The sequence below is a fragment of the Frankia sp. AiPa1 genome (assembly GCF_023243075.1).
GTDB lineage: Bacteria > Actinomycetota > Actinomycetes > Frankiales > Frankiaceae > Frankia.
In genome coordinates this window covers 57672-115342 of sequence record NZ_JALKFZ020000003.1, presented here as the reverse complement: position 1 = coordinate 115342, position 57671 = coordinate 57672, and the positions used below count along the sequence as shown (strand labels likewise).

Below are 57671 nucleotides of genomic sequence, written 5' to 3'. Positions count from 1 at the left end.
GAGCTCGTCGGCGAGCCCCAGTGCGAGGGCCTGTTCGCCGGTGACCGTCCGGGAGGTCAGCAGCATCCGGGCGGCCGCCTGGTGACCGACGACGCGAGGCAGCGTCACGCTGATCCCGAAGCCCTGGTGAATGCCGAGCGCGGAGAAGTTCCCCCGGAACCGGGTGGTCGGCGCGGCGATTCGGAAGTCGGCGGCGAGCGCGAGGCCGAGTCCACCGCCGACCGCGCTGCCCTGCACGGCGGCCACGATCGGCAGCGGCACCTCGAACAGCCGCACCGCCTCGCCGTAGATGGCCTTGGCCGTCACCGCCGGGTCCTTGGCCATGGGACCGCTGCCGAAGTCGGCGCCGGCGCAGAAGTGCCTGCCCTCGCTGCAGATCACCAGGGCCCGCGCACCGCCGGCCGCGGCGCGCTGCCCGAGATCCGCGAGCCGACCGATGACCTGCTGGTCGAAGAAGTTGGCCGGCGGCTTGTGAATCTCGAGCACCACGACGTCGTCGATCCGCTCGCTGGTCACCACGTTCTCGGTCATCTCGCTCGTCTCCCACAGATCCACGCGGCCACCTGTGCGTCAGGTCGGTACACCGACCTTCTCACCACGCGACGGCGTGGGCCCGCGAGCCAGGACGGGTGGGACCCCCGTAACGATCGATCCGCCGACAGGTCGGGCCGGTTCGCCGTCTCCCCGCGCAGTGCGGGCTGACGACTATCAGCCTCGTCCTGTTCTCACGTCGAGGATGACAAGCCGGCGGCACGGGCCGAACGCGGCAAAAAGTGCGCAATTCGTCAGGGCAAGCTGCCCGAAGGTGCCATGATGCAGGGCAGAGAAGTGGTAGCTCTCACAGCACGTGTCGAGAGCGAGCTTCCAGCTGATCGGTCGGTCGAGCACCCGCCCCCCCACCACCGACGATCAGTCGCCGATCCCTACGAGGCAGGCTCTGAGCCCAGATCACCCAGATGGTCCCCGACATCCAGCCCGTTCGGCACCATATCGGTTGATCGGCCCGTGGCTATCTTGAGCGCGCGCCGGGTGAGATCCATGAGTTCGCCGTGGTCCATTTCCAGCTCCCTGATACGGCATTCGGGGAATGCTTGGCCCATCATGTGGAGCGGTGCCCAGAATGAGCAGGAATCCAGCCGCGCCGGAATCAGCCCTGGTGCACCCGCTCGAGGACGTCGGCGGCGCGGCCAGCCGCGTTCTCCGATTTCATCTGGGTGGCGAGCCGCGACGCACGTTCCCGTGGTGCGGCGGACAGGAGATCCTCGGCGGCCCGCACGAGGGCCGGCTCGCTGAGGTCGGAGAAGCGCAGGGTGGCGCCGATTCCGAGGCTTTCGAGCCGGGCGCCCCAGAAAGGCTGGTCGCCCATGACCGAGCACACGACGGTCGGCAGCCCGGCTCCGACGGATGCCGCTGTGGTGCCGGCGCCGCCGTGGTGCACGGCGATGCGGCAACGGGGCAGCACCGCGTCGTGGTCGAGATCGCCCACGACGCAGACCTGCCGGTCCGCGCTGGTTCCGATCGGGATGTCGGCCCATCCCGCGCTGACCAGCGCGCGCAGCCCCAGCCGGCGGGCCACCGCCCTGATCAACTCGAGGATCCGGGGCGGGTTCTGGACCGGCATGCTCCCGAACCCGAAGTACGCGGGTGGCTCACCGTCCGCCAGCCACTCGTCGAGCTCGGGATCGAGCTGGTGCTCGCCGAGCTGCTGGCGCTGCTCGGACGACAGGGTGAGGAAGCCGACCAGGGGAAGGCGCGGACCCCAGTCGGCCAGCTCCGGCACCAGAAACCTGCTGTAGGCCTGTATCTCGGTCGCGCCGGCCCGGGCCAGCCGGCGTGGCGTGGATTCCCGGGTCGGCGCCAGGCCCATCCGGGCACGTAGCCGGTTGACATCGCCGGCGAAGGCGCGCCAGCCGGCGAAGTCGACCGCGGGGTACATCAGGTAGTTGATGGCCCGAGGTAGTCGGCGGGTGGTGGTGGCGATGAAGAACGGGAAAGCGCCGTTGGCCCGCAAGGGCACATGATGCAGGCTTGCCATCGGCACCCCCCGCCAGTCCGCGACACAGGCGGCCTCGTCCTCGATGGTCACGCCGGACACGACGAGATCGGCACCGTCGGAGATCTCCGCCATGGCATCGGCGATCGTCTGCGCCTTTTCGCGCTTGTACTGGCTGTACCCGGCGATAACCTTTCTCAGCTCACCCGAGGCGAGCCATTGCTGCACCTCGTCGGAACCCATGAACTCGCGACCACCAACACCGATCGACGCCGCGTCCACTCCCAACTTCAGGCCGAATTCGACCAGGTCACCAGGCAGACCGAGGGTTACCTTGTGACCGCGCCGGACCAGTTCGGACCCAAGTATCGCCGCGGGTTGAGCGTCGCCTCGCGTACCCATCACGAAGATCGCGACTCGCACTGAACAACCTTTCCTCGGGTAGTAGGACGAGCACAGTCCAGCGACCGGTCGGACAGATCGGGGAGACTCTGCTGGGGCAAAGTCCTTCCTGGGGCAGCTCCGTTTCTACGGACGGACCCGCTCCTGGGAACAGTCGTTCCCGGGAACTACAGCCGCGTCCGCCCGTTCTGCCCGGCGACCTTGCCGGGCCGGACGCCCGACACCCAGGCCCGATCAGCCCTGGGCGCACCGTCTGGCTCAGGGACGAACCCGATCAGTCGGATCCGCGCAGACCCGGATCGATACGCTCGGGCGAAAAGATACCTTCTGCGGCAAAGATCCGGCTGGCCAGCGCATACGGCTGCCCCCGCCCGGCGAGCACATCCAGATCGGCCACGAAGGCGACAGCAGGGGCCGGCGGGTCGACGACCGACGCCAGCACAGCGTCGGGGTGCCCGCTCACCACCAGCCCCGTCCGGCCGGCCGGAGGAACCCGGCCGTACCTCCCCCCTGCCGGAGATGCCGATCACGTCGCCCGGGTCAGTCGACTATCGCGAACACGTCCTTGACCTCCTTGGCCATGGCTGGCCTATCGTTACCCTCAAGAAGACGGGCGAACTTCATCGCGAACAGTCTTTCCATATGATGATCATCTGGAAATGCCTGCTTGATCATTTGCACCGACAGTGGGACATCCGAGTGCGCGGCACCCTGATGCTCTCCGGCTTCGACGGAGTCCTCGCGCCCGGCGAATGCGAGCAGCAGGCGGCGGACCGGGTCTATCGCTCCGACAGCCTTGTCGAGATCGGGCTGCTGCGCGAGGTGCCACAGGAGGGCGTCACGAGGACTCGTCCACACTCTACGGTCAAGATGATCATATTTGGCGCTCGCCAGATCGACCTCTCGCCTCCACTCGGCCAGGCTTCGCCACCGCTCGACGGTATCCCCGTCGACCCGCACGTCCACGTCCTCCACCCGCACCTCGGGCGCTTCCGAGTCGGTGGCGTCGATCGAGACACCGTCCCGCAGCCTCTTCGTGACGAGCTCAGCCACCAGAGCGGGGTCGCCGACCGTGATCTTTTTGGCGGTATCAGCCACGCGTCGGCGTACCAGGTCGCGGACGAAGCCTTCGCCTGGTTCGGCCGACGAGTCGGCGGGAATGCGCCAGCGCACAGTGTAAGAGAATAGAAAAGAGAAGCCCGGCTCCGCACTGGGCAGAAGGTCATCATAGCGTTCAAGTCGCTCAGAGACAGCCGGAAGGAAAGGCGCGGGGAAATCTCCGTTGTCCGGCAGATGCGGGTCAGGAGGAAATTCTGGCTGCTGGTCCAGGTCAGCACGATTCCTGGCGCCATACCGGCTGTACAGGATCGCCGTGAGAGCCATACCGGCGAAGACCAGCACCCAACGTGGCATGCCCGAGCATACCGACGATGACCTTGACCCGACCCTGCGTGAGGAGGAGCAGATGCGTCCCCTGATCGCCCTGACGAAGTAGTGAACGCTTCGGCGCAAACACGTGCCGGGCGCCGTGCTCCAGCAGTGCCGACCACCGGCTGCTTCCGAGAAGAGCATGCAGTCCATGCGGTGTCACACTTCGCGACTGACCCACTTGGCTGGTATATCGGACACGTGGCTTCGTCGATGGTGGATCAGACCTAAGGTCTCAAATTCACCGTAGGTCTCGGCATGGACACGTCATGCATGAGCATCGGCCGAAATTCTCACTGAGAGTGAGAGCGCGCGGCGCCGAAAGCATTCCTCGCGAGTAGGACCTGCTGTTCGTACCAGGCGTAGCTGGCGTCGATGTCGCGCCAGCCGAACGGGGCTCGATCCTGGCGTCCTCGCCGGGACCGCGACGATCCGTACGGGTCAGCCTTCGCCGAGGTTTCGGATGGTCGCGGGACGGATCGTCGCGACGATGGGACGGTTGTTCGCGAGGGCGAGGGCGGCGGCACAGATCGCGGCGCCGGCGAGGCAGCCGCCTGTGGCGCCGGGCTGGTTGTCGCGGGATTCGGGGCCACGGCGCGCGGCCGGGAGGCAGTAGTCCCTGCCGGACGAGTTGTCCCTGCCTGACGTGGGTAGGTCCGGTTCGTGGGCTCGGCCGCCACCGCTACCGCCTCATCCGGCGATCCGTTGACGTCCACCGCCCCGTTGTCCGCTGGCACGCCGCTTGGCGGCGCGATGTCCTCAGACGTGACGAGACCCTTGCGGGCGGGTTCGGCACGGTCGCCGGTGCCCGGCGTGCCGCCGTTCCCATTCGGCTGATGCGACGGCTGCGACGGGACGACGGGCTGCCAGGCGGCCTCAGCTCCGATGGAGTTCAACGGGGAGCTCGGCGCTCGGTCGGCGCCCAGGGCGACCGGGACCGCAGTGGCGACCAGAGCCAGCAGGGCGGCGGCCCCGGCAAGGACCGCTGCCCGTCTGCGACGACCACTGCGCCCGTCGGCCGCCGGCCTGGTGCGACGAGCTACCCGGTGTGCCGACGTCTCGGCCGCGGCCCCAGCAGCGGGCCCGGCTTGCGCCTCAGCATTGGGCTCAACCACGACCACGGATTCGGGTTCGGCCACGGGTTCGGCCACGGGTTCAGGTTCGGGTTCGGGTTCGGGTTCGGCCACGGTCGCAGCCACCGCATCGGGCTCTGCTGCGGTAGCAGGCCCACCGGTCGGTGCGCGCCAGCCGTCGAGGGCGCGGGCAACAGCGGGCGCGGAGTCGTCCCCCGTCTCGCCGAGCAGGCCCAGCAGGATCTCACCCGCGCTGGGACGGCTGTCCGGATCCTTCTGGAACGAGCGGCGGACCAGGTCGACCATCCCGGCTGGCAGCGCGGACAGGTCGGGCTCCTCGTGCAGGGTCCGGTGCAGCACCGCGTCCGGCGCGCCATCTCCGAAGGGCGGGCGGCCGGTCGCCGCGAAGACCATCACCGCCGCCCAGGCGAACACGTCCGCCGCCGAGCCGATCCGCCCGGTGCCGAACTGTTCCGGCGCCATGTAACCGGGCGTGCCGATCAGGGCGACGTCCTCGTCGACCGGCGTGATCGTGCCGAGAGCGTTCGCGATACCGAAATCGATCACCCTCGGCCCGGCGGGAGGCAGCAGGATGTTCGACGGGGTGAGGTCATGGTGGGCGATACCGGCGGCGTGGATCGCCGTCAAGGCCGACGCCATCCCGATACCAAGTCGCTCCAGATCGGCGGGCAACAGCGGGCCGCCGGCCGTCACCGCCGTCCGGAGGGTCGGACCGGGAACGAACTCGGTCACCAGGTAGGGAAGCTCCGCGTCCGGACAGACGTCCAGCACCTCGGCGGTGCAGAATCCGGCGACCTGCCGGGCGTGCGTCATCTCCCGGCGAAAACGTTCCCGGAACTCCGGAACAGCCGCGGATTCCGGATGAATGACCTTGATGGCGACGGGCTGGCCGAACGGCGATTCTCCCAGGTAGACCGTGCCCATGCCGCCCTCACCGAGGCGGCGCAGAACCCGGAAGTCACCGATCACCACCGGGTCCGACGCGCGCAGCGGCACGCCAGGCTGGTCGAGCGCATCGCGCTCCGTCGCGTCGCCGACGTCCGCGATCGCGTCGCCGACGTCCATGCTGACGTTCGTCACCGGTTCCACCGTTACCGTTCCACCTCATCGGGCCCGACCGCTGGGGGCGGACGTCGTGTCCTGGCGAGTGCGACCGATTCTCCCTGTTCCGATTCTCCCTGTTCCGCCTGCGAGAGTCGCCGTGCGCGCCTGTACGGAAAACGAGAGACCTTCGCCATAGCCCAACAGCCGGCAAAGTCGCCGTGCGGTGTCCGACAGAGCCCGGACAGGACAGTGCGGCCGACCCGTCAGGAGATTCCGCGCCATCCGCCAGGAATCGTCCACGATCCGACGAAGGAAGCGACCACGGCAACCCAACCAGGCGACTCTCCCCGATCTCGCGATCCACCGTCGGCAGCGGCCGCATCACCCAGAATTGTGCCGGGTCGCGAGACTCTGCCGGGTGACGACGCCGCCAGGCGTCCGCTCGTGGCGGTCTACAACGCCCAACCCGGCACCCCGGCCAACGTCGCCCTGCACCCGCTAGCCACCCTCACCCGTACCCCACACCACGATCGCACGGACACCACCCGGCCGGCCGCCCGGTAAACACCGCCCGGCTGTCACCGCGGTCGCGGCGCACTGGCCGCGCGAAATTGCCCGGTCGGGGAATCCGTGGGCATCGACGGTCAAAACAGAATCGGCCTACGCGGCTGGCTGGCCCTGGTGGCTCTGTGCGGCGGGACATTCCTGATCGCACTGGATTTCTCGGTCGTCACGTAGCGCTGCCCGAGATCGGCCGTGACCTTCACGTCGCCAGCACCGGCAGTCTTCAGTGGGTGGTCACCGCCTGCCTGTTGCCGACCTCCAGCCTGCTGCCGCTGTTCGGACGGGTCTGCGACCTGATCGCCGCCGCTCTGCTCCGCCGTGCCGAGGCGGCCGGCGCGCTATCGGTCGGCGGCGCCCAGGCGCAGGGCGGCCGCGACCGCGGCCAGGAAGTCGATGTGGCCGTCAGCCGAGTCCAGGCCGCGGCCCATCGTGGCCACCGAGACGTGTGTGCCGCCCGCCGCCCGCCAGGCGTCGACCTCCGCCACGACGCCGTCGAGGTCGCCCTTGGCGGTCACGACGTACTCCGCGCCAAAGCCCTCGACCGGCCGACCGGAATCATCCAGGCGCTTGCGCAACCCGGCCCAGCCATCGAGAGCAGGCTCGATACCTCGGCCGCCGGAGAAGAGGAAACCGTCCCCGAGCCTGACCGCCCGGCCAAAGGCCGCTTCGCCCCAGCCGCCCAGCCAGATCGGGATGGACCGGGTCGGCTTCGGGATGAGCGCGGCCCGGTCGATCCGGTCGAAGCGGCCGGAGAAGTCGACGACCGGCTCGGTGAACAGCCGGCGCAGAAGCCCGATCTGTTCCTCCTGCCGGGCGCCGCGGGTCCGAAAGTCCTGGCCGAGGGCCTCGTACTCGACGTGATTCCAGCCGATCCCCACCCCGAGGCGCAGCCGCCCACCGGAGAGGAGATCGACGTCGGCCGCCTGCCGGGCCAGGAGCACGGTCTGCCGCTGGGGAAGGATCACGATGCCGGTCACGAACTGGATCCGCTCGGTGATGCCAGCCAGATGCGCGAACATCACGAACGGGTCGTGGAACGGGTCGCGCTCGGTGTAGGGACCGGTCAGCGGCGGTGTCCGGTCGGCATGGACCGCACCAAGAACATGATCGTAGGCGAGCAGGTGGTCGAATCCCAGGTCCTCGACCGCCCGCCCGATCCGCCGGACGGCATCCGGATCTCCGCCAAGCTCAATCTGCGGGTACACAGCGCCGATCTGCATACCCACACCCTGTCACGAGCGGACGGCGTCGGCCCCGTCCGCGCCATCCCTCTCGTCGCCTCCGACGCCCGCCTCGCCCGTACGGCCACCCGCTACTGCACAATCCGCCTGGCGGCATGATCGCGCTCGTCCCATTCCGCCAGCATCGAGATCAACAGCCGAACCATCCCAGTACGCCTGTTCGCGTTCCACGAGAATCGGGAACCGGTATCTCCGGTCAGCCCCGTCGTCGGCGTGCCCCGCCGCGGGCGCGCCGGCCAGGCTGGAGCCAGCATCAGAGTTATGAACAGTCATGTGTCCTGTAACCCGTCGGGGGAGCGTTCCCAGCCAGCAGATCCGGCCACCCGGCGGCGGCTGATATGGCATGCGGTGCGGCGGGCCGGGGTGAACATCACGGTGCTCGTGCTGCTTTACTACCTGTTGCCGCTGCGGGGGGCGTTGGATCCGGCAGCGATCCTGCTGCTGGTTGCTGGGCTACTGGCCTTCACGGTGCTCGCCGGCTGGCAGCTGCGCTCGATCCTGCGGTCGCAGTATCCCGCGATCCGGGCCATCGAGGCACTTGCGTTGTCCATCCCCCTGTTCCTGATCCTGTTCGCGAGCACGTATTTTCTGATGAGTCGGGCGGACGCGGGGACCTTCACCGAGCCGATGAGCCGCACCGACGCGCTGTACTTCACCGTCGCCGTCTTCGCAACGGTCGGATTCGGTGACATAGCGCCGAAATCCGAATCCGCGCGGATCGTCACGATGGTGCAGATGCTGGCCGACCTGCTCGTGCTGGGTCTGCTCATCCGCGCGGTCTTCAGCGCGGTCGAGCACGGGAAACGGCGCAGGACCACGCCGCCGGCGTCCCCTGCCTCAGCGGAGACCCGACGGCGGTGAGGCCCTCCCGCGGCAGCGGAAGGCGGGCCAACCCGCCGTATACGCCTCCGGACACGACGGGGCGATTCAGTCGCGGGAGACCCACCAACTGGAGCCGCCGACGCGGTCGCCCGGGTTCCAGAGGAACGCGTACTTGCGGTCGGAGTCGTAGTTGTAGACGGGTGCGTAGAGCCAGGCTCCCTTGTCGTCGTTCCACAGGCCGACGGAGTCGCCGTGGCGGATCACCTCGTGACCGGCGACGGACAGGCCGCAGTCCTCGAGGATCCTGACGGTGCTGTTGATGGCCAGACTCTCGCCGGAGGGCCCCCGCAGCTCACGGATACGCACGAATGTTCCGTTGTCCTCGACGAATTCGGCGCCGCCGAATCCGCCGATGCTTCCGTTGACCGAAAGATCGCGCAGCACCCTCAGGCCGTTGTGACCGTAGGTACTCATCTTGTCGCCGACATCGATGTCCTCGCCGAACCGTGCGCCGTTGATGCCCTCGGTGGTCAGCTTGGACCCGACCGTCAGGTCGCCGTTGGCGCTGAGCAGCCCGTCCACGTTCAGCTGGGCCTGGGCGGCAAGAGTGCCCTCGACCGTCAGCTCCCCCCAGACCGTCACGTCGTCGTGGGCGAACAGCGAGCCGTACAGGTCGAGCTCGGACTCGGCGGTGATCGGGCCGGAGACGGTCAGTCCGGTCAGGGTGGGGTTGTTGACGGTGATGGTGAGGCTGGAATAGAGCTCGACCGATTCGAAGCCGTCCGGGGTTTCCTGCGCGCCGTCGGCGGCGGACGCCTTCACCACGAAGGTGGTGTCGTTGCGGATCGAGCCCGACGGGACGGACCACGAGGTGCCGGTTCCCTCGTACAGCGGGGTCTCGTTCCCGCTGCCGTCATACAGCCAGTAGTAGGTGCCGTTGCTCTCCCAGGAGAGCTGGAGGGGATCGCCGGCGTTGATCCTCGTCTTGGGGACGGTCGGCCGGTCCGGACCGCGGGACAGAAAGTTGCGCAGGTAGAAGATGGGCTCGATGACAGGCATGGTCAGGGTCCTCGGATTCTTGCGGGTGAATCCTTGCGGTTTCGTGTTGGAGGATTCGACGACCTGCACGACGAGCGGGTCACCGGTGGCGGTGGCGATCAGGCCGCTGATACTGAAGACCAGGGGGTAGGTGACCGGGTCCTTGGGGCTGGCGTTGTGGAAGGTGAGCACATGGTGATCGGCTCCGGCCAGGATGAGTTCCTGCCCGGCGTCCTCCGCCAGCGACACCGGCTTCCACTTGTCGTTGTTCACCGCGATGCGCGGATTCTCGGTGAAGTACGCGGTGCCGCTCTGCGTGTTGACCGGTACGGAGACCGCGATCCGGTCGGCGTAGATGGTCTGAGCGCCATGGAGAACAGAGATGTTGATGCTGGCCTTCGTTCCCTTCTCGGGGTCACCGCCCGCTTCGAGTGGTGACGGGTTGGTGGCGGGGCGGTAGTCGAACAGAGGGTTTTCGGGCATGGCGAAATCCTCCTGGAATGCCGTGGCATGCGGCGGCGGCTGACGTGCGTCGGGGAAGGGGCGTTGCTACTGCTCCGGATCGGTGAGGAAGCGAAGCAGGCCATCTTCGAGAAGAACGGTGCTGTCCGGGAACCGCGCCTCCAGCGGTGCCGGGACCAGCGCGTACGGCACCCAGGGCGCCTCACCGGGCGCCGGACGCAGCCAGGACCACGAGCCGTTCCTCTCGGCCGGCCGAGGGAAGGCGAGGATCCCGGAACCGGAACCGGGGTCGGGGCCTGGGTCAGAGCCGGGGTCCGGGTCGGGGTCCGGGTCAGAGCCGGGCGGGCTGTTCGAAGCGTGTTCGGTGGTGAGGACGGGACCGAAACGGAAGAGCGCCTGCAGGTGGCGCAGCGCGTCGTCGGTGTGCTGAGGCGGGACGGTCACGGTGGCGGTGGGGGTGATGCCGCTGGTGGCGTGGACGGGGGCACGAGGATCGAGGAGCAGGAGCAGCCGAGTGGGCGCCGGGTCACCGAACGTCAGCGAGACGTAGCTGCCAGCAGACACAGTTCCGGCAGGCGCTGCTCCGGCGGACGCGGCGCCGGGCGGCCCGATCTGGGTGGTGTAGTCCTGCTGGTCATCGGGGGCGGTGACGCTGTGGAAACGGTCGTAGTCATAGGCCCCGTGCGGGTCGGTGGTGTAGTAGCCGATGAGGCCGTCGTCGCGGGCGGCCACGTCGCCGAGGCGGATCTCGAACTGATCGCTGGTGAAGGCCGGCGGCGGCGGGTCGAGGGTGGCGGCCCATCCGGTGTCGCGGATGGGGGGTGCCTCGAGGGTCAGCCGGAGCTGCGCACGGACGAGGGCCAGCGGGCGCCCGAGCAGGAGGGACAGGTTCTGGTCGGCGCGCCGGCCGAGCGGGTCGGTGGTCCACAGGGTGGAGTCGATGACGTCGAGGAAGGCCGTGACGTTCGCCTCCGCGGCGAGCTTCGGGGAACCGATGAGGGCGGCGATCTCGGGGGCGTGGGCGGCGAGCTGGTCCGGGGTGGACAGGGCGCTGCCGGGCGGAGGCTCCCACTGGCCGGTGCGCCGGCCGTCGGCTCCGGTGAGCAGCCGGAAGGTGCCGAGCAGAAGCCCCGCCGGGTCATAGAGCAGCAGGCTGTGGTCGAGATGGTTGGGCAGGATCCAGCCTCGGATGGGGCTGGGGTCGGCCGCGGTGCCGACGATGCGCGTACCCGTCTGGGCGTCCAGGAGGTCGAAGTCGAGCCGGGCGGGTTGCAGGGGGCGCGGGGGTAGCTGGGCGACGGAGGCGATCGTGGGCGTCAGCGAGGTCCGGGCGGCGAGGGCGGTGTCGACGGTGAGCGGGAAGTTGCGGTAGTCGTGCAGGCCACCGCTCTGGGTGTCGGCGCTCACGACGTCCAGGACTCGGCCGAACTTGTCGTAGAGGAAGAGCTCCTCGACGCAGATCTGCCCCTGCCGGGTCTCGTGGAAGGGGGCGCTGGCGCTGCCGGGCAGGTATGGGACGGTGCTGACCCGGCCGCGGTAACGCGCGGGCAGGCCGTCCTCGGTGGCGGCGTCCGGGTAGCCGACGAGGCCGGCGACGTCGGGAAAGTCGGCGTCGTCGGTCGTAGGGCGGCGAAAGGCGCGCAGGTCGCGGGCGGCCAGGCGATCGTTGAAGCCGGTGAGTTCCTGGGCGAGCAGTCCCCAGTCGCCGATCGCGGCGAGCCAGACGTCGAGCTGGTCACGCTGGTCGTCGGTGCCGTGCTGGGCGATGTACTCCTTCAGCCTGGCGGCGAACAGGCTCCGGGGGTGCGGGCCGAGCGCGCAGACGCCCGTGACGGTGACCCGGTCCAGGGGGATGTCGAGGCCCTGCGGGGTGAAGCGGTAGTCGGTGCCGTCGAAGGTCCAGCAGCGCCGCCCGCCCACGGTGTGGGGGATGTGCCGGTAGGAGATCTTCCACTCCATGAACAGCGGCTCCCAGGGCTGGGTCCAGGCTTCGAGACCCAGCCCTGGGAGGGTGCCAATGTAGGCGGCGGGTGGATGGGCGCCCAGGACGGCAGCGACCTGCTCCGAGGGCAGTCCGGCGGCGGCGGCCAGCGCCGCGGCGTTGCCGGGATCGAGCAGGAAGTACTCCGCGAACAGCCCGGGTACCTCGGGCGGGAAGGCATCGAGACCCGCGACGGCGGGCACCGGTCCGCGGCCGGGTACCGCGGTGATCGTCGTGCCCGCGACCGTGACGGCACTGATCAGCGCGGCGCCGTCGGCGGTGAGTGGTCGCACGGGTAGGGGCTGATCGGGAACGGTCGCGTCCGCCGGGGGCAGTATTCCCGACAGGCTCACCACGGGGTTGTTGCTCTGCGCGTATGGGGGGCGCGGGACGGCCTTGAGCTCGGCGCCCCCGCCCAGCCCCTTCGCCGCGGCGAAGGCCCCGACCCCGGCGAGGAAAGCGTCATGGGCGTTGGCGTGGGGCTGGGTGTGGTCGGGCTGGGGGACCTTCGCGGCCAGTTCCCGCACCTGGGCGGTGCGCAGACGCAGCGTGTGGGCGAGGGATCCCTCCTGCTCGGCGTCGAGCTCCCGCACCATCAGGTCCTGGTCGGGGACGTCGTCGGGCGGGAACATCGACGCCCCCGCGATCCCGTTCTTCAGCCACAGGGCGTTGAGCCGCCACTGGAGGTCCCGCAGCTCGCCGAGCCGCTCGTCGAGCTGACGCTGATCGTCGTTGAGCGTGGCCAGCCAGGCCGGCGGAACGAACGGCCGCGGCGCCGCGGCCTCGGCGGACGCACTGCCAGCGGACGGGCTGCCGCCGGACGAGGGGTCGGCGGACGAGGGGTCGGCGGGGGGCGGGGTGACCGTCCAGCGATGGCCGCCGGCCGACGCGGCGAACGAGGCGTCGTGGACCTGCCGGCGTACCCGCTCGTCGCCGCCCTTCTCCTCGGCGACGGTGAGCAGGTCGTGCAGGAACGCGCGCAGCAGCGCCACGTCGGCGGCGGTCGGCGCGGCGCCGGTCGCGTGCAGCGCCTGGCCGGCGAGGGCGGTGAAGGCGTCCTCGGTGGTGTTGCCCAGAGCGATGCTCAGCGCGCCGTTGTCCTGGATCGTGTCCAGCGGGTCCGGGACGGGCGCGGCGCTCGCGGCGGGATCCCAGCCGATGGTCAGGGCGGTACCGGCGTACAGGCTGCGGGTGACCGGGCTGACCGCGCCGTCGTGATCGGCCTCGCCGGTCAGGCGGGGATCCTGCCAGCCGAGGTGCGCGAGCTGGTCGGCATAGGAGGCGCCGGGCGGGCGGGAAGCGAGGACGTCGGCGGCCGGATCGGAGTACCAGCCGATGACCCGGTAGCCGAGGGTGGTGGCGGACGTGAGATCGGAGAGGTCGTCGAGGAAGGAGAAGACGTTGGTGTTGTGCGGGGTGTAGGTGGTGAAGTACGGGTCCCCGCTGGCCATGGCGGTGAGGAACAGGGGGTCCCGGCCGGAGCGTTCCGTCCATGGGGTGTCGGTGTGCCCGAAGGCCAGACCGATCTGGACCTGCCCGACGTCGGGGTCCATGGTGTTGCGGTAGGGGTCCGGGCTGGCCTGCCAGGCCCGCAGGATGGTGGCGTCGACCAGGTAGGGGCTGGAGCGCGCCAGGTCGTGCCCGTCGTCCTGCGCCCGCGGGCTGTACGGACAGTCGCTTTCGATCACCCACGCTCGGGCAAGGCGGGTGCCGGTACCGCTGACGCGGATCACCAGCCAGCGGTTGGGCACCAGCGGGTAGCGGATCTCACCGGTGGCCGGGTCCTGCACGCCGTGGCGCAGCCCCCGGGGCAGGGTCCAGTGCAGGTGGACGCCGGTGTGGCTGTGCACCGGGTCGTTGCTCTGGCGGTCCCCCCCGTCCGGCTCCGGGCTCAGGTAGTCATCCAGCGCCAGGTAGGTGTGCTGCCAGCTGCGGAAGGCGTCGCGGCCCTGGAGGGCCCGGTTGACCACGAGGACGTCGAGGTCCACGGGGACGACGAGCGCGGGGCTGGTGGTCAACCTGGGTCTCCGTTCGGGCCGGTGAAGCGGATGGCCTCGGGGACCTTGACCATCTGCAGGGCCAGGTCGGCGGGGCCGAGGGGGCCGACGGCGGTACCGTGCGCGGCGTCCAGCGCCGCCGTCAGCGCGGGGATGAGCGAGCCGAGATCCAGGATCCGGCCGCCGGCACCGGCCCGGAGATGGTCCAGGACGGGGAAGGTGACGTCGGGGCCGATCTGCTCGCCGAGCGGGCGGTCGCCCCCACCTGTGTGCGGCCGGGCCAGCAGGTTTCGCAGCGGGATCAGGCCGTGGTCTTCGACGCCAAACCGGAAGCCCTCCTGGGGCTCCCTCAGCTCGACGGCCGCGGGCAGGCCGTCGAACAGGCACAGCAGCACGGTGGGCGAGAGGTGGTCCATCCGCAGGATCGGCAGCGGCGCACCCGCCGCGTCGCTGGCGCGGACGGCCAGGTTCGGCCAGCCGGAGACGAGCGCCGAACGCAGCAGCAGACCGGCGACCGGCCCGAAAACGACGTCGTCCCCAGGCCCGGCGTCCTCAGCCGCGGGGTCCTGCGGCGAGGGGTCCTGCGGCGAGGGGGCACGCTGCGTCGCGCGGTACCCTGCCGCCTTCCGCGCCGCCGCGGCCCGGATGGTGGCGGCGACGATCTGGTCCTGGCGGGTGTCCCGACTGGACTGCGCGCCGATGCTGAGGGCACCGGAGACCAGGGCGTCGAGCCAGCTGGGGTCGAGGTGGAAGAAACGCGACGACTCGCGCGGCAGCATCCGTTCGTCGGGCACCAGGTGGGTGAACGGCACGGGGTGGAGCAGCAGGAGCCGCCCGAGCCAGTCCGCGACCGGGGTGAGGAGATCCCCGAGGCCATCGTCGTCATTCATCGCCGTGGCGAGGGCGACCCGGGTGGCGTCGGATCGCAGTACGGCCTCGAGCCCGCCGGCCGGGTCGGCGGACGGCGCGGCAGGTGCCGGCGGGGACCACGCGGCGCTCGGCCGGCCCGGTGGTGCGCCGAGGGCGGTGAGCAGATGGCCGTCGAGCAGCGCGCCGAACGCCGCGCGTGCCGTCCCCGGCCGGGTGCGCCCGCCGCCCTGCTCGACCTGCTGCAGGTGGGTGCTGGTGGCCTGGTGGTGCAGGGTGTCCACCAGGTTCCGGGCGGCGTGCTTGAGCGCGAGCAGGTGCTGGGCGAAGGGGGCGTCGGCGAGGGCGAGGGCCCGGCCGGTCTCGAACGCGGCGGCCAGCGACAGGTCGAAGCTGCCCCAGGCCGGGTCGTAGGCGATGAGCGCGTCGGCGGTGGTGGCCCGCGCCGCGGTGTCGGTGACCGCGGGCAGCACGGGGGTGAGCGGCCCTCGGTACCAGCCATAGGTGGCCTCGCCCGAACGGGTCAGGTAGGGCAATGGCAGGTATCCGTCGCCGAGCCGGCGGGCCACCTGCCGCCGGGCGGCGGTGTCGGTGGCCTGCGAGGGGACGGGCAGTCGCAGCCACATCTCGTCGCGCCCGGCCCGGGTGCCGGACGGCGTGCGGGTGAGTCCCTCGGCGAGGTCGGCGAAGTCCGCGTCGCGGTCGGGCTGGGCCTGGAACGACCAGCTGCACAGGGACAGCAGCGCCACCGAGGAGCGGCCCCGGAAGTCCGGCGCGCCCACGAGGATCCGCTCATGGCCCTCCAGGGAGACGAGATGCACGATGTTCTTCGTGCCCGTCCCGGGGTCGGTGCCGGATGGGGCGGGTGGGGCGGGTGGGGCGGCGGCCGGGAAGCGGTTGGCGACGATGACGGAGAACAGCCCGTCCTCCTGCAGGCCCAGGATGGGCCGGTCCCCGGTGTTGGCACCGCGGCAGTGGGCGAGGAAGCGCAGCTCGTCCAACCGAGGCGCCACCGCCTGGAACTCGGCCGCCGCGACCTGGATGTACACGCAACCGTCACCGAGGCCGACGTCGGACTCCACGGTCAGCGCGGGCTTGAGCACGGCGGGGTCGTCGGCCAGGAAGTCCGCCACGGTGGCGGAGATGGTGCGGGTCGGGGCGGTGGTGCCGCCGATGAGCTGGGAGTCTGTGAGCACCAGCAGTGCCAGCCACGGGGTGTCGCGCGACGCCCCGGTCAGGGGGCGTTCCCAGGCCAGCATGGGGTCGCCGAGCACCACATGCGGCAGGACCTCCGCGAACCTGCCGCTCGAGGCGTCGGGAGGCTGCACGGCGACCACCGCGTCGGCGTCGATCCGCACCTGCGGGCCACGGACGGTGAACCTCTGGACGGCCGTGAACGGCCCACCGACGACCGACGCGCCGCCCTGCGCCCCGCCGCGCAGGGTGTGGGTGACCTCGATCCGGTAGTCGCCGGCGGCCAGGGCGGGCAGATAGTGGTCGTGCAGCTCGATGTCCCCCAGGGGGATCGTGTCGCGGGCGGGGTGTTGCGGGCTCGGGCTCATCCACTGCTCCCCGCGTCCTGGACGGTGCTCTGGATCATGGGTGCCTGGCTGTAGAAGTGGGCCGCGCCCGCCGCGAGGCCCGCCAGGGCGCTGTCGTCGAGGTCGGCGAGCAGCTTGGCGTCGGTCAGGGCGGCGTACATCGCGTCGCGCCCGCTCCTCGCGTCGCCGCGGTCGAGGCGCCCGAGAAGGTCCACGCAGGACGGGTCGGGCGCACCGACGTGGTCGCGGTTGGCGGCCGGCTCACGGGGCAGCGGCGACAGGCCGGGCGGCAGCTCGTCCGCGCTGTACTCGCTGAGCGGGAAAACCCCGCGTGAGGCGGCAAGCTCCGGCCGGGGCGCCTGGACGTCGAAGCCGACCGGCCGGTCCGGCAGCACCTCGGCGCTGGGTCCGGACGGTGTGTGGCTGAACGGGGTCGGTGGGGCACCCCACAGTGACGCGGGCAGGCCCCGGGTGCGGGCGGTGAACGTCCAGCCGTCCGTCGACGCGGTCCGATCCGCGTAGAAGAGTCGCAGCCGGTGCTCACCGACCAGGCCGGTGCGATCCATGGGGCGCACGTCGACCAGGGGACCGTCCCCGGGATCGGCCGAGGCCAGGGGCGCGTCACCCGTGCGCAGATGGCTGGCCGGCACGGCGGACTGGGTGAACAGGCGCAGGTCCCGGGCACGTGCCTGCCACACCTTGCCTCCCACGCTGCCGCCCGCGCCGCCCGCGCCTGGGTCCTCCGTGGCGTTGTCGACGCCGGAGACCGGCGCGATGGTGACGACGTCCGCCGGCTTCGGGAGCATGCTGGCGAACACGTCCCACCCCAGTGCCTCGGCCTCGGCTCCCCCGCGGGAGCCGCCGAAGCTGACGGTGACGTCGATGAGGGGGAAGTGCGCGGTGACCGCACCGCCGGTCGGCGGCCCCCACAGGTGCAGGGTGGCCCCGACCGAACCGCTGAGCGTGACGTGCAGGATCCCCAGGTTGATGCTGCCCGACGCGCCGATGCTCACCGAGATGCGCGCGTCGAAGGAGAACGGCCGCCAGGACAGCAGCACGTCGGCCTGCGCCGTGAACCAGGCCCGGATGGGGCCCTCGTGGAAGAGGACCTCGAGCCGCGCGCCCGCCATCGCGCACGACGGTGTGACGGCCAGATACGCCTGGGCCTTGATCGAGACGTTGCCGCTGACCGCCCAGTCGATCCCCAGCCGTGGCGCGTCGGGATAGTAGGAAGGTCGCTTGAACGCGGGGTGGTAGCCGCCGAGGGTGACCACGAACTGCCCGGCGTGGGGGTTGGGCCCGAACCAGGTCGCGGCGGCGAACCCGCCGGTGAGGTGGCAGGCGGGCGTCAGCACGTACGAGGCTGGGGATAGCTGAGCGGCGATCTCGACGCTGCCCTGGATGGGCCGGATGACGGCCTCCACGCCCAGCTCCGCGTAGACGTAGGTGGTGCTGGCGGACTCGGTGGGCAGCGGCAGTTGGATCGTCGCGAGGCCCAGCACGGCCAGCGCCAGCTCCGCGCCGATCTCCGCGGCCAGCAGCACCTTGGCGTTCACCACCTCGGCCACGGTGAACTCCACCCCGAGGGCCAGCCAGTACGAGCCTTCGCGGGGGGCGATCCACCGCCGCGGCTGGCTGCCGGCCACCGCCGGCTCACGCCCTTCCAGGACGTCGAGCACGTGGGAGGGCTTGTGCCCGGAGTCGGGGCCCTGCTTGTGCAGGCTCAGCAGCGGGAAGCCGGAGACCTCCCGGGGGCTCGGCAGGGTCAGCTCCCGGTTGAAGCCGAACCCGGCCATCAGCCCGGTGACCAGCACCGGCGGCGGCCCGCCCAGCGGAGCCTCCAGCTGGGCGAAGACGAACAGCGACGGCGCGCCATCCTTGAGCTGCGCGTACGAACCGAGACCCGCCAGCGAGAAGCTCTGCAGGCCGACCGTGGCCGTGCCGTCGTACTGGAACGCCACCGTGTCGGGAAGCTGGTCGTCGGGCAGGTGCAGCAGCGCGCCGGAGATCTCCACCGGGGCGGCGCTGTAACCGATCCCGAGGCCGTCGAGGCGGAACGTCGGCGCGAACCTGTCCAGCCGGGAGCCGACCGCCAGACCGTCGAGCGAGAGGGCCAGCGGGCCGAGGGCGACCGACGCGTCCAGCGCGAACAGCAGCACATTGTGCTGGTACTGCACCCCTACCCGGTCGAGGTGGACGATGCCGAGCTGCTTCTGCACCGACACCCAGTGGACGCTGGAGGCACCCGTCCCGGAGGTGTCGGGCGCATTGGACGGATCGGGGGTACTGGACGTACTCGGGGTACTGGACGTGCTCGGGGTGCCGGAGGTGCCGGAGAGTTCGCCGCCGCCGGTGCTCGAGGGTGGCACGCCGAGAGCGACCGATGTGGTCTCCTTCCCGATCCGCAGCTCGGCCAGCGCGGCGACACCCGCCGCCAACCCCGCCGGTGGAAGGGCCACCACCTTCGCCGGCCCGAGCAGCCGGTTGACCGATGCGACCGTCTGGGCGTCGAAGACTCCGGAGCTGTAGAGGACCTGAAGGTTCTCCACACTCACCGTTCCGAACGTCGACAGGAACCCGCCGACGAGCGGAAGCTGGGAAAGGTCGAAACCCGCCGAGAGGTCGACACCGACGCAGAACCGGGCCGGACCGCCCGCGGGTTTCACCCGCACGAACTTGGCGTCCTTCAGCCCGATCCGCAGGCTGTCGGGAACGTCTGCCGCAAGGTCCGCGGAGAAATGCGCGACCCAGTCCCGCAGAACGATCTCGGTGCCCTCCGCGGCACCGTGATACGTGGCGACGAGGATGTCGGCGCCGGATTTCTCCTCGTCGAAGTCGACCTCGAAGTCGAAGCCGTTGACGTCGAGCATTCCGCCGTACCGCGTGGTCGAGCCGTCGTGGGTCACCGTCACCCGGAGCGTGGCCCTGACCCCGTCCGCGATGGTCAGGTCTCCCTCGCAGACGAAGTCGAGGGCGGCCGAACCGGTGGTGTACGAAAGCGTCAGGGTGGTGAGTTCGAGGGATCTGACCGGTCCGGGCACGTCGATCAGCCCCAGTGCGTCGATCACCTCCGCCATGCCGAGGGTCTCGCCTGCCGTGAGGCCGCCGCTGAAGGCCCAGCCGCCCTGCGCGCCGCCGACCTTCCCGGCCGAGATGGCGATACTCAGCGCGGAGCCGATCGACACCGTGCCCCCGACCCGGGCCGTGAATCCCGCGGCGGCAGCGTAATAGACGTAGAGAGACAGAGATCTGATCGCGAGGGGACCGCCGATCGGCCAGTCACCCGTGGCCGTCATCCGCAGGAGGTACTCGTCCCCGAGGACGGCGGCGAACGACAGCTCGCTGACGGCCAGGGCCTCGGGCACCTCACCCCCGGGTATGCCGAACGACTCCAGCAACGACCGGACCGGGATCGGTCGTGCATCCGTCAACGTGCCGGTGAGGGCCAGATGGGGAAACCACACGCCGATATCGAGCGGCAGCGCCCTGATGGTGAGCGAGGCCACGATCGCCATGGCGTCCACCTCATAGGCGACCGGTTCGGCAGCCGCTTTCTCGATGAGGCGGTAATCAATGCCGGCGATATCCGCGGGGTCGAAGGCGAACGCGTGCAGCCCGTCCTTCGCCTCCTGCCAGCCGGTGTCACCGCCGAGGCGCCTGCCGAGCTTCTCCAGCTGCGCGGCGAAAGCGCCTGGGCGCACCGGCCGCACGGCGGCGGTCAGCTGCCCGAGGTCGTCCGCGGTGACCGTCGACGCGACCTGCACCGTGTCGAACGTGCCGCCGAGGGTGAGGGTGACCAGGCCCTGGTTCGTCACGGTCACCGACACGCCCGTCACCGCCAGGGTCGCGGCGGCGCCGACGGGCCAGGCCGGCGACGCCCAGGTGAGTGTCAGCGTGAGCGTCCTGCGCCCGGCGTCCACCTCGGGTCGCCCGCTGCCCGCTGCGGCCTGGCAGACACCGTCCGGGAAGGTGGCCAGCATGGCGCGTAGCTGCGCGGGCAGTTCGGTGTCCGCGGCCCGCAGTGTCGGTGGATCACCCAGGCTCAGGAGATGCGCTTTCAGGGCGTCGAGATCCACTGAATCCCTTTCTCGGATCAGGGCCTTTCACGTAGTAGAGCACGTTCGACAACCGCGTCCTGACGCCTCCCGACGGGCACGGGACGCGTCCACCGCCGCACCGGGAACGACGGACGGCGTCACCCCCGCCCGCTCGCCGCTTTCCCCTTGACCTGCGGCCCGCTCTTGTTGGGGAACCATATCCAGTCCGCGTCGTCGAAATCCTGGAACCTCGCGCACTCGACCACCTTGCCCAGCGCCTTCGAAGCAGGTGAGGGCGAATTTCGGCCAGGCCCGCCGTCCAGGTAGCCCAGAATCCTCGTATTGGCTTCAGAAAGCCTTGTGCAGCGCACGTCCGTGGCGCGCCGCAGACGGAAGGATGCGTCGTCAAGCTTGTCTTTGGGGTCGTCACAGCGCGCCGCAGGTCCCACAAAGAGGTTCCCGGGAAGCCAGGCATAGACGCTCATGAGATTATCCCATCCAGGGGGACGTGACCGGACTGTCGGGGAATGGGAGACGGTGCCTACGTAGATATCCCTGGCCAGGTCCACGACTTGCTGAGCATCAGCATCGACGAGCGTTCCACCGGGATGCAGAATGTCCACATAAGTCCCCTCCGCGATCATTTTTCGGAGGGGAAGGAGAAATTCGCGCTTCGCCAGGTCGCCGTTCTCGACAAGCTTGTTCCAGAAATCCCTCAGCTTGCTGTAGGGAACTATGTGGTGGTACATGAGACTGCTCGGTTCCGGCCCGCCGGAGATCGTGACGTCGTTGAGTAGGTGGAACAGGTGACCTGGCCTGTTCCGGCCGCCCTCCAACTTCAGGTTGCATCGCATCGACACCACGTTGTCTCCCCATACAGCCGCGATCCGCCAGGATGAAACACGGGACACACGTCTCCGGCGCCCGGCGCCTGCTCCCAGGCAAACGGCGGGACGGCGACAGTTCCCGCTGTACGCAGAGGGGTTCGCTACGGGCGCGCACACCACACCCGGACGTTCGACGGAAACTCCGTCCGATAACAGATTAGGGAGCCCTCACCCCGAACGGGAGCCATTTGCGGAAAGTCACGCAAAGTTATCCCGGGGCGTCCAGGCCCGGCCGTGCCGGTCTTCGGCGACCGCTCCGCAGCGGCGAGGCCAACCTCGTGCGGCGGACGTCGAGGAGGCCGTCCGGGTCCGGGCCGGCGTTCATCAGGACCAACCGGTCCACGCCGGCGTCGGTGAACGCGCGGGCGACCGCCAGATGCCGCGTACCGAGCATCGTCCACGCGGCATCGGAGGAGGCGGGACGCTCCCGACACCGCCCGCGGGCAGGTGTTGTCAGGGCAGGCGGGGGAACAGCCCGGGTCGAAACGTTGCGGAACGGACCGCGAGGAGGCTGGTATGTCCGTCACGCCCTTCAAGGATCTTCCCCTGGCCGACCGCGAACGCGCGTGGAACGGCGCGGCGGCCGAGAAGCGGATCCGGCGCTGGGCCCACGCCCAGGACACCCCCAACAGCAAGTACCGCGAGGCACACGTCTGGTACGACCAGGAGAAAAAGGACGATTTCACCGGCTACAAACTGCTCATCGCCGATGTCATCGACGGCGAGCTGACGGTCGTCCCTCGCGGGGTGATGGCCGCGGCGGCTGTGATGCAGGGCTCTCGCGGCGGCGTCGACCTGCCAGCGGGCGACATCACCCGGGTGAGGAACCACCTGGCCAGGTACTACCGGAAGATGGGCGACGATGCCCCCTGGGAAAGGCCGTAATGGCTCGACCGCCGGAAGAGCAGAGCTTCCTCGCCGCGCAGATGTGCCGCCGGGCCACACCCTCGACCGAGCCACACGCGCATCACCCGGCCCGCGGCGAAGGCGCGCTGACAATGGCGCGGGAGGGGGCACCCGACGGGGACGGCGCCGCGCAAGCCCGCGACGAGACCCGGGCCGAGCGGGCCGACCGTCCTGCCGCGGGCCGACGACCCGGACGGGTCCACCACGCGGAGCCAGTTCACTGCCGACCCGCCCCCACCACCGGCCTCTGGGCGACGGGCGAGGCACGTCGTCCTCGCAGCGTCTGTGGCGGCGGCCGTGGTGCTCGCGCTGGCCGGGCTGCTGGCGGCGAGACCGAGCTGGTCACCGTACCGGTCGTCGTCACAGGCAGAAGGACGGGCAGCTCGCTCACTGCCCGCCGGCCGAGCCTCGGTAACGCCCTCGCCTAACCGCCTCACCATCGGCGCAGACGGCGCCTCTCCGCTGGACGCACCGGCCCGCAAGGAGCGACGCGTCCTGGCATCGTCACCCGCGCCGTCCGCAGGCCCGGTCATCGAATCGTCTGATCCGGCCCCCGGTCCCGCTCTGCGGCCAGCTCCAGAGGCCAGCGCCGAGCCACCGTCCCACCCGCCGACGGGTGCCGCCCCCACGCCGACCTCGACGTCTGGCGGCTCGACCACGCGTCTCATCGTCTGCAGCGAGACGGCTACCGTGCGCGATTCCTACCTGGCGGGGTCACAGCCCGTCGGGCCGGCCCTGGTCCGAGGAGATGTGTTTGACTCCGATGGCCTGACCGGAGGCAACGGCTGGGTGCACGGGACCGCCCCCGCCAAGAGCCTGACCGGCTGGGTGCTACGCAAATACGTGAAGACCGTCTGCCTCAGCGGTTGAGCGCCGCCCGGCCGCCCCGTACGACTCATCACCTATCATGCCCGACCACCAGGACGAACGCCTGCTCCGGACGCAACAGGGCCCCGACCTCTTCCTCCTCGGCGTACTACTTGAAGAACTGCTGCAGCGCCCCACACTGGTTGTTGGCGTAGCTGTCCGAGTACTGATCAAGACAGCAGACGAGCCACGCGCGGACGTCGTCCGCGGTGACATCCGACCAGTCGGTGTGGTCCGCGCACGGAGTTGCGCGGCGGCGTTGACATGCTGGACCGCGCCGGCGTCGAATGGGGCCTCGTCGTCGCCGCCGATCCGTTACTCGCTCGCTTCGCGCTCCTCAAGGCACTGCTCGTCCAGGTCGCTCCGACGACCGGGCGGGCTGCGGTCATCTCCGGCTCGTACGCCACACCGTTCGATGTCGCCGGGCCGTCGGCATCCGGCCATGCCGAGACCGTCCCGGGGCGCTGTTCACCTCGCGGTGCGACGTTCTCCTGCTGAACGGTCACGCCAACGCGTTCGACGCCTCGCTGGGCCCGGGCGCCGTGCTGTGCGCGCGGGCGGGACGCAGCCACGATCGCGGCCCGGCGGTCCTGCCGTGCTTCAACGACGGCACCTGCTTCCGGCAACCGAGCTTGGGCGGGCGACGGCTGGTCGCGCTCATGGAGACCGATGCGACCGTCCTGGTGCTGTCGGGCTGCGAGCTGATGCCGCTCGGCCCGAGCTGGTTCCGCGCCGAGTCGAGCCTTGCGCACCAGGCCGCTGCCTCCCGGAGCCTGGCCACGATCGTCTCGTCCGACGTGAACCAGGGCGTCCTCGAGCTCGACCTGCTCACGATGGCCCTGATCGCCGACGGACGACCGCTCGGTGAGGTCGTCCGGGCCGTCAACGACCGCCGCCGTCGCCACGGCGGGCCCGGGCCCGGAACCGGAACCGGAACCGGCGCGAGCGGACCGTTCGTGTTGCTGGGCAACCCCGAACTGGTTCTGACGGGGTCGCCGCCGGTGCCGGTGCCCTGCCGATCCGTCCCCCTCGCCGACGGCGGGCGCAGATGGCACGTCGACCTGACGGACGTCGGGCCGTTGCCCGCCGAGAGTGCCCTCGTGCGGGCGGAGATGACGCTTGAGGAGTCGGCGCCCTTCCTCCTCCTGCAGAGACGGTCCCCGGACGGTTGGTGTCGCGGCGTCCATCATGCGGGCGCCGGCGGTGGCGCGCTCTACGCATGGGTCGCCGGGGCGGGCGCCCAGGAGCTGGTGGTCGACGCGCTCGGCCAGGAGCCGTGGCAGCCCGTGCGCGGTGTCATTGCCGGGCACCTCGCGAACGGACCGTTCTGGACGCTCTTCCTCGAGGACTGCCGGCAGGCGCTGGCCGGCGCGGACCGCTCGACCGAACCGATCGAGCGGTTGCAGGCCGACACCCCGAGCCTGATCCGGACGCTCGCCAGCGGCGATGTCGCCCTGCGCGCCCCGGCCGGCGTGCTGATCGACGAGGCCGTCGGCGACGCGGTCTGCGCGGCGCTCTGGCGGGTGTTGCACGGCTGGCAGCGGCGGCTGCTCGACGCCGTCGTCCACATGGTGGCGGAGGTCGGCCGGTTGCACTCGTACGGCTCGTCTCCCTATCTGCACCTGGTGCGCTCGCTCGAACCGGCCGGCCCGTGCCCGTGCGGGGAAGGAACGCTGACCCGGCAGGTGTTCGAGACCTCCGGCGGCCAGGTGCGCCGCGTCGAAGCGCTCTGCGCGACCTGTGGCGGCGGCATCGACGACGACGGCAGGCATCGCGTGCTGCTCGAACGGCAACCCGTCGGAGCGCACACCGGCCGCGCACTGCCGGTGGCGTGCCGCGTGCGGGCCCCGGCCGACGCGTTCGGCCACATCGACCTCGTCGCCGTGCTCGAGATGTGGAAGCGCGGCCACGCCATCGTCGGCCCGCCTCAACGCGACGTCCTCGCCCCGGGCGGCGAGGCGACCGTGGCGCTCACCGTCGACGTCCCCGACGACCTCGTCGAGGGCGTCTACCAGCTCAGCGTGATCGCCGTCGTGAACGGCACGCTCGCCATCGCCAGGCGGATGGTCCAAGTCGCCGGGGCGCCCGGCGACCGTCACCCCTGGTGATCTCCGCCGGCGACAATTCGCACCACGCCGGCCACGCCGTCGACCTCGACCAGCATCCCATCGGCGATCGCGTCGAGCGCGCCGCGCACCCCCACCACCGCTGGGATGCCCAACTCGCGGGCGACGATCGCCCCATGGCTGAGCTCCCCGCCGGCACTCGTCACGAGGCCGCCCGCGCGCGCCATCAGCGCGACCCACGACATGTTCGTGTTCGGGCACACCAGCACGCCGCCGGCCGGCGCGCGCGCCGCGTCCGCGCTCGTGCGCACCACCGTGGCGACACCCACCGCCACGCCGGGCGACGCGGCGACCCCGCGGAGCGGCGACACGGCCGGCAGCACTGCGCCGGCACGCTCCTCCGTTTCGGCGGCCGCTGCCACCGGGCCGACCGCCGGCATCAGGCGGCTCCAGCCGCGCCACTCGTCCCGACGCCGTCGAACCAGCTCGCGGCGGTCCTGCGGCCCGGCCATGACGTCGGCGACCTCGTCGACGTGGAGATACCAGATATCGTCGGCCCGCTCGAGCACCTCGTCGGCGACGCAGCGCGCGCCCACCCGCAACAGCGCCGCCCGCGTGGTGGCGTGGAGCATGCGGTCGAGCCAGTAGTTGTGGTCCTCGACGAGCGGGAACACGGCGCGGGCGAGCGTGACCGCCTCGTCGAGGCGGGTTCGGTCCGCCTCGACGGCGACCCGCCCGCGCAGCTCGGCGAGGAACGCGTCGCCTGCGGCGAGCGTCGCGGCCCGCCGATCGCCCGGCGGCACGTCGGTGGCGCCCATCCGCCGGGCCTCGGCGAGCACCCGCGACGGCTCGTCGGCCCACGTGGTCGCGGCGAGGTCGTCGCTCTCCGCGCCGAGGTGACCATGGGCGGCGAGGCAGCGATCGAGCGCCCTGGCGAGATCCTCGCCGGCGTCCGGCGCAGCCGCCGCGCGCTGGATCTCGGCGAGCGTCCACAGGTCGACCTCCACCTGGTGCATCGTCTCGACCCGCCCGGCGGTCAACCGCCACGCGTTGGCGGCGGTCTCCTCGCCGAACAGGTCGCGGCAGGTCGCCGCCAGGTGGCGCACCCCGGCGAAGCACGGGTAGAGCACGACGAAGTGCCAGTACCACGCCTCCTCGATGACGTTCCAGACGGCGTGCCACGCGGCGACCCGTTGCCCGCCGGGCGGACCGTCGACGTCGAGGCACTCGATCTCGGCGTAGATCGCCCGGAGCCGTGGCACGACGGTCCGGTGCCAACGCGCGACCACCGTGCGAGCTCGCTCTAGGTTCTCCGCCTCCAGCCGCCGGCGTGCCTCGTCCAACTCGTCCACGGGCGACATGTAGTGCCAGCGCACGTACACCCTTCCGTTGAACACCACGGCATCGGCGCGGCTCGTCCAGCCGAGCTCGTCCTGCATGCGGCGCAGCCCCGCGTACATGCCGAGCCGGGCGTAGTCGCCCCCCATCGGCGTCACGACGGCGGGGAAGTGGATGTCCTCACGCAGCCAACTGGTGGCTTCCTCGTCGAGGCCGTCGAGCGGGAAGCGCGTGGTCCGGGTGATGGGGCGGGCCTGCAACACGAACAGCGAGTCGCCGACCCGGGCACCCTCGACGTCGACGGGCTGGCCGACGAGACGCTCGATGCGGAGCACCAGGTCGGTGACCTCGCGCAGGGCGCCGGAGTCGAGCGGGGGTTCGGCGCGCTCGCGCGCCGGGAGCGGCTCGGTCGCGACGCCGCCACCTGCCGACGCGACCAGGCGAACGGACTGATCGCCACGACGGTGCTCGATCGTCTCCCCCGTGTCGCGCAGCAGGAGGTACGTGTCAGGCCGCGCCGTCCCGTCGGCGATCACCGCGCCGAGTCCCCGCGCCGCGCTCACGACGAGCTCAACGCCGTCCTGCTTCGGCAGCGGGTTGCTGCTGAACGCCACGAACGAGACGTCCGCCGGCACCATCACCTGCACCAGGACGGCGATGCGCACCTCGCCCGGCACGCCGAGGCGGGCGCGGTACGCGAGCGCCACGTCGGCGACCGCCGAGCGCGCGCACTCCCACACGGCAGCGACGACGTCGTCCGCCCCGACGACGTTGAGGAAGGTGTCGTGAATGCCGGCGAACGAGGCCGCCGCGCCGTCCTCGTCGAGCGCCGACGAGCGCACGGCCACGGCGAGGGTGCGCTCTCCGGCCAGCGACTCGTAGGCGCGCCGGATGTCGCGCTCGACCGTCGGGTCCGGCACGCGGCGGGGGTCGAGGGCCGTGACGCAGAACCCGGGCGGAACCGGCGCGGCCGCGACGAGCCGCGCCAACGCCGCCGCCTTGGCGCCGACGAGGTCGTCCCGCTCGGTGCCCGGCGCGCCCAGCGTCAGGACGCTCGCGAAGGTGCGGTGGAGGCTCATGGGAGCACGATGTCGCAGCCGCCGTGCAGGCGGTCGACCGACATCCCACGCCGCCGGGCCTCGGCGACGAGCCGATCGGCCGCCAGAACAGGCCGCGCATCGGGGCGGAACCCCGTCGCGGTGAGGAAGTGCACCCACGGCTCGTGGCCCATCGCGTAGACGAACGCGCGCTGGCACCCGAGCGCACCGAGTAACGCCAGTGCCTGCACGTCGTCGGAGCCGGCGAGGCGCCGGGCGGCGGCCCGCTCGCGCGACGGTTCACGGCGGAACAGCGGCCCGTACAGCCACGTCAGCGGGGCGCCTTCGCACTCCATGCCGAGGAACACGACGTCGACGCGTCCGACTACCTCGCGCAGCACGTCGTACAGCGACGCGTCGAGGACCGCCGAGTCGGCGGCGAAGAGCAACCGTGTCCCCTCGGCCTCGATCAGCCAGCCGGCCTTGGCCGCGATCGCAAGGTCGCCGTGCTCGCCGAGGAACGGCACGGCGACGATGCGGCCGCGCCCGTCGGCGACGACGAGCTCGTCGAGGTCGCCCAACTCGACGACGTCGTGAAACCCGGCGTGCTCGAGCGCCAGGCGCGGTGAGGGGTCCTGCAGCGCCCCGGTCCCGCCGCGCGGCACGACGACGGTGCCCAGGCGGTGACGCAGCCGCAGCAACGTCTCGAGCACCAGGTGGTCGTGATGCGCATGCGTCACGAGGGCGAAGTCGATGCGTTCCGGGAGGTCGGCCGCGCTGACGCGCGGCCCGGCACCTTCGAAGGCATCGGGGAGCAGGGGGTCCACGAGGAAGCTTGTCCCGGCCACCTCGACGAGCACGCACGCATGCCCGATGTAGCGCACGCGGAGCGCGGTCCGCGGAGCGCTGTCGCCAGCGACGGGCGGAGTCGCAGTGACCAACCGGCGGAGCTTGGCGGCACCGTCGGCATCGAGCTCGAGGCAGCTCGCGAGGTCGTCGAACGGCATCGGAGCGCGAACGCTGGCGAACAGGGCGTCGACGCCGGGGCGGTGGAAGGGCACGCCGGCCAGCAGCACGTCGGGAGCGTCGAGGCGCGGGGTGCTCAGCGCGAACGGCCGATCGTCCGAGCCGGCGAGGCTCAACGCCAGCGCCTGGTCGCGGCCGCCGGCGTAGTAGCGCTCGTAGAGCAAGGGTTCGAGCAAGCGGAACGAGCAGTGGTCGTCGAGGTCGTACGTCAACTCGACGCATCCACGCAGAGCGGGCGGGAGCGACGCGTACAGCGGGCCCAACGGGACGCCGGCCGGCGCGGCGACGATGTCGGCTAGTTCGTCGAGCGCCGCGCTCAGCGCGACCAGGTCTGCGCGCTCACGGCGACGTCGTTCGCCGAGCGCGGCGACGTCGGCCGAGCGGTCACCGGCGACGTCGACGAACGGGCCACCCGCCAGCGCTGGCGATCGGGCGGCCTGCTGGTGCACGCTCGGCGCGGCGACGTAGGAGTCGATGATCGACTGGTGCCGATGAGTGAGGTGGCGACTCGCCGTCGCCGGTGCGACGAGGTGGGACCACGCGTACCAGCCACCGACGAGTGGCTCGACGCGCACATCGGCGCGCAGGCCCACCGGTGCCGCGGTCATCGCGGATACGTGCTGCCTGCGAGACCGACCCGCCCGCAACCGGCGAACTCGCACGAGCGCTCTCGACACACGATAACCTAGCATACGCACTACGGACGCCCCGGCTGCCGGACCAAGCAAAGGCGACCAGCTGATGACCGTGCCAGCCGCGACCCCGGAATGGGAACGTGTCGTCGCGCAGATCCCGGCGCGCCAATCCGGCCCGATGGCCGCGTTCGATCTCGGCACCGTGGCGGTGGCAGCCGTGGCGGCACTCGTGCATCGTTACCACGACCGCGACGACGTCACGGTCCCCCTGAGCGTGCGCGTCGGCGCCCGATGCGACGACTGCTCGGTGTCCACGGCCATCGACGCGGCGACCACCTTCGCCGAACTCGTCGGGCAGGTCGCGCTCGTCGAGCGGGTCGCGCGGCCGCAGCCCACGCCGCCGGCCGGCCGGCCGCTCGGCAGCGGCGACCTCGACCTCGACCTCGCGTGCACGCTCGCCGACCGGACCGACCTCGGCCCACCCCCCGGCTGGCGCGGCGACGTCCATCTGCTGCTCGTGCCCGGCGACAGCACCGTCGAGCTGACCGTCGCTCACCGCCGGGCGCATGTCGCTCCGAGCGAGGCAACCGCGCTGATCGGCCACTACGAACGCCTGCTGGCCGTGGCGCTGTCGGCTCCGGCGAGCGCTGTCGCCGACGCCGCCCTGCTGTCGCCCGCCGAGGTGCACATCCAGGAGGCGTGGCTCGAAGGCACGGCCGTCGACCTGCCCGCCGATGCCACGATGCACGGCCTGTTCGAGCGCCAAGCGCGCCGCTCGCCGGACCGCCTCGCCGCCGTGTGCCCGGCGGAGCGCGTGACGTACGGCGAGCTCGGTCGGCGTGCCGACCGCACGGCCGCCGCCCTGCGCGCCGCCGGCGTGCAGCGCGGCGACGTGGTCGCGGTCGCGGTCGAGCGCTCCTGCGCGCTGCTCGTCGCCACGCTCGGCGTCCTCAAGGCCGGCGGCGTGTTCATGCTCGTCGACGTCACACAGGCGGCGGCCCGGCGCGAACGCCTGCTCGACCTGTCCGGAGCGCGGGCGATCGTGACGGCGCCGGAAACCGCCGGGGCGATCGCGCCCGGCGCGCACCGCACGATCGTGACCGTGGCCTCGTCGAGCAACGGTCACGAGGACATGCCGCCGCTCGACATCACGGGCACCGATCCGGCCTATCTCACGTTCACGTCAGGATCGAGCGGAGAGCCCAAGGGCGTACTGATCCGGCATGAGTCGTTCGTGAACCGTCAGCTGTGGCTGATTGAGAATCGCCAGCTCGGGAGCGCCGACGTGTCCCTCCAGCGCACCGCCGTTTCGTTCGACCCGGCGATCTGCGAGATGTTCCGGTTGTTGCCGGTCGGCGGCCGCGTGTGCTTCCTTCCTGCCGGCGCGGAGCGCGATCCGGCACTCGTCACCGATGCCATCGAGCGCCACGGTGTCACGATCGTCGACCTGGTCCCTTCGCCCTTGATCGCATTGCTCGAGTACGCCGAGGCCGCCGGGCGGGCTGGGGCGGTCAGCTCGCTGCGGTGGGTGCTGGCCGGCGCCGAGACGCTCGACCCGTGGGTTGCCGAACGCTTCGACGAGCTGCTCGGACGCCGCAGCGGCACCCGGCTCGTCAACGGCTGGGGCGCCACCGAGGTCACGGTGGACGTGACCGCGTTCGTGTGCACCGGCACACCGTCCGGCAGGCGGGTGCCCGTGGGCCGCCCGATCGACAACGTCGGGGTGGCGGTCCTCGATCGGCGTGGCCGGTTCATGCCGATCGGCGCGGCGGGCGAGCTGCACGCCGGCGGCCGGTGTCTCGCGGCCCGGTACCTCGACCCCGAGCTCACCGCCCGGCGCTTCGTCACGCGCCCCGCCGGCGGCACGCGTCGCCTGTATCGCAGCGGCGATCGGGCCCGGTGGCGTCCGGACGGCCAGCTCGAGTTCCTCGGTCGGTTCGACGACCGGTTGAAGATCCGCGGCACGCGGTTCGAGCCGGGGGAGATCGAGGCGGCGCTGCGCGCTCATCCCGCCGTCCGCGGCGCCGTCGTGCGGGCCATCCCCGCACGCCCCGACGCCGACGCCGACGCCGACGACTACGAACACGACGGACGAACGCGCGTCGCCGCGTTCGTCACCGTCGCGGTGGGCGCCGACGCGCCCGATGTGACGGCGCTGCGAGCTACGGTGCGAGCAGCTGTCGGTGCCTCGCTCGTCCCCGACGAGATCCACGTCGTCGCCGAGCTCCCGGTCACCGCCCACGACAAGCTCGACGTCGACGCGCTCGCCGTGATCGCTGCCAGCAGGCGAACGCGCGTCCACGCTCGGACGGACGTGGACGCGTCGCCGACCGAGCGAACGGTCACCGAGATCTGGCAGGAGCTACTCGGCCCCATCGACCTCCCGCCCGACGCCGACGTGTTCGACCGCGGCGCGGACTCGTTGTCTGCCGCCCGCTTCGCGGCCCGCCTGCTCGGCCGGCACGGCGTCGATCTGCGCGTATCGGCGGTGCTGGACAACCCGACAGTGCGGGGTCTGGCCGCGCTGATCGAGAGCCACCAGCGCGGCGACCAACCGGATGCGGGGCCGCAGATCGTGCCCGTCGCCGATGCCGCCTCCTACCCGGCGTCACACAGCCAGCGGCGGCACTGGATCGTCAGCCAGTTCGACGGGGCGTCCGAGGCGTATCACGTCGTGGCCGCGCTGGCCGTCCCGGGCTCGGTCGACACGGCGGGGCTGAGCGCGGCGGTCGCCGACCTGGTCGGGCGGCACGAGATCCTGCGCACGACGTTCCACTTGGAGGACGGCGAACTGCGGCAGCGCGTCGCCGCGACCGGCGCCGTCACGCTCACCGTCCACCCCGACGGCGCGACCCGCGACGTGCTCGAGCAGGCCGGGCGGGCACCGTTCGACCTCGCCAGGGGACCGCTGCTGCGGGTCGGCCTCATCCGGCCCGACCGCCGATCCCGCGGTGGCGCGGACGAGTCGATCGTCTACCTGGCCGCCCACCACATCGTGATGGACGGGTGGTCCTTGTCGATCTTCTTCGGCGAGCTCTTCGAGCGCGCCCGGGCGCATGCGCGCGGCGACGCCGGCCCGCTCCCGCCGCCCCCGCTCCAGTACCGCGACTTCGCGGTGTGGGAACAGCACATGCTGGCCAGCGCGGCCGGCGAGCGCTCGCGACGCTTCTGGCGGCGCGAGCTGGCACCTACGCTCGCACCGCTCAGCCTGCCTCTCGACGCCCCGCGCCGTCCCGACCGGTCGCATCGCGTCGGCACGGTTCGCTTCGAGGTGAGCGCCGCCGCGACACGCCGCCTGCGTGAGCTCGCACGCGCCGAGCAGGCGACGCTGTTCGGGGTGCTGCTGACGGCGGTGTACAGCTGGCTGCACGCTCTCACCAGGCAACGCGACATCGTCGTCGGCACGCCGGTGGCCGGCCGTGGGCGGGTGGAGCTCGAGGATCTGCTCGGCTCCTTGGTCAACAGCCTGCCGCTACGCGCCCGGCTCGATCCCTCCGAGACCGGTCGGCAGCTCCTGCGGACAGTCCGCGACGTCGTCGGCCGCGCGCTCGACCACGACGCGTATCCGCTGGACCTGCTCGTCAGCGAGCTGGCGCCCGAGCGCGCGCCCGCTCGCTCGCCGCTGTTCGACGTGATGCTCGTGCTCCAGAACGTGCCGGGCATGGCGGTGGAGCCGGCCGTTGAGGTCACCGGTGCCCGTGTCCTCGACGTCGACGCGCGCATGGGGAAGCTCGACATGATCGTCACGTTCACCGAGCACGACGGCGGTCTGCGCGGTGAGATCGAGCACGACCGTGATCTGTTCACGCCCGCGCGCGTCGCGCTGAAGTGCGAATTACTCCAGGCGACGCTCGAGCGCCTCAGCCGGAACGCGGACGTCTCGGTCGGCGCGCTCGACGCGCTCGACGCGCTCGACCCCACGGTTACCGAAGTCGTCGCCACCGCGGCGCCGCAGTCGCCAGGGCTGCTGCACGAGCACGTCGAGGCCGCGGCACGGCGCTCTCCCGACCGTCCCGCCCTCACCTGTGCCGGGCGCACGGCGACCTACCGCGAGCTCGACGCCCGGGCAACGCGCCTCGCCCGCCACCTGCGCCACCGGTACGGCGTCGGCCCCGAGCACATCGTGGCCACGGCCCTGCACCGCTCCGAGTGGATGGTCATCGTCCAGCTCGCCATCCTCAAGGCGGGCAGCGCCTTTCTCGGGATCGATCCGAACGACCCGCCCGAGCGCCGTCGCTTCATCCTCGACGACAGCCGCCCCTCCGTCGTCGTGGTCGAGCGCCGTCACGACGCGGCCGCGGCGGGCGCCGGGGCTCGCGCCGTCCTCGTCCTCGACGACGTGGTCGACATCGTGCTCGCCGACGACGGCGACAGACCCGGACCCATGCCCCGGATCAACCGGCCCAGCGACCTCGCATACGTCATCTACACCTCCGGCACGACGGGTCGGCCGAAGGCCGTCCTCGTCGAGCACGGCAACATCGTCTCGCTGCTGCGGGTGGCCGGCGAGCGGTTGACGCTCGGCGAGGACGACGTGTGGACGCTGTTCCATTCGATCGGCTTCGACTTCTCCGTCTGGGAGACGTACGTCCCGCTGTCACGGGGCGCCCACCTCGTCGTCGTGCCGACCGATGCGACGAGGGACCCACGGCTGCTCGTGACGCTCCTCGAGCAGCACCGCGTCAGCGTGCTCTGCCAAGTGCCGACCGTGTTCGAGGGAGTGGCGCCCGAGCTGATCCGCCGGCCGGCTGCCGGGGAGTCCCTGCGGTACCTGATCTTCGGCGGCGAGCAGGTCAACCCGCTCCGCATCCGCGAGTTCCTGGCCCGCCATCCTGACTGCCACGTGGTCAACGGCTACGGCGTCACCGAGGCGACGATCTTCTCGTCGTTTCACGTGACAAGCGGGCTCCCGGGTCCCGACGACGAGGCCGGCAACGTCGGACGACCGCTCGGAAACCAGCGGCTCGATGTCGTCGACGAGCTCGGCGCGCCGGTCGGGCCCGGCGTGATCGGCGAGATCGTCGTGTGCGGTGCGTCCGTCGCCCGCGGCTACCTGGGCCGTCCCGAGGCGACGGCTTCCGCGTTCGGCACCGCCGCCGGACCCGACCGCGAGGTGCGCAGCTACCGAACCGGCGACCTGGCCTGGCGCACGCCGCTCGGCGAGCTCGTGCATGCCGGCCGGGCCGACCGCCAGGTGAAGGTCCGCGGCTTCCGGGTCGAGCTCGACGGGATCCGCGAGGTGATGCTCTCGACGGGTCTGCTCACGCGGGACGTCGCCGTGACGGTCACCGACGGCTCCGGCCCGACGATCGTCGCGTTCCTGCGCCCCGACGACGCCGGCTGTGTGGACGAGCTGCGACGACGCCTCCACGAGCTCCTGCCGGACTACATGGTTCCCGGACGGTTTGTGGTGGCGCCCGACTGGCCGCTCGCGCCGAGTGGCAAGGTCGACGTGCGCGCGCTCGCCGCGCTCGATGCCGAGCCGAGTGCACCCGCCAGCGCTCCCACGGGCGACGACGACGTGGCGGGCGTGGTCCAGGAGGTCTGCCGGTCGCTGCTGGGACGCCAGGACCTCGGAGCCGACAACGACTTCTTCGCGGCCGGCGGCCACTCGCTGCTCGCCGTCGTGCTGGTCGCCCGGATCGACGAGGCACTCGGCGTGACGATGACAGTCGAGGACGTGTTCACGCACCCGCGCCTCGGCGACCTCGCCCACGCCGTCAGAGTCCGCTCGGGCCGAGAGGCGGCACCGGCTGCGGCAGCCGGGCACGATCTCGTCGCGATGACGCTCCCGGCGCGCCATCATCCCGTCTCACCGTTGCAGCACGAGATCTGGCTGCTCGAGCAGTACCGCGACCCGGCGAGCCCACGGACCGCCGAGGTGATCGACCTGGGCACACCGTGGGATCCGGCGATCGCCGAGGCGACGTTCGCCGACCTCGTCGCCGGCTTCGAGGTCCTGCGCACCACGTTCCCGCTGGTCGACGGCCAGCCACGGCAACGGGTGCACTCCGACGGGACGGGCATCAGCGTGCTCGCGTTCAGTGACCTCAGCGACCATGCCGACGCGGGAGCCGAACTGCAGGCTCTCCAGGAACACGACGAGCACCAGCCTCTGTCGGTGACGAGTGGGCCGCTCCTGCGCCTGCACGTCGTGCGGATGCCGCCGGACCGCACGGTCGGCCTCCTCGTCGCGCACCACATCGTGTGGGACGGGGAGTCGTTCGACGTCTTCGCGAGCGCGTGGCGCCGACGGTTCGCCGCCCGTCGCGAGGGCGCGGGCCCGCTGGCTCCTCCCCGGCAGCAGTTTCGCGACTTCGCCGCCTGGCACGCCGCCTGGTCGGGGACCGAGCGCGGGGCGAGCGACGTCGAGTGGTGGGCGGGCACGCTGCGCGGTCTGCCCCCGGGTGACGCGGCCGGTCCGCACTCGTTCGCCGGTTGGCGCACCGGCGCCCGTGTCGATGCGGCGCTGGCGGCCGGCCTGCGAGGAGTGTGCAGCGACGCGTCGGCCACGCTCTTCATGGGGCTGCACGCAGCCGTCGCGGTGTTCCACTTCGTCACCACCGGCGAGCCCGACGTCGCCGTCTCCTCGCCGGTGTCGCTACGCGGGCTGGCGACACTCGACGGCCAACTCGGCCCTCACCTCAACATGGTTACGGTGCGCGACCGGATCGACCCGTCAGGCTCCTTCGCCGAGCTGATCGGCTCTGTGCGAGGTCGCGCGATCGATGCCTTCGACCGGCGGCTGACACCACCGGGTGACATCGCCCGCCGTCTCGGTCGGCCGGCCGATCGACCGCTTGCACAGGTCGGCCTCACGTTGCAGTCGCAGGAGCGCGCGGCATGGCTCGCCGGGCTGACCCGGCCGGCGACGGCGGTCGACGACGCCCACACGCCGCTGTGGTTCGACGTCCGGGAGGACTCCGCGGGACTGTCCGTCGAGCTGACCGCCCAGCGGTCGACCTGCGACGAGCAAGAGGTGCGCGACCTCGCCGAGCTCTTCGTGGCGCTGCTCCGCCGGTTCGTCGAACGACCGGCCGCCCCGATCTCCGAGATCGCCGCCGAGCGCTGGTCGGGCGCTCGGCACCTGCCGATCGACCTCGACCTCTGACGAACCGCCACGGCGAGCCCGAGCGTAGTCGTACCATGACCTAACTTGACCGTCGGTCCGCCGGTCGCCGAGGGAGTGTCGATGGCAGCACAGCTAGTGACGCGAACCGCCGAGCGATACCGTCCGGACGATCACCTCGTGTGGTCGCTGTTGCATCGCCAGCAAGCGCCGCTCGTCGCGGCGAGCGCGGTGGACGACTACCTCGACGGCCTCGACCGTCTGGGCCTGCCCGCCGACCACGTGCCCGACCTCGACGCGGTGAACGACGGGATGGCCGTCCACGGTGACTGGCGATTCGTCGGAGCCGGCGGGATGGTCGACGGTGCGACGTTCTTCGGCTTACTCGCCGATCGGCGCTTTCCCGTGACGGTCGCGATGCGGCGGCGGGACGAACTCGCGTTCGCCGAGTTGCCCGACCTGTTCCACGACCTGTTCGGCCACGGGCCTTACCTCGCCAACCCGCGGACGGCCGACCTGTACCACCGGTTCGGCCGTCTGGGTTCCCGGCGCGCCGACGATCCGGTATTCGTCGAACAACTCCAGCGCTTGCTGTGGGCGACGCTGGAGGTCGGGCTCGTCCAGCACGGCGAGCAACGCAAGGCGATCGGTGGCGCGATCCTGTCGTCGGCGAGCGAGCTCGCGCGAGCCCTCGCGCCCAGTGCACCGGCACCCCGCTTCGACCTGGACACCGTGCTGGCCGGCCCCGTCGACAGCTTCCGGCTCCAGCAGCACTACTTCGTGCTCGGCGGCACCGACGAGATCACGACGGCGTTGGATGCCCTCGAGATGGCCGGCTGAGGGGTCCGGTGATCGACCCGGACCCGCGGTACCTCGCCGGCGACGTCGTCGTCGAGCCGCTAGTCGATCGCTGGTACGCGTGGATCCAACTGCTGACGCCAGCGACCGCGGCCTTCCACGTCGTCGATCGGCACCTGCGGATGATGGCCTCCTACGTTCGGTCGCCGGCACTCCACGCCGCGGCCGCCGCCGACTCGGCGACGCGGAGCGGACCGTTCCTCGACCTCGGTGGCGGCCATGTGCGGGAGGTCGCCGACCTGCTCGACGCGACCCAGGCTCGGGCCGCCGGGCAGATCGAACTTGTCGACACGTTGCGCGCGCTCGACCGGATGCTCGGCGAGCGCGCCACCGGCGAGCCCCTCGACCCCTGGTATCAGTGCGTCCCCGAGGCGTTGCGAGGGCTGGTCGAGCTGACGTACGACCGCCATCACCGACCGGACGTCCGCGTCCGCGAGGAGTTGATGTACGCCAGTCCGCTGTGGGACACGTCACGGCAGTGCGTCCGGCTGGACCGGGGCCGTACTCGGCCGTTCGTCATGTCCACGCCGCGCCTCGCCGTCGTCGATGATGACGACGACACGGCGGTCGACGTCGCCGTGCCGTTCCACGCGCCCGCGCTCGACGCGCTGTTCCGAGCCCGCACCGAGCCCACCGATGTGGCCGCGCTGTCCGCCCGCCTCGGTCTCGCGCCGAGCTCGCCCGCGGCCGACCAGTTCGCCGCGCTGTTCACCGACACCCCACCAACGCCGCTCGGACCGCCCGCCCGGGCCGCCGGTCCGCCCCCACGCGGCGGCGGACGCGTCACCTACTTCGGCCATGCCTGCCTGCTGTTCGAGGACGGCGACTCAAGCGTCCTCGTCGACCCCGTGATCGCCTACGACGAACCCGGTGCCCCACCCCACGCGGGCTACGTCGACCTGCCCCCGCACATCGACTACGTGCTCATCACCCACGCCCACCACGACCACGTGGTGCCCGAGACGCTGCTGCAGATCCGCCATCGCGTGGGAACCGTCGTCGTACCCGCCAACGACGCGGGCAATCTCGTGGACCCGTCGCTGCGCCGGGCAATCGAGCACCTCGGATTCGATCGGGTGGTCGAGGTCCGGGCATTCGAGCAGATCCCGCTGAACAGCGGAGTGGTGACGGCCGTCCCGTTCGTCGGGGAGCACCACGACCTCGACATCGCGACGAGGGCGGGGTACCACATCCGCATGGCGGGCCGGTCGTTCCTGGTCGCCGCTGACTCCGCGAACGTCGACCCTCCCGTGTACGCGCGCGCCCACGCGCTCGTCGGCGACGCCGACGTCGTGCTCCAGGGCATGGAGTGCGTCGGAGCACCGGCGAGCTGGGTGTACGGGCCCTACTTCTCGCGCCCCCTCGACCGCGACCACGACGCGACCCGGCGCGGCCGGGCGTCGAACAGCGTCGAGGCCATCGACCTCATCGAACGGTTCAACGCCGACGAGGTCTACGTCTATGCGATGGGCGCCGAGCCGTGGCTCGCACATCTGCTCGGTCTCGACGGGGGCGGTGCCTCGCCGGCGACGGCGGAGTCCGATCATTTCGTGGCCGAGTGCCGGCGCCGGGGTCTCGTCGCCGAGCGGCTGTACGGGCACAAGGAGCTGCGCTGGCCGTGACCACACCCCGCGTCCCGTCGCCCGACGACCCGCCGGCGGGCATCGGCGGCGGCCCTCCCACGCGCCTGGAGGCGTTGCACGCGCCGGGCGCCGACGCCGACCGGTCATTCTGGCTCGGCGCGATGGTCGCGCCGAGCGATCTGCTGCGGTGGTCCGAGCACTTCGTGTTCGACGCGGCCGGGGTGCCCGGCTCGCGTCACCGGCTCGGTCTCGACGCCGACTCGCGTCGCATCGTCGGGCGCATCGGGCGAAACCAACCGCTCGGCGAGTTCGTCGTCGTGCTCGCCGCGGTGGTCGCCCTGCTCCACCGGACGACCGGCCGCGACGTGATCTGGATCGAGTCGCCGCTCCTGCGGCACGCGCCGAGCCGGTACCGGTCGGCGGCCACCGTGCCGCTCGTCTTCAGGGTGCCGCGGCCGGGCACCCTGCGGAACCTGCTCGAGCACGTCCGGGACACGGTCGCTCGCAGTTACGCCGCGCAGGGCTATCCGGTTGGCCAGCTGTGGGCGCAGGGCGCCGTCGAGGCCACGGCCACGATCCTGGTCACCACCGCCGGGTTGCACGCCGAGCCGGCACCGACCGCCGACACCGAGGTCGTGATCCGCATCGACCCGGCGGCGGGCAGCCTCGACATCGAGGACCTCAGGGGCATGTTCCCCGCCGAGTTCCTCGACCGCACCGGCGGGCACATCAACGGGATCCTGCACCAGTTCGATGCGCCCAACGGCGACCTGGGCGACCTCGCCGTCCTCACCGACGACGAGCTTGAGCAGCTCATCGCCTTCACCGACACCCGCGAACCGGCGTTGCTCGGTGGCTCGCTCACCGCGCGGCTGCGCGCCGCGGGCGCGGCGACGCCCACCGCGCCCGCGGTCGTCGCGGCGGACGGCCAGGTGGTCTCGTACGGCGAGCTCGTCGATCGGGGCGAGCGGCTCGCCCACCACCTGCGAGCCGAGCTCGGGGTCCTCCCCGGAACGCCGGTGGCGACGGTCGTGACGCGCACCGCCGACACCGTCGTGGCGCTCATCGCGACCCTCTTCGCCGGTGGCGTCTACCTGCCGGTCGACCCGGCAACGCCGACGGCGCGGCTGCGAGCACTCGTCGACGCCACCGGCGCCCGCGCGCTGCTCGTACACTCCGCCCAGCTCGGGCGCGCCCTCGAAGTCCCCGAACTGCCCGCGTGCTGCGTCGACCTGCAGGTCCCGACCCTGCCGCCGGCACCGTCGTCGTCGGGCCTGGACGACCGCGGCGGCACCGACGTCGCCGCCATCATCTCGACGTCGGGATCGGCAGGACGGCCGAAGCCCGTCGAGCTGGACCACGAAGGGCTCGTCAACGTCTGTCTCGACCACGTCCGTGAGCTGGGCCTGGCGGCGGGCGACCGCTATCTCCAGTTCATGTCGCTGTCGTTCGACGGATCGCTGCTCGACATCGGTATGACCCTGCTGGCCGGCGCCGCGCTCGTGCTGCCAGACGCCGCAACGCTGCTCGACCCGCGACGACTCGAGGACATGATGGTGGCCGAGGGTGTCACCGTCACGACCATGACACCGTCGTACCTGGCGCTGCTCGACGCCGGCCGCCTGACGACGTTGCGGGTGGTCGTGTCCGCGGCCGAGACCGCCCGACGCCGCGATGCGACCCGCTTCGCTCGGTCAGCGACGGTCTTCAACGGCTACGGCCCCACCGAGGCGTGCGTCAACACGACCCTCCATCGCTTCGATCCCGACAGCCCGTCGGCGACCGTGCCGATCGGGCTGCCGCGCGCCAACAAAGAGGTCTACGTCGTCGACGCCGACCTCCGTCTCCTTCCCCGCAACGCGATCGGCGAGATCGCCATCGCCGGCTGCGGGGTGGCGCGCGGCTACCGCGGCACCGCGCCCGTTGCGGACCCGTTCGTCGCCAACCCGTTCTCCCCGCATCCGGTGCTGTATCGCAGCGGAGATCTCGGCGCGTGGAACGATCGCGGTGAGCTCGTCCTCGTCGGGCGGCGCGACCACCAGGTGAAGATCCGTGGCTACCGCGTGGAGCCCGGCGAGATCGAGCACGTCCTGCTGGATGACAGCGAGGTGACCGACGCCGTGGCAGTGTTCGACCCGGCGGCTGCGCAGCTCGTCGCCTGCGTCGCCGCGCCGGAGGCCGCGACGGAGGATGCGTCCGGCGCGCTCGCGGCACGGCTGCGCGGCGAGCTCGCCCACCGGCTGCCTCCCTACATGATGCCGGCAGCGATCCACGTCATGGCGACGCTGCCCCGCAACGAACACGGCAAGGTCGACCGTCCCGGGCTCGTCGAGTTCCACCACGCCGCCCGTAACCGCCAGCGGGCCACAACCGCGCCGGCCAACGAGCTCGAGGCGCAGCTCGCGGCGTTCTGGGCCGACGCCCTAGAGGTCGAGCAGGTCGGCGTCGAGGACGACTTCTTCCTCCTCGGGGGCGACTCGATCCGCGTGATCCGTGCGGTCCACCAGGCGCGCCAGGCGGGACTGGACGTGGCCACGCACGACGTCATCGAGCACCGCACCATCCGTGCGCTCGCCGCCGCGCTCGCCGAGCGCGGCGACCGCCCGCCGGACGGGATCGATGCCGAGCTCGCTGTTCTCAGCGCCTCGGAGCTGGCGGAGCTGCCACCAGGCGCCGAGTCCGCCTATCCGCTGTCGGCGATGCAGCAGGTGATGGTCGACCGCTACGAGTCGCTCCGCGACGAAGGCGCGTACCACTGCGTTTCGCGCTGGCTCGTCGAGGACGACGCCCTCGACATCGACACCCTGTGCCGTGCCGTGCAGACACTCGTCCACCGTCACCCGGCATTGCGAACGACGATCCGGCGAACCGGCGCCGGGCGGCTGGCCCAGGTCGTGCGGGCACCCGACGGCGCGATGCCCCGGTACCTCGACCTGCGGGGCCACCCCGAGAGCGACGAGCTCCTGGCGGCCGACGTGCTGAACGGCTTCGAGATCGGAGCCGACACGCCGTTCGCCCGATTCCTGGTCGTCCGGCGCACGGACGCCCGTGCCGACATCTACCTGTCCGCCCACCACGCTGTCCTCGACGGCTGGAGCCAGATCGTGCTCCAGAACGAGCTCTTCGATGCCTACGAGCGACGGGTCGCCGGGCTCCCGGTCGACGACAGGCCCCCCGCGATCGACTCCCGCCGGCAGTTCGTCGCACTCGAGCGCGAGCTCGCCGAAGATCCCGACGCGGGTGGCTTCTGGACCTCCGAGCTGGACGCACTCGCGGCCCTGCCGCGCCCGTGGCCGGGGCCGATGCAACGCGGCGCACCGGCCGAGCGCATCATCGACGTCGATCTCACCGCCCGGGTTCGCAGTGCTAGCCGTTCCCTCGCCGTGTCCCCCAAGGCACTGTGCCTGAGCGCGTTCGTGGCGGCGCTGCACCGCAGCGCCCACCTCGACACGTTCGCGGTCGGTGTGATCAGCAACGGCCGCTCGGAGCGCCTGGCCGACCCGCTCAGTGCCACCGGCCTTTTCTGGAACGTCCTGCCCGTGCGGTGCGCGGCCCGCGACCGCGGGTTGCCCGAGGCGCGCGACGTCCAAGCCGTGCTCGATCGTTACGACGCTCGCGCCGGCTATCCGATCGCCGATCGTCTCCCCGACGAAGCCGTCGCGGCGTGCTTCAACTTCGTGCACTTTCACCACGCCCGCGCGGGAGGCGGCCGCCTCCGGTTCCGTGGCGAGCGGATCGTGCACGATCGACTGCACTTCCCGATCTGCCTCACCGTGTCGATGGAACCGGTGGAGCCGACGCGCCCGCACGACCTCGTCCTCGCGGTGCGCGTCGATCACCGCCTGGGGGACGGCGGCGATGTCCTCCTGGGCAACCTGCTCGTCGCGTTCGAGCTCGACCTCGCCGCGCGCGCTCTCGTCGGAGACGCCGGTGAGTCGCCGCCCAGCCGCTGACGATTTGGAGCCCAGCCTTGGCATTGTTCCCGCGGCCGACCGGCGATCCCGCCGATCCCGCCGACGCGGTCGACATGTACGACACGTACGACATCGCCGTGTGCGGCGGCGGGCTTGCGGGCGCCACGCTCGCCCGCCAGGTCAAGCTGCGCCACCCGGGCGCCACTGTCCTCGTCGTCGACAGCCAGGCGTACCCCGTGCCGGTGGCGGCGTTCAAGGTCGGTGAGTCCACGGTCGACATCGCCGGCTTCTACTTCGCCGAGCTGCTCGGGCTGCGCGACTACATGGCGCAGCGCCACCTGCCCAAGCTCGGCCTGCGCTACTTCTTCGGTGCGCCCGACCGGGCGCTGTGGGAGGCGCCCGAGGTCGGGCTCAGCAGGTTCAGCCGGTGCCCCACCTACCAGATCGACCGCGGGGTGCTGGAGAACGATCTCTACGAGATGAACGTCGCCGCCGGGGTCGAGATCGCGACCGGCGCCAGAGTCCTCGACATCGAGCTCGCCCCCGGGGCGGAACCGCACCGAGTTGCGTTCCGTGACCGCGACGGTAACGAGCGTACCGTTCGGTGTCGATGGGTCGTCGACGCGATGGGCCGGTTGCGGTTCCTGCAACGCAAACTCGGACTCCAGCGGGAGACCGACGGCATGTTCAACGCAGCATGGTTCCGGGTCCGGGGCCGGCTCGACATCGAGGACTTCGTCCCCGACACCCAGGTGGAGTGGCACGCCCGCGTCCCGGGTCGGGTCCGCTACTTCTCGACGAACCACCTGATGGGGCCGGGCTACTGGGTATGGCTGATCCCGCTCGGGTCCGGCAACACGAGCGTCGGCATCGTGTCCTCGGGTGCCCTGCAGGCTATCGAGGAGATGGACACCCTCGAGCGGGCGATCGACTGGCTGGCGCGCCACGAGCCCGCCGTGGCCGCGGGAGTGGCGCGCCACGAGATCATGGACTTCGTCGTCGCGCGTGACTTCAGCTACACGTCGAGCCTGGCGATCTCCGCCGACCGGTGGGCGTGCGTCGGCGAAGCCGCCGCGTTCGCCGATCCCTTCTACTCGCCGGGCTCCAACATGATCGCCTTCGAGAACACGGCGGTGGTCACGCTGCTCGGGGAGGACGCAGCCGGCGCGTTCGACGAGACGCGGGCCGCCGAACTGAACTCGTTCGTCCTCGCCCAGAACGACTGGGTCGAGTACAACATCCACAGCTCCTACTCGTACTTCGGCGAGCCGCTGATCATGACGGTCTCGTTCATCTGGGACACGCTGCTGGCCTGGACGACGGCCACGCCGCAGATCTACAACGGGATCTACCTCGATGCCGCCAAGTCCGCGGCGGTGCGCGCGGAGACCACGAACCTCTACCCGCTCGCCCTGCGGGTCAAGCGTCTGTTCAAGCAGTGGGAGGGCCGCGCTCGACGAGGACGCCGCTTCGCGTTCGTCGACTACGCCAGCATCCCGTTCCTCCAGGAGGCCTACGAGCGCAACCTCATGGCCGGCAAGACGATCGACGAGCTCGTCGCCGACCACCGGATCACGATGGCGGTCGTCGAGGAGGTCGCTCTGGCGATCTTCCTCATCGCTGTCGACGACACCATGCCGGCGCGGCGGCGGACGTTGGACGCGGCGCCATGGCTGAACGCCTGGGCGATCGGGCTCGACCCCGAACTATGGGCCCACGACGGGCTGTTCGCGCCGACGACACCACCGCGGGACGTGTCCGGTGTGCTCGGTCAGCTCGAGCGGCTGTTCGAGCCCGACGCCGTGGACGCCGTCGGCGCGGCGACGATCGACCTCGACCTCTGAGACCCGCCCGCCGGAGTGAACCGTCGGGACTCGAAGTCGAGCTGGGTCCTGAGATAGTCGTCCACAGTTTCAGACCGGCGGATGAGCTCGACGCTGCCGTCGCGCCGGAGCAAGAGCTCCTGAGGTCGCAGCCGGCCGTTGTACTGGAATCCCATCGAATGCCCGTGGGCCCCGGTGTCGTGGATCACGACGTAGTCGTTCTCCCGCACCGGTGGCAGCAGAATGTCTGTCGCGAACTTGTCCCGGTTCTCGCAGAGCGAGCCGACGACATCGACGGCGCCGAGAGGCCCGCGCAACTCCTGGCCGGCGCGATCGACGACCGTGATGTGGTTGTACGTCGACCGGTACATCCCCGGGCGCATCAGGTCGGACATCGAGGCATCGACGCCGACGTAGGAGCGGTACTTCGACATCACGTTCAGAACACGCGTGACCAAGACCCCGTGCGGCCCGGTGATGAGTCGGCCGCACTCCATGTACATCTTCGGCCGGTATCCGTGCTCGCGCTCGAACGCGTCCAGGAGCTGGACCGCCAGATCGGCGAACGCCCGCAGTTTGAACGGTCGCTCGCCGGGGCGGTAGGCGATCGCGATGCCGCCGCCCACGTTGACGAACTCGAACCGGATGCCGGTGGCTGCCGTGACCTCGCCGCAGACCTCGAGCAACATCTGGAGGATGGCTGCCATCCGGCGGTGACGACGTTCGTTCGATACGACCATCGCGTGCAGTCCGAAACGCCGCGCACCCCGGGCGCGTGCCTCGGTGTACGCGGCGATCACCTGATCGTGCCGCAGTCCGAACTTCGCCGATCTGGGCGCCCCGATGATCGAATTCCCGAAGTTAGACGTTCCCGGGTTGTAGCGGAAACAGATCAGCTCCGGCATGCGCGGGAGCTTGCGGACGAAGGTCAGATCGTCGAGGTTGAGGATGCACCCACCGTGATCGAGGGACTGCTCGTACTCGTCGGCGGACGTGTTGTTGGAGGTGAACATGATGTCCTCCCCCGATGCACCGAGTTGTCGGGCCATCGCGAGCTCCGCCGTCGAGCTGCAGTCGAAGCCGAACCCGAGTTCGTTTCGGAGGATCTCCAGGATGCGGAGGTTGGGGAGCGCCTTGACGGCGTAGAACTCGCGGAAGCCGTCGAGGCCCGAGAATGCCGCGTTGAACTCGTGGCCGCTCTCGAGGATCCCGAGCTCGTCGTACATGTGGAACGGCGTCCCGAACTCCTGCGCGATCGAATGAGCGTGAGGCAGGAGACGCTGGGCGAACGAGGCCGACATAGGCATGGTGTGAACGCCAGTTCTCGGCCGCTACACGCCGAGCAGGGACCGCAACAGTTCGGCGTACTGACGCCCCGTGTCGAACGGCTCATATCGCGATGGGTGCTCGTCGTCTACGAACTGGGACGGCTCGATGATCGCGCCGTAGGAGGGTCGGTGCTTGAACTGGAGCGATATTCGGTCCGTCGAGACGTCACGCACCCGGTGATAGGTCGCCCGGTACCCGCCGTTCGTCCATCTCTCGAGGTAGTCACCGAGGAACACGAGCGGCTCATGAGGGCGAACGGGGACGTCGATCCACCGGCCGTCGGACCCCAGGACCTCGAGACCCGGCGCGTTCTGCGTCAAGATCGTGAAGAAGGCGTGATCGACGTGCGACGTCATCGAGTAGTGCACCCGGTTCCCCAGGGCGCTGCCGGCACCGACGGGATAGTGGTTGAGGCCCAAACGATGCACCGGCTTCTCCATGAGCAGGTCGAAGACCGTGGCCGGCAGATTCAGAGCCAGCGCGCTCAACGAAAGGATTTCGTTGCCGATCGTCGCCAATCGTTCGAGCAGTCGAGTCGCCGCACCGAAAGGTCGATGGTAGAGACCGGCCCAACCCCCCGCCGGCGGATCGGCGACGTAGCCGATTCGATACTGTTCACACGCCTCGCGCCCTGAATGCGTGAGGCTCCTCTCGGCCCCCACCTCGCGATACCCGAGATACTCGGTGTCGGCGCTACAACTGAATCGTCGCTTGTCGTCGAGTGGTTGCGAATAGAATCGACGCGCCTCCGCGTACACCGCTTCCAGAAGGCTCGGTGGGATGCCGTGGTTTCGCAGGAAGAAGAACCCGCTCTGCTCGCAGGCGGCATGGATCGCTCGGCTCAGTCGCCACTTCTCGTCGTCGGCCGGACCGCCGGCTGTCACCGACCACTCGACGACAGGTATCGTCGTCAGAAGTTGATTGCTCGCCAATCTGAGAGCACCTCCGTGGCCGTGGGCATCCATGATCGAGCGCCCGGGTCGTACTCCGGAACCCCAGCAAGGGCCGGCCGCCGAGCTGTGCGGTCGACCGAGACGATGATGTCATGGAAGTCGGGCGATCGACCGGTAAATCGGATGCCATGCCTTGTAGATGGCCTCCTTGCGCAAACCAAGTAGTCGTGTGGGTGATCGCGCCCACGATGACGCCGACCAGCGGACAGAGCCGCTCGTGACCTCGGACGCCCACCGCGGGACCCTCAGGTGCGCGCCTACCGGCAGAACCTCGTCCGGCTGCGATCCGATCGGCGGCGGTGACGCTCAGGCGCCCCGGCACAGGACGTGGTCTACCAGGCTCCACGCCGCCTGGCGGGTGGCGTCGTTGCCGTTGTCGTTGACGGAGATCACGGCCGAGCGCCCACCGTCACTGGTGACCGCGCCCACCGTGTGGAAGCCGGGCACGTCGCCGTCGTGGGTCCAGGCGCCGCCGCCGCAGCTCAGCGAGCGCCACCCGAGGCCGAGGCCGTAGCGGTAGCCGGCTGGCGCCGGCACAGTCTGGCGCATCTGCCTGGTCAGCGCCGGAGTGAGCAGCTGCCCGCGGCCGAGCGCCGTCCAGTACCGGGAGAGGTCGTCGAGGGTGGTGTAGAGCGCGCCGGCGGCGTCCGTCCAGGTCATGTTCTGCTCGGTGTGCGCGATGGTCGTCCCGTCGATGGTCTCGTACCCGGTGGGATGCGGGTTCGGCAGGACGGTCGCGGTCCCCGGGTTCGCGGTGTGGGTGAGCCGCAGCGGGGTGAGCACGCGCCGGGAGACCTCGGCGTCCCAGGTGCGCCCGGTGACCTTCTGGATGACCATGCCGAGCAGGGCGTAGTTGGTGTTCGAGTAGTGCCAGCCCGCGCCGGGCGCGAAGTACGGCGGCGACCCCAGCGCCAGTGTGACCAGCCGCTGCGGGGTGAACGTCGTGGTCAGCAACTGGTGGTAGGCCTCCGGCGAGTCGACCCCGCCGATCAGGTCCTCGGTGTAGTCGTGCAGGCCGCTGGTGTGCTGGAGCAGCTGCGCGACGGTGATCGCCCGGCCGTCGTTGCCGTTCCCGGTGACGACGCCGGGCAGCCACCGCTCGACGGTGTCGGTCAGCCGCAACTGGTTCTCCCGCACGAGTTGCAGCACGACCACCGAGGCGAAGGTCTTGGTGTTGCTCCCCATCCGGAAGTAGCTGTTCACGTCGATCGGGGCCTTCGTCTCCCGGTCGCTGACGCCGCTGCTCCCGCGCAGCCGCTTCGTGCCGGTGACCTGAGCGATGACGCCGGCCGCCCCGGCGTCGCGGATCGCGTCCAGATCCCGCTGAAGATCGGCCTGCCCGTAGCGGGGCGGCGGGGCCGGCGGCGACGCGGCCGCCGCGTCGTCGCCGCTGTTCGCCGCTCGCGTGAGGACCCAGACCGCAGCGACCACGACCTGCGGTTTTCCACAGTGACAGCCCTGCGGCCGACCGCAGACCGACTCGGGGCTGTCAGCCGCCAGCGCCCGATCTCTGCGGACCGCATGGTCCCGGTGTGATCAGGTACGGATGGCCTGTTCCGGCAGACACGCGGTGACCGCGCGCCACCGTGATCACAAAGCGGATACTTGGCCGTTGATTGAGTGCCGCTGCTCCCCGCTGCCTCTGCAACCAGGCCATCGACGGGACCGCCACCATCAAAGGCATCGGCCACTGCGGCACCGCCGCGCACCGGCGCGAACCAGTCATCGTCACCGACATCGCTGCCGAGCCGTTTCGAGACGACTTCCGGAACCTGGCCGAGCGGGCTGGCTGCTGGTCGGCGCCGCTCCTTTGCCCACGAAGCGCAGATCTGATAACCGTCCTCCGTCAGTGTCGAACTCCCGCAGGGTAAATGTTCGGTGATCCCGTGGGAGGACGCGCCGAAGACCCGGCCGGTGTTGCCGGTCGGGTGCGTGTCGGCGGTCGGGCGGGTTTAGGGCGCGGGCCCGTCGGCGTCGGGGCTGCCTGGAGCGTCCCCGGGGTCGCGTAGCCAGACGAAGAACTGTTCCAGTGCTTTGCCGTCGGGTGGTCTGCCTCCGGCGGCGGCGCAGGCGCCCAGGTAGGCGGTCAGGTAAGCGAGGGGTTCGTGGCCGTTGCGTTCGGCGGTCGCGGTGAGGGTCCACACCCTGGCGGCCAGGTGGGCGCGAGCTTCCCCTGGAACCGTGGAGGTGATCGGCTGGGGCAGGGCCGGGTCCTGGTCTGGTGGCTGTGGGTGGGTGTACCCGGCGCCGCGCGTCTGATGGGCCAGGTTCCGACCTGGGGCTTCTCTGTCTCGAGAACGATACGGACGGCGCCTTCCTTGAACTCCCGATCGAACCTACGACGCGATTCCATGACAATCGCCTCATCCTCTGTCCGTGATGTTCTCCACGCTCAGAGGGGAAACTCAGGCGGCCCATTCGGCCTGCGCGCCGTAGTAGTTCTTCCGGCCGACCACCGGGTTCCGCAACGCCCTTTCCGCCGGTTGTTGTCGAGGGGAAGGTCGGGGAAGTCGCGGTGGCGGGCGAGTCCTTCCCATTCCCGGTCCAGGGTGGCCAGCACCTTCTTCGCCGCCGGGTGCAGGCTGTGGACGCCCGCCTGCTCACGGCGGGCGGTGTCCATGTCGGTCAGCGCCGCCTCGAACGCCTCACCGGCTTGCCGGTGGGCGTCGGTGCCGGGTTCGGCGGCGGCCAGGTCCCGGTGGGCCACGTACAGCAGGGCGATCCGTTCCACCCACCCGTCGCGCCAGTACCGCAACTGGGCGTGGGCGTCCCCGGCGCGCACGAAATAGCGGCGGACGTGCGCCCAGCACCACAGCGAGTCGACCCCGTCGACGCGGGCCAGCGACTGGTACACGGTGAAGAAGTCCGAGGACAGCACCAGCCGGCGGCCCCCGGGCAGGGCGGCCGCCTCGCGGTCGATCCCGAAGTGCTTCTCCACGACCGCCGCCGAACGGGTCGGGTCCATCCTGAACACCACCGTGTCGGCGGCACCGAACACCCACAGCCACCAGCGGGTCCCGTCCTTGCCCTCGACCCGTTCAAACACCCGCCAGCCGGTCTCATCGGCGTGCACATGGAACGCGGCGGCGTTCCGTTCCGCGACCGCCGTCTCCAGCGGGGCGAGCAGCGCGTGCACGTCCTTCAACGCCCCGGACAGGGTGCCCTCGGCCACGTCGAGCCCCTCCGCGGCCAGCGACCGGACGATCCGGTGCAACGGCAGGCCCAGGACGTACTTCTTATACAGCAGCCGGGCCAGGAACCCGGCGGTGAACCGGCCCTTCGCGACCGGCCTCACCGGCACCGGGGCGGTCACCGTCCGCGGCCCCGCACAACCGCACCGCCGCCGGTACCGGCGGCGCCGGTGCACAATTCGGGTGACCGTCACCCGCCAGTCGACCTGCTCGCTGTCCTCGCTCCCCCACGGCTCGAACACCGCCCCACACCCGGCGCACACCCGCTCACCGGCGGCCACGTCGTGGACCTCCTCACGGGTGTCCAGGCGCGAGTAGTCCCGCCGCCCGTGCCCCCGGCTCCCCGGCCGCTGGCCACGCTTCCCAGGCTGTCCGCCGGACCCCGCCCGCGCTTCCGGTCCCTCGTCCGCACCCGACGACGAGCCGCTCTTCTCCGAGGAACGACCGAACAGCATCCGGCTAAGCACCGCGACCTGCTCACCCAGCTCCCCGACCCGCGCCCGCAGCTCCTCGGCACGAGCCTCGGCAGCCTCGGCACGGGCACGCCAGTACGCCACGTCGGCGTCGACGACAACAGAGGCGGTGGGCACGCCGCCGAGCACACACCACCACCAGCGCGCACATCACGCACCAACCCGGCGTGTCGCCACCAACATCTCGCCAACCCGCGGACGGAACGACCCTCCACCGACACCAGTCCGTTCACCCGCCCTCGCCACGTTCCACGGGTTCACCGAACACCTACGCTCGGCCAAGTCCAGGACGAAGACGACAAGATCAAAATTGAGATGGTGGAGGAACCGCCCGATCCCGCGCCACTCGCGAAGATCGGCGACACCCAGGATCTCATCATGACCTTGCTGGCGGGAGCTCCAGCGAAAGACGGCGGCAAGCCCCTGCGCAGGGCAGTCCTACACACGCTGATCGAAAAGATCCGTGTAAGATCAAGGCCGGACATCACGCCGACGTTCCGCATTCCCGACCAGGACATGGTTCGGGTTGTGCCAGATCCTGTGGGCAGGGGCGGGGTCGAACCGCCGACCTTCCGCTTTTCAGGCGGACGCTCGTACCGACTGAGCTACCTGCCCCGGCATACTGCGAACTGTAGGGCCGGATGCTCTGATCCGACCATACGAACGCGGTCCCGACGGGATTCGAACCCGCGACCTCCGCCTTGACAGGGCGGCGTGAACTCCAGACTTCACCACGGGACCATGCATAATCGCATTATTCACATATGACCACCGAACAGGGCCGATCTAGGCACCCCGCTGAGGATCTGGAAGTCATGCTACACGACGCTGGGACGGGCGGGGTGGACACCAACACGCGAATCTTACCCAACGCTCACCGTGTCCGAACGCATGCTTCCCGCCGCCAGGACACGGGACCATGGGTCGGGGCGGCCACGGCCACGAACCGCGCCACAGGGCAGGCCCCGCCGTGTCACCGGCGCGAGCCTCACCGGAGGGAACCTCACCGGGTGGAAGCAGTGCCACCAGGTGGGACGAGCCGCGGTGCCAGGCGGACCGCGCTGTATCTCGCCATCTCGCCCGGCAGGCCGCACCCGCTTCGCCGAACGGGTCGAGTCGAGTCGAGTCGGCGGGCGCGCCGTGCAGGCCCACCAGGCCCATCGATGCCGTTCCGTCGAGGTTTGGCCGCGTTACGTCGCCGCCCGTGGCATTCTCCTGTCACGGTCGCCGAAGCTCCGGACAGGGCGGTCGCCGGGCCGGTCGACGGCAGACGGACTTCCGTCGGGGCCGACGACACAACGGCTCCGGGACGGTTGCCGCCGCACCAGGTCGGCACGGGGATGCAACGGGAGTGATGGTCCTGATCACGGAGCTCACCGCGGTGCGGCATGGGCAGAGCCTGGCGAACGTCGCCTTTCCGGCGGCGCGCGCGGCAGGGCGGGTCGAGTCGGGCATCACCACCCGTGATGCCGACGTGCCGCTCACCGCACTCGGCCGGGCGCAGGCGGCGGCCCTTGGGCGGGCGCTCGCCGCGCAGCCTCCGGCCATCCGTCCGCCCGACGTCGTCGTCTGCTCGCCGTACCTTCGAGCGCGGCGCACCTATGAGATCGCCGCCGACGCCGCGGAGCGCGGCGGGCTGCTGCTGCCCACGCCGAAGATCGACGATCGGCTGGTCGATCGGCTGATGGGCGACTTCGAGATGCTGACCCGGCTCGCGATCGACGCCAGGTTCCCGGCCCAGGCCGAGCGGTGGCGTGCCGAGGGCACCTGGTTGTTCCGCGCGCCCGGCGGCGGCGAGAACTTCCCTGACATCGCGGCCCGGCTGGGCTCCCTGCTCGCGGATCTGCATGACAGTCATGCCGGACGCCGTGTCCTCATCGTCGCCCACGACGCGGTGGTCGTCGTGCTGCGCCAGATCATCGAGGGTCTGTCCTTCGACGATCTGGCGCACATCAGCGCCACGGGGGGCATCCGCAACGCCGGCATCACCCGCTTCACGGGCCGCGACGGACGGCTCATCCTCGCCGAGTTCAACACCGTCACCCACCTGTCCGGCGTCCGCGCCGACCAGCCGACCTGACCCCCCGTCCCCCGGCCCCACAGCGCCGGACGACCATCCCCCCACAGCCGGACGGCCATCCCCCACAACAGCCTGCCCCCACCCCCGCGCCCGCCCTCGCAAGATCCCCTCCCCCTCCCCCTCCCCCTCCCGCCCCCGCCCTCCCCCTCCCGAATCCCATGGCCGTCACGCCCCGCAGTGGACTGTGGGGCAAGATCCGCCTACACAGGTCGTCGTGGGGGGCAAATCGGACACGAACGCCCCCACAAGGACCTGTTTGGATCTTGAGCCCGACAAGGGCGGTCGCGGACAGTTACTTTTGGGTATGGGATCCGTTGGTGGTCGGATGGGTCGGCGGCGGCGGCGATGCGACGTAGGCCACGGCGGTGAGGCGGGGTCGGCGGCACGAGCCAGGCCGAGATGATCAGCGAGGCACGGTATCGTTACGCTCAGGTCGAGAGGCGCTGCAACGGGCCCAGGTCCGCCACGCTCGACCCGAATCACTCCGAAAGGGCGCCTCCCACAACCGGGAGGTGTCGCATGGCCGTTTCCACCGTCCAGCCTGCGTGGGAGAGCAGCAGTGCGGTCGCGCTGCGGGAACTGCTGGCCCAGCGGGTGGTCGTGCTTGACGGTGCGTGGGGCACGATGTTGCAGAACGCCGGCCTCACGCCGGCCGACTACCAGCTCGAGCGGCTGCGCGACCATCCCAAGGACGTCACCGGCGACCCGGACCTACTGAATCTGACCAGGCCGGACGTCATTCTCGACGTCCACCGGCAGTATCTCGCCGCCGGCGCCGACATCACCACGACGAACACGTTCACCGCGACCACCATCGGCCAGGCTGACTACGGGTTGGAGTCCCTGGTCCGGGAGATGAACCTGGCGGGGGCGCGCCTTGCCCGGCAGGCGGCGGACGAGGCGGCGCAGGCCGCGCGGGACGCGGGCGAGACGGACGGGCGGCGGTTCGTCGCCGGGTCGATCGGGCCGCTGAACGTCACGTTGTCGCTCTCGCCGCGGGTGGAGGACCCGGCGTACCGGGCGGTGACGTTCGACCAGGTCAAGGCGTCGTACGCGGAGCAGATCAGCGCGCTGGCCGAGGGCGGCGTCGACCTGCTGCTCATCGAGACGATCTTTGACACGCTGAACGCCAAGGCCGCGATCGCCGCGGCCCGCGAGGTCGCGCCGCAGCTGCCGTTGTGGATCTCGGTGACGATCGTCGACCTGTCGGGGCGGACGCTGTCGGGGCAGACGGTCGAGGCGTTCTGGAGCTCCATCGCCCATGCGAACCCGCTGGTCGTGGGGGTGAACTGCTCGCTGGGCGCCGAGGAGATGCGCCCGCACGTCGAGGCACTCGCGCGCATCGCCAACACGTTCACCGCCTGCCATCCGAATGCGGGGCTACCCAACGCCTTCGGCGGCTACGACCAGACTCCCGAGGAGGCGGGCCGGCTCATCGGTGAGTTCGCCGCCGAGGGCATGGTCAACATCGTCGGCGGCTGCTGCGGGACGTCGCCCGCGCACATCGCCAAGATCGCGGCGGCCGTTCACGGGACGGCACCCCGCCGCGTGCCGAACCCCGAACCACACACCCGGTTCAGCGGCCTGGAGACGTTCGAGATCGGCGCGGACACCGGGTTCGTCATGATCGGCGAGCGGACGAACGTCACCGGCTCGGCCCGGTTCCGCCGGCTCATCGAGGGCGACGACTACCAGGCGGCCATCGACGTCGCGCTCGAACAGGTGCGCGGCGGGGCGAACCTGCTCGACGTGAACATGGACGCCGACCTGCTCGACAGCGAGCACGCGATGACGACGTTCCTGAACCTGCTGGCCACCGAGCCCGAGGTGGCCCGGCTGCCCATCATGGTCGACAGCTCGCGCTGGAGCGTGCTGGAGGCGGGGTTGCGCTGCGTGCAGGGCAAGGGCGTGGTCAACTCGATCAGCCTCAAGGAAGGCGAGGACGTCTTCCTCGGGCACGCCCGGCGCATCCGCGACTTCGGGGCCGGCGTCGTCGTCATGGCCTTCGACGAGAAGGGCCAGGCCGACACGGCCGAGCGCAAGGTCGCCATCTGCGGCCGCGCCTACGACCTGCTCACCCAGCAGGCCGGATTCCCGGCCGAGGACATCATCTTCGACCCGAACGTGCTGGCCGTGGCCACCGGCATCGCTGAGCACAACGACTACGCCAAGGAGTTCATCAACGCCCTGCCGCTGATCAAGAAGCGGTGCCCCGGCGTCCGGATCTCCGGCGGCATCTCGAACCTGTCGTTCTCGTTCCGCGGCAACGACATCGTCCGCGAGGCGATGCACTCGGCCTTCCTGCTCCACGCGGTGCGCGCCGGGCTCGACATGGGCATCGTCAACGCCGGGCAGCTCGCGGTCTACGAGAACATCCCCGCCGGGCTGCTCGAGCTCGTCGAGGACGTGCTGTTCAACCGGCGTGAGGACGCCACCGACCGGCTCGTCTCCTTCGCCGAGACGGTCAGCGGGAAGGGCACCCAGCGGGTCGTCGACCTGTCCTGGCGGGACGCACCGGTCGCGGCCCGCCTGTCGCACGCGCTGGTCCAGGGCATCGTCGACTTCATCGAGGCCGACACCGAGGAGGCCCGCGCCGTCGCCGCCCGGCCCCTCGACGTCATCGAGGGCCCGCTGATGGACGGCATGAAGATTGTCGGCGACCTGTTCGGCGCGGGGAAGATGTTCCTCCCGCAGGTCGTCAAGAGCGCCCGGGTGATGAAGCGCTCCGTCGCCTACCTGGAACCGTACATGGAGGCCGAGAAGGCCCAGCTCGCCGCCGAGGCAGCGGCGGCCGGCGGTACGTCCGGCACCGGCACCGCGGCGGGCCCGGTCGTGGCGGCGGCACCCGAGCGGCGGGGCAACGGGACGATCGTGATGGCCACCGTCAAGGGCGACGTCCACGACATCGGCAAGAACATCGTCGGCGTGGTGCTCGGCTGCAACAACTACGACGTGATCGACCTCGGCGTGATGGTGCCGGCCAAGGTCATCCTGGACACCGCGGTCGCCGAGGGCGCGGACGCGATCGGCCTGTCCGGGCTGATCACCCCGTCCCTGGACGAGATGGTCGCCGTCGCCGCCGAGATGCAGCGCCGTGGCCTGCGGCTGCCACTGCTCATCGGCGGCGCGACCACCTCGCGGCAGCACACCGCGGTACGCATCGCTCCCGCGTACGAGGCGACCACCGTGCATGTCCTCGACGCCTCGCGGGTCGTCGGCGTCGTGTCGGATCTCCTGGACCCGAAGCGGGCCGCGGCGCTCGACGTGTCCAACCGGGACGAGCAGGCGCGGCTGCGTGAGCAGCACGAGAACCGGCGCGCGCAGCCGCTGCTCAGTCTGGACCAGGCGCGCGCCAATCGGGAGCAGGTCGACTTCCCCGGCCTGCCGGTCCCGCCGTTCACCGGGTTGCGGGCGGTCAGCCCGGAGCTCGCCACCCTGCGTGACATGATCGACTGGCAGTTCTTCTTCCTGGCCTGGGAGCTCAAGGGCAAGTTTCCGGCGATCCTCGACCAGCCGGTCGCACGCGAGCTCTACGACGAGGCGAACGCGCTGCTGGACCAGATCGTCAAGGACGGCAGCCTCACCGCCAAGGGCGTGTACGGCTTCTGGCCGGCCTTCTCCGACGGCGACGACATCATCCTCGAGACCGACGGCGGCCAGGTGCGGTTCCCGATGCTGCGCCAGCAGACGCAGAAGCCCGCCGGACGGCCCAACCGCAGCCTCGCCGACTACATCGCCCCTGGTGGCACTGGTGGCACCGCCGCCCCGGCCGGCGATCACCTTGGCGCGTTCGCGGTGGGCATCCACGGCGCCGATGTTCTCTCCGCCGAGTTCGAGGCCCGGCAGGACGACTACCGCTCCATCATGGTCAAGGCGCTCGCGGACCGGCTCGCCGAGGCCTTCGCCGAGCATGTCCACCTCGTCGCCCGCCGCGAGTGGTTCGAGCCCGACGCCGAGCCGAGCCTCGCGGATCTGCACGCCGAACGGTTCCGCGGGATCCGCCCGGCGTTCGGCTACCCGGCAAGCCCCGACCACAGCGAGAAGCAGGAGCTCTTCGACCTGCTCGACGCCCGTGCCGCCGGCCTCGCCCTCACCGAGTCGTACGCGATGACCCCGGCGTCCGCCGTCAGTGGCCTGATCTTCGCCCATCCGGCGTCGACGTACTTCACCGTCGGGCGGATCGGCCGCGACCAGGTCGAGGACTACGCCGGCCGCCGCGGCCTCGAGGTGGCGGAGGTCGAGCGCTGGCTGCGCCCGAACCTCGCCTACGACCCCGACTGAGCGCGGCCGACCCCGCCGCGGCCACGACCAGCGCCCAGCCAGCCCGATTGATCGCCAGGGGTCGCGGGTATCCGGATCCTGTGCATCCGCCCGTGTCGCGCCGCGCGCCCCGCGAAGGTCGCGCACCCGCGGACCGCGGCTCGTGGGTGACGGTGCTGGTGGTCGTCGCCCTGCTGGTAGCCGCGGTGCTCGTCAGTCGGCCGCATGGCGGAGGCGGTACAGGCAACGGCGGCGGGGGGGCCGGCCCAGCGCTGGTGGTCGGGGACTCGGTCGTCGCGCTCGCGGGCCAGGCCGTGGGTACCGGTGCGGTGGGTACCGGTGCGATGGGTCCCGGTGAGGCGGGGGCCCACGACCGGAGCACGGCCAAGGGGGCGGTGCGGCTGATCGGCTACCCGGGGCTCACCCCCGACGTGTTCGGCGCGGCGGCGTCCTCGCCGTTGCTCGCGAGTGACCTCGCGGCCGCGGGCCACCCGCGCACCGTGGTGCTGAACTGGAACGGCAACAATCCGCGGGCTCTGCTCGGGACCACCCTCGTGGCCGACTACCGGGCCGAGCTCACCGCGCAGATCCGCTGGTACCTGGACCACGGGGTGACCAGGGTGGTGCTGGCCGCGGCCCTACCGTCCGTGGTGAACAACGCCGGCCGGCAGGTCGACTGGGGCTCCCCGGCCTCGGCGCGGCCCGGCGCGATGCTGGGCAGCGATCGGCTGAACGAGATGTACCGGGGGCTCGCCGGTATGTTCGGCGCCTCGGTGCGCTACTCCGAGCGGGCAGCGCGGGCGATCCACCCGTCCATGGCGTTCAGCTCGGCCCTGGACGGTCACCTGTGCATCGTCGACGTCAT

At 70.9% G+C, this 57671-nt stretch carries 33 protein-coding genes, 2 tRNA genes and 1 riboswitch (2 of these 36 cut by a window edge); of the genes, 14 read left to right on the top strand and 21 right to left on the bottom strand.

Annotated features, from left to right (window positions below):
• The 5 genes from MXD95_RS02685 to MXD95_RS02665 form a co-directional block, all read right to left on the bottom strand.
• Positions 1–531: the 5' portion of an enoyl-CoA hydratase/isomerase family protein gene (locus MXD95_RS02685; RefSeq protein ID WP_250638894.1), read on the bottom strand. The gene continues 240 nt to the left of window position 1, outside the view; only the first 531 of its 771 coding nucleotides appear in the window; the start codon lies at positions 529–531; its stop codon lies beyond the left edge, outside the window.
• A 177-nt stretch (positions 532–708) separates the two neighbouring features.
• Positions 709–888 (bottom strand): SRPBCC family protein, encoded by a 180-nt coding sequence (locus MXD95_RS02680; protein ID WP_250638893.1) that lies wholly within the window; start codon positions 886–888, stop codon positions 709–711.
• A gap of 259 nt (positions 889–1147) precedes the next feature.
• Complete coding sequence (locus MXD95_RS02675; protein WP_250638892.1) at positions 1148–2416, bottom strand: glycosyltransferase; 1269 nt, start codon at positions 2414–2416, stop codon at positions 1148–1150.
• A gap of 253 nt (positions 2417–2669) precedes the next feature.
• The gene (locus MXD95_RS02670; protein ID WP_250638891.1) at positions 2670–2858 is read right to left on the bottom strand and encodes a hypothetical protein; all 189 of its coding nucleotides are present in this window, start codon (positions 2856–2858) and stop codon (positions 2670–2672) included.
• Between the two features lie 77 nt (positions 2859–2935).
• On the bottom strand, positions 2936–3778 hold the full coding sequence (locus tag MXD95_RS02665; protein WP_250638890.1) for a hypothetical protein: 843 nt from the start codon (positions 3776–3778) through the stop codon (positions 2936–2938).
• On the opposite strand from MXD95_RS02665, the gene MXD95_RS28375 reads away from it, so the two are divergent.
• Positions 3768–3890 (top strand): hypothetical protein, encoded by a 123-nt coding sequence (locus MXD95_RS28375; RefSeq protein ID WP_285223492.1) that lies wholly within the window; start codon positions 3768–3770, stop codon positions 3888–3890. The genes MXD95_RS02665 and MXD95_RS28375 overlap by 11 nt on opposite strands.
• 226 nt (positions 3891–4116) lie before the next feature.
• On the opposite strand, the gene MXD95_RS02660 is transcribed toward MXD95_RS28375, so the two are convergent.
• Together MXD95_RS02660 and MXD95_RS02655 are read right to left on the bottom strand one after the other, a co-directional pair.
• On the bottom strand, positions 4117–5997 hold the full coding sequence (locus tag MXD95_RS02660) for a serine/threonine protein kinase (RefSeq protein WP_250638889.1): 1881 nt from the start codon (positions 5995–5997) through the stop codon (positions 4117–4119).
• Between the two features lie 866 nt (positions 5998–6863).
• Positions 6864–7745, bottom strand: a complete 882-nt coding sequence (locus MXD95_RS02655; RefSeq protein WP_250638888.1) for an LLM class F420-dependent oxidoreductase — start codon at positions 7743–7745, stop codon at positions 6864–6866.
• A gap of 294 nt (positions 7746–8039) precedes the next feature.
• Between MXD95_RS02655 and MXD95_RS02650 the strand changes: the two genes are divergently transcribed.
• Positions 8040–8627 carry a potassium channel family protein gene (locus tag MXD95_RS02650; RefSeq protein ID WP_250638887.1) on the top strand — a complete coding sequence of 196 codons (588 nt, stop codon included), beginning with the start codon at positions 8040–8042 and terminating at the stop codon, positions 8625–8627.
• A gap of 66 nt (positions 8628–8693) precedes the next feature.
• Here the strand turns inward: MXD95_RS02650 and MXD95_RS02645 are convergent, their stop codons facing one another.
• The 5 genes from MXD95_RS02645 to MXD95_RS02625 all read right to left on the bottom strand — a co-directional run bounded on the left by MXD95_RS02645 (position 8694) and on the right by MXD95_RS02625 (position 21365).
• Positions 8694–10109: a ricin-type beta-trefoil lectin domain protein gene (locus MXD95_RS02645; protein ID WP_250638886.1), complete on the bottom strand. Its 1416-nt coding sequence runs from the start codon at positions 10107–10109 to the stop codon at positions 8694–8696.
• 66 nt (positions 10110–10175) lie between these two features.
• Positions 10176–14087, bottom strand: coding sequence for a CHAD domain-containing protein (locus MXD95_RS02640; protein WP_250638885.1), 3912 nt, complete (start codon positions 14085–14087; stop codon positions 10176–10178).
• Positions 14084–16495: a hypothetical protein gene (locus MXD95_RS02635; protein WP_250638884.1), complete on the bottom strand. Its 2412-nt coding sequence runs from the start codon at positions 16493–16495 to the stop codon at positions 14084–14086. The genes MXD95_RS02640 and MXD95_RS02635 overlap by 4 nt, the downstream gene beginning before the upstream one ends.
• Positions 16492–20550: a DUF6603 domain-containing protein gene (locus tag MXD95_RS02630; protein ID WP_250638883.1), complete on the bottom strand. Its 4059-nt coding sequence runs from the start codon at positions 20548–20550 to the stop codon at positions 16492–16494. Before MXD95_RS02630 ends, MXD95_RS02635 begins: the two co-directional genes overlap by 4 nt.
• A 119-nt stretch (positions 20551–20669) precedes the next feature.
• On the bottom strand, positions 20670–21365 hold the full coding sequence (locus MXD95_RS02625) for a hypothetical protein (RefSeq protein WP_250638976.1): 696 nt from the start codon (positions 21363–21365) through the stop codon (positions 20670–20672).
• A gap of 549 nt (positions 21366–21914) precedes the next feature.
• On the opposite strand from MXD95_RS02625, the gene MXD95_RS02620 reads away from it, so the two are divergent.
• The 4 genes from MXD95_RS02620 (at position 21915) to MXD95_RS02605 (ending at position 25279) form a co-directional block, all read left to right on the top strand.
• Positions 21915–22283 carry a hypothetical protein gene (locus MXD95_RS02620; protein ID WP_250638882.1) on the top strand — a complete coding sequence of 123 codons (369 nt, stop codon included), beginning with the start codon at positions 21915–21917 and terminating at the stop codon, positions 22281–22283.
• A gap of 711 nt (positions 22284–22994) precedes the next feature.
• A complete protein-coding gene (locus tag MXD95_RS02615; protein ID WP_250638881.1) occupies positions 22995–23174 on the top strand; it encodes a hypothetical protein in 180 nt (59 codons plus the stop codon).
• Between the two features lie 261 nt (positions 23175–23435).
• Positions 23436–23669, top strand: coding sequence for a hypothetical protein (locus tag MXD95_RS02610; protein ID WP_250638880.1), 234 nt, complete (start codon positions 23436–23438; stop codon positions 23667–23669).
• A gap of 161 nt (positions 23670–23830) precedes the next feature.
• Positions 23831–25279 (top strand): hypothetical protein, encoded by a 1449-nt coding sequence (locus MXD95_RS02605; RefSeq protein ID WP_250638879.1) that lies wholly within the window; start codon positions 23831–23833, stop codon positions 25277–25279.
• Here the strand turns inward: MXD95_RS02605 and MXD95_RS02600 are convergent.
• Positions 25267–27654, bottom strand: a complete 2388-nt coding sequence (locus MXD95_RS02600) for a PEP/pyruvate-binding domain-containing protein (protein WP_250638878.1) — start codon at positions 27652–27654, stop codon at positions 25267–25269. The two genes, MXD95_RS02605 and MXD95_RS02600, sit on opposite strands and share 13 nt — an antisense overlap.
• Positions 27651–29246, bottom strand: a complete 1596-nt coding sequence (locus MXD95_RS02595; RefSeq protein WP_250638877.1) for an MBL fold metallo-hydrolase — start codon at positions 29244–29246, stop codon at positions 27651–27653. The genes MXD95_RS02600 and MXD95_RS02595 overlap by 4 nt, the downstream gene beginning before the upstream one ends.
• A 133-nt stretch (positions 29247–29379) precedes the next feature.
• Here MXD95_RS02595 and MXD95_RS02590 point away from each other — a divergent pair, with 133 nt between their 5' ends.
• The 5 genes from MXD95_RS02590 to MXD95_RS02570 all read left to right on the top strand — a co-directional run bounded on the left by MXD95_RS02590 (position 29380) and on the right by MXD95_RS02570 (position 44541).
• On the top strand, positions 29380–36384 hold the full coding sequence (locus tag MXD95_RS02590) for a non-ribosomal peptide synthetase (protein ID WP_250638876.1): 7005 nt from the start codon (positions 29380–29382) through the stop codon (positions 36382–36384).
• Between the two features lie 81 nt (positions 36385–36465).
• The gene (locus MXD95_RS02585; protein ID WP_250638875.1) at positions 36466–37182 is read left to right on the top strand and encodes a hypothetical protein; all 717 of its coding nucleotides are present in this window, start codon (positions 36466–36468) and stop codon (positions 37180–37182) included.
• An 8-nt stretch (positions 37183–37190) separates the two neighbouring features.
• Entirely contained in the window at positions 37191–38822 is a 1632-nt protein-coding gene (locus MXD95_RS02580; RefSeq protein WP_250638874.1) for an MBL fold metallo-hydrolase, read from the top strand.
• Entirely contained in the window at positions 38819–42736 is a 3918-nt protein-coding gene (locus MXD95_RS02575; RefSeq protein ID WP_250638873.1) for a non-ribosomal peptide synthetase, read from the top strand. Before MXD95_RS02580 ends, MXD95_RS02575 begins: the two co-directional genes overlap by 4 nt.
• 17 nt (positions 42737–42753) lie before the next feature.
• Entirely contained in the window at positions 42754–44541 is a 1788-nt protein-coding gene (locus MXD95_RS02570) for an NAD(P)/FAD-dependent oxidoreductase (protein ID WP_250638872.1), read from the top strand.
• Here MXD95_RS02570 and MXD95_RS02565 read toward each other — a convergent pair.
• From MXD95_RS02565 to MXD95_RS02535, 7 genes are all read right to left on the bottom strand, one after another.
• Positions 44469–45827 carry a diaminopimelate decarboxylase family protein gene (locus MXD95_RS02565; protein ID WP_250638871.1) on the bottom strand — a complete coding sequence of 453 codons (1359 nt, stop codon included), beginning with the start codon at positions 45825–45827 and terminating at the stop codon, positions 44469–44471. The two genes, MXD95_RS02570 and MXD95_RS02565, sit on opposite strands and share 73 nt — an antisense overlap.
• A gap of 24 nt (positions 45828–45851) precedes the next feature.
• Positions 45852–46814, bottom strand: coding sequence for a 2-oxoglutarate and iron-dependent oxygenase domain-containing protein (locus tag MXD95_RS02560; RefSeq protein ID WP_251077682.1), 963 nt, complete (start codon positions 46812–46814; stop codon positions 45852–45854).
• 294 nt (positions 46815–47108) lie between these two features.
• Positions 47109–48233: a serine hydrolase domain-containing protein gene (locus MXD95_RS02555; RefSeq protein WP_250638869.1), complete on the bottom strand. Its 1125-nt coding sequence runs from the start codon at positions 48231–48233 to the stop codon at positions 47109–47111.
• Between the two features lie 521 nt (positions 48234–48754).
• Positions 48755–48946 (bottom strand): transposase domain-containing protein, encoded by a 192-nt coding sequence (locus MXD95_RS02550; RefSeq protein ID WP_250638868.1) that lies wholly within the window; start codon positions 48944–48946, stop codon positions 48755–48757.
• Between the two features lie 248 nt (positions 48947–49194).
• Complete coding sequence (gene tnpC / locus MXD95_RS02545; protein WP_250638867.1) at positions 49195–50583, bottom strand: IS66 family transposase; 1389 nt, start codon at positions 50581–50583, stop codon at positions 49195–49197.
• A 424-nt stretch (positions 50584–51007) separates the two neighbouring features.
• Positions 51008–51081 (bottom strand) — tRNA-Phe (locus tag MXD95_RS02540).
• A gap of 51 nt (positions 51082–51132) precedes the next feature.
• A tRNA-Asp gene (locus tag MXD95_RS02535) sits at positions 51133–51207 on the bottom strand.
• 613 nt (positions 51208–51820) lie between these two features.
• On the opposite strand from MXD95_RS02535, the gene MXD95_RS02530 reads away from it, so the two are divergent.
• The 3 genes from MXD95_RS02530 to MXD95_RS02520 form a co-directional block, all read left to right on the top strand.
• Positions 51821–52546: a histidine phosphatase family protein gene (locus MXD95_RS02530; RefSeq protein ID WP_250638866.1), complete on the top strand. Its 726-nt coding sequence runs from the start codon at positions 51821–51823 to the stop codon at positions 52544–52546.
• A 429-nt stretch (positions 52547–52975) separates the two neighbouring features.
• A riboswitch (S-adenosyl-L-homocysteine riboswitch) is annotated at positions 52976–53051 on the top strand.
• Between the two features lie 14 nt (positions 53052–53065).
• The gene (gene metH, locus MXD95_RS02525; protein ID WP_250638865.1) at positions 53066–56827 is read left to right on the top strand and encodes a methionine synthase; all 3762 of its coding nucleotides are present in this window, start codon (positions 53066–53068) and stop codon (positions 56825–56827) included.
• A 146-nt stretch (positions 56828–56973) separates the two neighbouring features.
• Positions 56974–57671, top strand: the 5' portion of a protein-coding gene (locus MXD95_RS02520) for a hypothetical protein (protein ID WP_250638864.1). It continues 76 nt past the right edge of the window; only the first 698 of its 774 coding nucleotides appear in the window; it begins with the start codon at positions 56974–56976; its stop codon lies beyond the right edge, outside the window.

Excerpts from the sequence above, each read along its gene's own strand:
- MXD95_RS02665 (WP_250638890.1), bottom strand. The coding sequence starts at position 3,778 with ATGGCTCTCACGGCGATCCTGTACAGCCGGTATGGCGCCAGGAATCGT.
- MXD95_RS02655 (WP_250638888.1), bottom strand. The coding sequence starts at position 7,745 with ATGCAGATCGGCGCTGTGTACCCGCAGATTGAGCTTGGCGGAGATCCG.
- MXD95_RS02645 (WP_250638886.1), bottom strand. The coding sequence starts at position 10,109 with ATGCCCGAAAACCCTCTGTTCGACTACCGCCCCGCCACCAACCCGTCA.
- MXD95_RS02635 (WP_250638884.1), bottom strand. The coding sequence starts at position 16,495 with ATGAGCCCGAGCCCGCAACACCCCGCCCGCGACACGATCCCCCTGGGG.
- MXD95_RS02625 (WP_250638976.1), bottom strand. The coding sequence starts at position 21,365 with ATGCGATGCAACCTGAAGTTGGAGGGCGGCCGGAACAGGCCAGGTCAC.
- MXD95_RS02620 (WP_250638882.1), top strand. The coding sequence starts at position 21,915 with ATGTCCGTCACGCCCTTCAAGGATCTTCCCCTGGCCGACCGCGAACGC.
- MXD95_RS02610 (WP_250638880.1), top strand. The coding sequence starts at position 23,436 with ATGCTGGACCGCGCCGGCGTCGAATGGGGCCTCGTCGTCGCCGCCGAT.
- MXD95_RS02605 (WP_250638879.1), top strand. The coding sequence starts at position 23,831 with ATGGAGACCGATGCGACCGTCCTGGTGCTGTCGGGCTGCGAGCTGATG.
- MXD95_RS02600 (WP_250638878.1), bottom strand. The coding sequence starts at position 27,654 with ATGAGCCTCCACCGCACCTTCGCGAGCGTCCTGACGCTGGGCGCGCCG.
- MXD95_RS02595 (WP_250638877.1), bottom strand. The coding sequence starts at position 29,246 with ATGACCGCGGCACCGGTGGGCCTGCGCGCCGATGTGCGCGTCGAGCCA.
- MXD95_RS02590 (WP_250638876.1), top strand. The coding sequence starts at position 29,380 with ATGACCGTGCCAGCCGCGACCCCGGAATGGGAACGTGTCGTCGCGCAG.
- MXD95_RS02585 (WP_250638875.1), top strand. The coding sequence starts at position 36,466 with ATGGCAGCACAGCTAGTGACGCGAACCGCCGAGCGATACCGTCCGGAC.
- MXD95_RS02565 (WP_250638871.1), bottom strand. The coding sequence starts at position 45,827 with ATGCCTATGTCGGCCTCGTTCGCCCAGCGTCTCCTGCCTCACGCTCAT.
- MXD95_RS02560 (WP_251077682.1), bottom strand. The coding sequence starts at position 46,814 with ATGGATGCCCACGGCCACGGAGGTGCTCTCAGATTGGCGAGCAATCAA.
- MXD95_RS02530 (WP_250638866.1), top strand. The coding sequence starts at position 51,821 with ATGGTCCTGATCACGGAGCTCACCGCGGTGCGGCATGGGCAGAGCCTG.
- metH (WP_250638865.1), top strand. The coding sequence starts at position 53,066 with ATGGCCGTTTCCACCGTCCAGCCTGCGTGGGAGAGCAGCAGTGCGGTC.